Source organism: Streptomyces sp. NPDC004539 (assembly GCF_040610055.1).
GTDB lineage: Bacteria > Actinomycetota > Actinomycetes > Streptomycetales > Streptomycetaceae > Streptomyces.
In genome coordinates, this window is the sequence record NZ_JBEXLS010000019.1 from 112,657 (window position 1) to 167,833 (window position 55,177).

Below are 55,177 nucleotides of genomic sequence, written 5' to 3' on the forward strand. Positions count from 1 at the left end.
CGCAGCGGCTGGGCGCCTCCCCCAGGTGCCGCTCAGCCCGCCAGCCCGCCCAGCCCGTGCCCCGGTCAGTGCACCGAGTGCTCCTCCTGCGGGAACGTTCCGGCGACCACGTCGTCCGCGTATGCCTTCGCCGCGTCGGTCATGACCTTGCGGAGGTCGGCGTACTGCTTGACGAACTTGGGGACGCGGCCGGAGGTCAGGCCGAGCATGTCGGTCCAGACGAGGACCTGGGCGTCGGTGTCGGGGCCCGCGCCGATGCCGACGGTGGGGATGTGGAGGACGCGGGTCACCTCGGCGGCGATCTCCGCGGGGACCAGTTCGAGGACGACGGCGAAGGCGCCGGCGTCCTGGACGGCCTTGGCGTCGCGCAGGAGCTGGGCGGCGGCCTCCTCGCCACGCCCCTGGACGCGGTAGCCCATCGCGTTGACGGACTGGGGGGTGAGGCCGATGTGGGCCATGACCGGGATACCGGACTCGACGAGGAGCCGGATCTGGTCGTGGGAGCGCTCGCCCCCTTCGAGCTTGACGGCGCCCACCCCCGCCTCCTTGACCAGCCGGGTCGCCGAGCGCAGCGCCTGCACCGGACCCTCCTGGTAGGAGCCGAAGGGCAGGTCCCCGACGACGAGGGAACGGGTCGTGCCGCGGACGACCGCCGCGGAGAGCATCGTCATCTCGTCGAGCGTGACGGGTACGGTCGTCTCGTAGCCCAGGTGACAGTTGCCCGCCGAGTCACCGACCAGGATGACCGGAATCCCGGCCTCGTCGAAGACGGACGCGGTCATCGCGTCGTACGCGGTCAGCATGGGCCACTTCTCGCCGCGCTCCTTGGCGAGGGCGATGTCGCGGACCGTGATGCGGCGGGTGCCCTTCCCTCCGTACAGCGCTTTACTGCCGTCGGAAGGCTTGTTCTGGGCAGCCGAAAGCTGCGTCATGGCAACGGCTCCTTCATGTCATCTCGAAGCGCCCTTACGGCGTCCCCGGATCACCCCCATGGTCGCACCTCGACCCTTACGGGGCCAGAGCGCCCCCGTGGGCAAGGAACCGAGGTAAGAGAGAGGTAAGGATTTACGATACGGATCGGTGCCGTATCGAAATGACGCCTACGCTCGACCCATGACCACTCCTGCCGTCCCCGCAGCACCCCGGATACCGGAGGCCGTCCACAGACGACGCTGGGCGATCCTCGGCGTGCTGATGCTGAGCCTGCTGATCGTCGTGCTGGACAACTCGATCCTGAACGTCGCGATCAAGACCATCTCCACCCCGGCCCCGGTCGGACTCGGCGCGACGCAGAGCGAGTTGGAGTGGGCGATCAACGCCTACACGCTCGTCTTCGCCGGACTCCTGTTCTCCGCGGGACTGTTGGGCGACCGGATCGGCCGCAAGAAGGTCCTGATCGGCGGCCTCGTCGTCTTCGGGATCGGCTCCGCGCTCGCCGCCGAGTCCGCCTCCCCCGGTCAACTCATCGGCTTCCGGGCCCTGATGGCGCTCGGCTCGGCGTTCGTGATGCCCGCGACCCTGGCCGTCCTCATGAACGTCTTCGAGCGCGACGAGCAGCCCAAGGCGATCGGCATCTGGGCGGGCGGCGTCGGTCTCGCGATCGCGATCGGCCCGATCACCGGCGGGGTCCTGCTGGACCACTTCTGGTGGGGCTCGGTGTTCCTCATCAACGTCCCGATCGTGATCGTCGCCGTCACGCTGATGGTGTGGCTCGTCCCTGACTCCCGCGACCCGAACCCCGGCCGGATCGATCCCCTAGGGGTCGCCCTCTCCGTCGTCGGCCTGGTCCTTCTGGTGTACGGGATCATCAAGGGCGGCGAGCTGGCCGACTTCACGGACGCGACCGTCCTCGCGACGATCCTCGCGGGGCTCGCGGTGCTGGCCCTGTTCGTCGTCCACGAGAAGCGCAGCGACCACCCGTCGATCGACATCACGTACTTCAAGAACAAGGTGTTCTCGTCGGCCATCGCGGCGATCGCGCTCGTCTTCTTCGCGCTGATGGGCGTGACGTTCTTCTCCGTGTTCTACACGCAGAGCGTGCGCGGCTACTCCCCGCTGGAGACGGGCCTGCTGATGCTGCCGCTGGCCGTCGCCCAGATGATCTTCGCCCCGCGCGCCCGGCTGGTCGTCGAGCGGTTCGGGAACAAGGCGACGACGACCGGCGGGCTCGTGGTGATCGCCGGGACGCTGGTGGCGTTCGCCACGTTCGACAAGGACACGCCGATCTGGGTGCTGGAGGTCGTGTTCTTCCTGATGGGCACCGGCATGGCGCACATCATGACGCCGACGTCCGTCGTCATCATGCAGGCCCTGCCGCGCGAGAAGGCCGGCTCCGCGTCGGCGCTCAGCAACACGTTCCGGCAGGTCGGCGGGGCGCTCGGGATCGCCGTCCTCGGGTCGGTGCTGTCGACGTCGTACCGCGACGGCATTCACGACCACCTCGGCGCCGTACCCGCCGGGCTGCGCGAGACGGCGGGCGAGTCGATCGAGGCGACGCTCGGCGTGGCGGCGAAACTCGGCCCGCAGGGGCGGGAGTTGGTGAACCCGGCCAACGACGCGTTCCTGCACGCGATGCACGTGACGGCGTTGTGGGGGGCGGGAGTCGCCGTGATCGGCGCGGTGGTCGTCGCCCTGTTCCTGCCGGGGAAGCCGCGGGTGGGAGCCGAAGGGGAGCAAAAAGAGGGCCAGTTGGCAAAACGCGGCTGAGCACCGATCTTTTAGGGGCGCGGGGAACTGCGCGACAAGCCACGACGGCGCCGCACCCACAACGCAACATCACCATCCCCCACATGAACGAAAATCCCCAGATGACGACTGACACGGACAAGGCCCCCCCACCCCGAGGCCGCCCCCGCAGCGAGGCGGTCGAGCGGGCCATCATCGAGGGCACGATGAAGCTCCTGGAGGACGGCGCCTCCCTCGCCGAACTCTCCATCGAGCGCATCGCCCGCACCGCCGGCGTCGGCAAGGCGGCGATCTACCGCCGCTGGAGCAACAAGGAGGAACTGTTCGTCGACGTGGTCCGCGCGACCGAACCGCAGGACCCCCCGCTCCCCGGCACGTCGATGCGCGACGACCTGGTGACCCTGCTGGAGGCGCTGCGCAGGAGAGGGCTGGCGAACCGCTCCTCGGCCCTCCTCTACAGCGTGCACGCGCAGATGAAGAGCAGCCCGAAACTCTGGGCGTTCTACCACAGCGTCGTCATCGAACCCCGCCGCAGGATGGGCCTCGAAGTCCTGCGCCGGGGCCGGGAGAACGGCGAACTCCGCGCCGATCTGGACCTGAACCTGATCAACGACCTGTTCGTCGGCCCCCTCCTGACCCGCTCGATCCTGCGCCCCGAGGCGGACCTCCCGGAAGGGATCGCGGAGGACGTCGTGGACACTCTGCTCGAAGGGCTACGACCCGTCAGCTCAGCGGAGAAACAGCCGGAAAACAGCCCCTCCACAGAGACACGTCCCGTCAGCTCCCCCTGAGAATTCGGAATGTCCGTATCCCGTCACAGACCCCGCCACGAGCAGCGGGAACGGAACTCCCGGCACCCCCGCCCTCGTCCAAGTCTCCATACGGCCGTCATGGGACGGCCGGATCGGAGCCGTTCATCCCCTAGGGTCATACACACGGGGGACGGACGGTGTGCACGGCGGGCAGTGAGGCGACACGGTATGGCGCAGCAGGCGTACTTGACGGAGACGGCGGACGGCGGGCCGGGGCCCGAACGTCGGGGGGACCGCATCCGGCGCCTGGTGACCCGTCTGACCTCGGGCTGGCGGGACCGGGGGGTCTGGCGGCGCGGGATCGTGCTCGGCGTGTTCGCGGTGCTCCTCGCGGGCGTGATGGTGCTGCACTCCCAGATCCCGAACCGGTACGGCAACCTCGGCAGCCTCATCGAGACGTTCCTGCCGTGGATCGCGGTGTTCGTGCCGGTCCTGCTGGTGCTGGCGCTGGTCCGCAGGTCGGCGACGGCCCTGATCGCCACGCTCCTGCCCGTCGCGGTGTGGCTGAACCTCTTCGGCGGTCTCGTCCTGGACCGCAGCGGTACGGGCGGCGACCTGACCGTCGCCACGCACAACGTGAACGCGGACAACGCGGACCCGGCGGGCACGGCCCGGGACGTCGCCGCGTCGGGGGCGGACGTCCTGGCGCTGGAGGAGCTGAAGTCGTCCGCGGTGTCGACGTACGAGAAGGCGCTGTCGCCGACGTACCGGTACCACGCGGTGGAGGGCACGGTCGGGCTGTGGAGCAAGTACCCGATCAGTGCGGTGTCCGCCGTGGACATCAAGCTGGGGTGGACGCGGGCGATGCGGGCGACGGTGAAGACGCCCGAGGGGGAGATCGCGGTCTTCGTTGCGCATCTGCCGTCCGTGCGCGTGAAGCTGGAGGCCGGGTTCACGGCCCGGCAGCGGGACAAGAGCGCCGACGCGCTCGGGGAGGCCATCGCGGACGAGCGGCTGCCCCGCAAGATCCTGCTGGGCGACCTCAACGGCACGATGAACGACCGCTCGCTGAACGCGGTGACGTCCCAGATGCGGTCCACGCAGGGGGCGGCGGGCAGCGGGTTCGGGTTCTCCTGGCCGGCGTCGTTCCCGATGGCGCGCATCGACCAGATCATGGTGCAGGGGGTCGAGCCGGTGTCGTCGTGGACGCTGCCGGAGACCGGGAGTGATCATCTGCCGGTGGCGGCGCGGGTGGACCTGACCAAGGAGTAGCGGGCGGGAATAGCGGCTCCGGGGCCTTTGTTTCGTAGGTGAACAAACAAGCGGTACGATGAACGTACCGCTCCCGTGTGCCTCCGTGCCCTCTTTCGCAAAGGTTGCCCTTCCATGCCCCTGGCCCTGCTCGCCCTCGCCATCGGCGCGTTCGGCATCGGCACCACCGAGTTCGTGATGATGGGCCTGCTGCCCGACGTCGCCGACGACCTCGGCGTCTCCGTCCCCAGCGCGGGCCACCTCGTCTCCGCGTACGCCCTCGGCGTCGTCATCGGCGCCCCGCTGCTCGCGGCGGTCACCTCCCGGATGTCCCGCCGCAAGGTCCTGATCGGCCTGATGGTCCTCTTCGTCGCCGGCAACGCGCTCTCCGCGTTCGCGCCGGGGTACGACTCGCTGCTCGTCGCGCGCTTCCTGAGCGGGCTGCCGCACGGCGCGTTCTTCGGGGTGGGCGCGGTCGTCGCGACGACCCTCGTCGCCCCCGAGCGCAAGGCCCGCTCGGTCTCCCTGATGTTCCTCGGCCTGACCATCGCGAACATCGCGGGCGTCCCCGTCGCGACCCTCGTCGGCCAGCACTTCGGCTGGCGGGCCACGTTCCTCGGCGTCAGCGTGATCGGCCTCGCGGCGATCGCGTCCCTCGCGCTGCTCATCCCGCACGACCGTCAGCGCCCGGTCGCCGCCACGGGCCTGCGGGGCGAACTCGCCGCGCTCAAGTCACTCCCCGTGTGGCTGGCGCTCGGTACGACCGTCGCCGGGTTCGGCGCGCTGTTCTCGGCGTACAGCTACGTCACGCCGATGCTGACGGACTCCGCCGGTTTCGCCGAGACCAGCGTCACGCTGCTGCTCGCCCTGTTCGGCGTCGGCGCGACCGTCGGCAACCTGGTCGGCGGGCGCCTCGCGGACCACTCCCTGCGGAGGACCCTGTTCGGCGGGATGACGTCCCTGGCCGCCGTCCTCGCGCTGTTCCCGGTGATGATGTCGGCCCAGTGGAGCGCCGCGCTCGCGGTGACGCTGCTCGGAGTCGCCGCGTTCATCACCGGCTCCCCGCTCCAGCTGATGGTCATGGAGAAGGCGTCCGCGGGCCCGTCCCTCGCCTCCTCCGCCAACCAGGCCGCCTTCAACCTGGCCAACGCCGGGGGCGCCTGGATCGGCGGGCTCAGCCTGGCGGCGGGCTTCGGGGTGACGTCCCCGGCGGTCGCGGGAGCGCTGCTGGCGGTGCTGGGGCTGGGGGTCGCGGGGGTCGCGTACGCGGTCGACCTGCGGCGCGGGTCGCAGGGCGGGCGCGAGCGGATCGTGGCCGGGCACATGCCGGAACGGGCCGAGGCCGTACGGCACTGACCGCCCCTCCCCGACTTCCCTCCCCGGCTACCCCTCCCCCACGATCCGTTCCACCGCCGCCGTCACCAGTGCCTCCCGCTCCTCCTCGTCGAACACCCCCGGCAGCGTGAGCTGTTCGACGATCAGCCAGTTGAGCGTGAGCATCAGGAGCTTGACGGCGGTGGCGTCGCCGGGGAGGCCGGAGGCTTCGTGGTAGGCGACGTTCGCGTCGACGTCCGCGCGGACGCGGTCCGTGAGGAGCGTGCGCAGGGCGGGGCGGCGGGTGGCCTCCAGGCGGAGTTCGAGGAGGGCCAGGTAGCCGGTGCGGAAGGCGGAGACGCGGGTGACCAGCTCGCGCATGAGCGCCGCGTACGTCTCGCGGTCGCGGCCCGCCGCGCGCTGGCGGGCGATCGTCGCGTCGTCCGGCTGGAGGCGTTCGTAGACGCGGGCGCCGGACTGGGTGAGCAGGTCGTCGCGGTTGAGGAAGTAGTTCGAGGTGGTGCCGGGGGGTACGGCGGCCTCCTTGTCGACCGCGCGGAAGGTCAGGCCCCGGGCCCCTTCGCGCGCGAGGACCTCCAGGGCCGCGTCTATCAGGGCGACCCTGCGCTCGTCGTTCCGTCTCGCCATTGACACCACTCCAGGTGTAGTACTAACTTCCTTACCACTACAGGCAGAGTACTACGACTGGAGTTGATCGGTTTGCGCAAGCTCTCCTACTACGTCGGCCTCTCCCTCGACGGCCGTATCGCCGGGCCCGGCGGCGAGTACGACTTCTACCCCTTCGGCGACGCCGGGCAGGCCGCCGCCTACCTCTCCGGGACGAACGCGCTCTACCCCGACACCGTCCCGACGGCCCTGCGCGCGGGCGCGGGCCTCACCGACGTGCCCAACCGGCGCTACGACACGGTCCTGATGGGGCTCGGCACCTACCGGCCCGCCCTGGACGCGGGGATCGCGAGCCCGTACGCCCACCTGCGCCAGTACGTCGTGTCGAGCAGCCTCGACCCGGCCGCGCACCCGGACGTCACCGTCGTACCCGGTGAACCCCTCGCTCTCGTCCGGGAGTTGAAGAAGGAGGACACCGGGTTCGACATCTGGCTGTGCGGGGGCGGGCGACTCGCCGGGCAACTGCTGCCGGAGATCGACGAGTTGGTGATCAAGAGCTATCCGGTGGTCGCGGGGGCCGGAATCCCGGCGTTCGACGGGGAGTTCGACCCGACGCTCTTCGAGGCGGCCGAGCGGACGGCGTTCACGAACGGCGTGACGCTGACCCGGTTCATCCGCCGATAAGCCCGCCGACACCTGCCGAGGGCCCGCTGTCGGTCGCCTGTCGGCGCTTTGTCGGTGCCGCCTGTCAGTGTGGAGGACATGAAGCGAACCGACATCAAGCCCAGCGGCGGGGGAAGCGCCGTCACCGTACGGGGGCTGGTCAAGCACTACGGCGAGACCAGGGCGCTGGACGGAGTCGATCTGGAGGTCCGGGAAGGGACCGTACGAGGCGTGCTCGGGCCGAACGGCGCCGGCAAGACCACCCTCGTCCGCATCCTCTCCACCCTGCTGCGGCCGGACGCGGGAGAGGCGACGGTCGCGGGGTACGACGTCCTGCGCCAGCCCCGGCAGCTGCGCCGCGTGATCGGGCTGACCGGCCAGTACGCCTCGGTGGACGAGAAGCTGCCCGGCTGGGAGAACCTCTACATGATCGGGCGTCTGCTCGACCTCCCCCGCAAGGACGCCCGCGCGCGGGCGGACGAACTGCTGGAGCGCTTCTCGCTGACGGAAGCCGCCAGACGCCCGGCGAAGACGTACTCCGGCGGTATGCGCCGCCGCCTCGACCTCGCCGCGTCGATGATCGGCAAGCCCGACGTCCTCTTCCTCGACGAGCCGACGACCGGCCTCGACCCGCGCACGCGGAACGAGGTGTGGGACGAGGTCAAGCGGATGGTCGGCGACGGCGTCACCGTCCTGCTCACCACCCAGTACATGGAGGAGGCCGAGCAGCTGGCCTCCGAGCTGACCGTCGTCGACCGCGGCAAGGTCGTCGCGGAGGGCCGGGTGGACGAGCTGAAGGCGAAGGTCGGCGGCCGGACCCTGCGCGTGAAGCCCCTGGATTCCGCCGAGTTGACCCCGCTCGCCCGCATGCTCGACGACCTCGGCATCACCGGCCTCGCCCAGACCACGGTCGACGCCGAGACGGGCACGCTGCTGGTCCCGATCCTCAGTGACGAGCAACTGACCGCCGTGGTGGGCGCGGTGACCGCGCGCGGCATCACCATCTCGTCCATCGCCACCGAACTGCCCAGTCTGGACGAGGTGTTCCTCTCCCTCACCGGCCACCGCGCCAGTGCCGCCGAGGACCTCACGCCCGCCGAACCCCGCGAGGAGGTCGCCGTATGAGCGCCGCCACCGTTCACGCCGTCGACGACCGCATCCCGCTGAGGTCGCACCTGCGGCACACCGGCGCGCTGATCCGCCGCAACCTGCTGTGGATTCGCCAGGACCCGGAGTCGATGGCGGACGCCCTGCTGATGCCGGTGATCTTCACCCTCCTGTTCGTGTACGTCTTCGGCGGCTCGATCGGGCAGGCGCTCGGCGGCGGCCAGGACCAGTACGTGCAGTACGTCATCCCCGGCATGATCGCGATGATGTCGATGACGCTGTCGCAGGGCGTCGGCACCGGCTTCAGCCAGGACTTCAACTCCGGTGTCATGGACCGGTTCCGCTCGCTGCCGATCGGCCGCGGCTCGGTGCTCTTCGCGAAGATCGCCGTGGAGCTGGTGCGGATGCTGTTCGCGACGGCCGTCCTGATGATCGTCGCGGTGCTGGTCGGGTTCGACATCACGAGCTGGTCCGGGCTGCTCGCGGCGGTGGGGCTGGCGACCGTGTTCGCCTCGTCGATCATGTGGGTGTTCCTCACGCTCGGCGTGATCATGAAGAACGCGCAGTCGGTGCAGGCGATGGGCTTCCTGGTGCTGTTCCCGCTCCAGTTCGGCTCGTCGATCTTCACCCCGACCGGCTCGATGCCGGGCTGGCTCCAGAAGTTCACCGACTACAACCCGCTCTCCACGCTCGCCGACGCGGCGCGCGGACTGATGGTCGGCGGCCCGGTCGCCCACGACCTGTGGATCACGCTCGGCTGGTCGGCGGCCATCACCGCCGTGATGGCACCGATCGCGATCCACAAGTTCCGTACGAAGACCTGACGTTCACGTCCCGCGCGTTGGGTCCCGCGTGCACGTCCCGCGCGCGTCAGACCAGGGCGGTGGCCTCCTCGTAACCGAGGCCGCCGCCCTCGGCGTACGCCGCCTCGTACCCGGCGTCGCCGAGCAGCCGCCGCGCCCGCGCCTCCGCGTCCGCGCGCTGCATCCGCTCCTGGCGCAGGGCGATGTGGCCGGGCGGCAGCATGCCGTCGCTCGCGCCGAGACAGCGGGCCGCGTCGGCGGCCCGGCCCGGGTCCTCGGTACAGGTCAGGACGTAGGCGGCCGTACAGAGATAGAGCGCGCGCATGTGCGGCGCGATGACGATCGACAGCGGCGCCCCGGAGGCGGTCAGCGCCCTGCGTACGGTGATCAGCGCCTGGTCGACCCGGCCGTCGCCGGCGTCCAGCCAGGCTTCGACGCCGTCGATGAACGCCTCGAAGACCATGAACGACGCGAGCGCGAAGTCCTCGCGCAGTTCCCGGAGTTGGTCGCGGGCCTCGCCCCGGCGGCCGGTCTCGCCGAGCCAGGCGGCGAGGAAGAGCCGGGCGGCCGGGCGGGCCTCGTTGACGTACCCCTCGGACTCGGTGATCGCGGCGCGCAGGATGGCCTCGCCCTCCGCCGACTCGGCCGGGTCGCCGCCCTCCAGCAGGACGTTCCCGAACCGCACCCGCAGGATCGTCAACTGGGCGCGGGCGCCCAGCCGTTCGGCGTGCACCATGGCCTCGCGGTAGTCGGCGGCGGCCTTCTGGTGGAAGCCGAGCCGCTCGTACGCCTCCGCGCGGGCCGACAGCGACTCGGCGGCGCCCCAGGAGTCGCCGTGCCGGCGGAAGATGTCCAGCGCCTCGTCCGCGTCGCGGGCGCCGTCGCTGGCCCAGTCGCTGCGGTTGGCGAGGAAGTTGCCGCGGAGCTGGAGGTTGAACGCCAGGTCCCATTCGAGGGCGGGGTGTTCACGGCAGATCCGGATGTTGAGGTGCAGGATGTCCCGGACCATGTCCATGTCGCCGCTCAGCATCACGGCGTAGAACGCGTGCAGGCCCGGTATCCAGCAGAGCTGGGGCAGGCCGGGGTCGTAGGTGTCCTTGATGAGCGCGAGTCTGCGTTCCGCCTCCGGGGTCTGCCAGAGTTCCAACTCGGTGTCCATGTAGGCGAGATGGGTGAGGTGCGCGCCTCTTCGGGCCTCGGCGAGGAACTCCCCGGTGAAGGGCGGGGCCTGGGCCGTGACGCGCTCCCACACCGGTTCGGCGTGCTGCGGTTCGGGGCCCTCGAAGGGGTCGGGGCCCAGTTCGGTGACCTCCTTGAACCAGTTCCGCGCCTCGATCCGCATATCGCGCATCTGCCAGTACCAGAGGAGGGCGTGGGCGAGGCTGAGGGCCTCCTGCTCGTCGGGGGCGTCGACCGCGCGGCGCAGGGCCGTGCGCAGGTTCTCGTACTCCGCCTGGAAGCGCTGGATCGCCGTCACCTGCTGCGGGCCGCGCAGCAACGGCTCGCTGGTGCGGGCGAGTTCGCGGTAGTGGGTGAGGTGGGCGCGTTCGGCGGCGGCGCGGGCGCCGGACTCCGTGAGGCGTTCGCCCGCGTACTCGGCGACGGTCTCCAGGAGGCGGTAGCGCATCGTGCCGTCGGGTGACGGGGCCGCCACCACGAGGGACTTGTCGACGAGGGAGCCGAGGCCGTCCAGCGCGGCGGGGCCGCAGACCGCCTCGGCGGCGGGGAGGTCGCAGCCGCCCGCGAACACCGACAGGCGGCCGAGGACGTCCCGTTCGTCCTCGTCGAGCAGCTCCCAGGACCAGTCGACGACGGCCCTCAGGGTCTGCTGGCGGGGCAGGACCGTGCGGCTGCCGGAGGTCAGCAGGCGGAAGCGGTCGTCGAGCCGGTCGGCGATCTGACGGGGCGTCAAGATCCGTAGCCTGGCCGCCGCGAGCTCGATCGCGAGGGGGAGGCCGTCGAGGCGGCGGCAGATCTCGGCGCAGGCTTCGGGGTCGTCGGCGGTGCGGAAGCCGGGGCGGGCCGCGGCGCCTCGGTCGGCGAGGAGGCGCAACGCGACCGGTTCCGGGAGGGGTTCGACCGGGCGCAGCAGTTCGCCGGGGACGCCGAGGGGTTCGCGGCTCGTCGCGAGGATCGTCAACTCAGGGCAGCGGGCGAGGAGTTCCTCCGCGAGGTGGGCCGCCGCCGACACGACGTGCTCGCAGTTGTCGAGGATGATCAGCATGCGGCGCCGGGCGCAGTGGTCGACCAGCCGTTCCACGGGGTCGTCGTGCCGCTCGCCCGCCGCACGGAACTCCTCCGCGCCGGCGCCGTACAGCACGGTCTCCCGGGCGCCGACCGCCGTCACGACCGCCTGCGGGACCGCCGCGGGGTCGGAGACCGGGGCGAGTTCCGCGAGCCACACCCCGTCCCGCGCGGCGACCGTCTCCGCGGCCTCCTGCGAGAGCCGCGTCTTCCCCGCGCCGCCGGGGCCGAGGAGGGTGACGAGACGGGCGGTGGCGAGGTCGCCGCGGATGGTGGCGATGTCGGCTTCACGGCCCACGAAGGAGGTGAGACGGGCGCGGAGGTTGCCGGGCGGGGGTGGAGGTGGGGTCTGGTGGGGGGTGGGCTGGGTGTAGGGGTTGTACGGGGTGAGGTCGGGGTGGGTGGGAGGGATGACGTGGCCGGGAGGGGTCGGGGGTATTACGGGTACTACGGGTGTCAGGGGTTCTGGGGAGGCGAGGTGGACGGGGGGCACGATGTGGCCGGGGGGCTCGGAGGGGACGACGTGGGTGGGGGTGCCGGGGTGGCGTGCGGGCGAGGGCGCCGCCGGGTCGTCGCCGGGCGCTCCGGTGCCGGGTGCGGAGGGGGAGGGGGGCGCGGAGGCGGGGCCGGATGCGGGGACCGCGCCGGATGCCTCGCCGCCGGATACGGGGCGGCCGGCAGGTGCCCGGCCGCCTGCCACTCCCCCGCCGTCGGATGCCGGAGCGCCGCCGAAGCCCCCGTCACCGGCCGCCGGGCCACTCCCCGGCCGCGCCCCTCGCGGTCGCGCGCCCCCCGTCGGGTTCAGCAACTCCATGTGCAGCGCGCGTAGTTCGGTGCCCGGGTCGGTGCCGAGGCGGTCTGCGAGGAGGGTGCGGACCTCGTCGTACGCGGCGAGGGCCTCGGCCGTGCGGCCGGCGTCGCGCAGGGCGCGCAGGCGGAGGGACTGGAGGGGTTCGTCGAGGGGGTGGCCGTCGCAGAGGGCCGTCAGTTCCGGGAGGATCTGTTCGGCGTGGCCGAGCGCGAGGGCCGCCGAGTGCCGGGCCCGGACCGCGTCCAGCCGCCGCATCTCCCAGCGCGCGGCCTCCGCCGACCGGTCCGGGAGGTCGGCCAGCGCGGGCCCCCGCCACAGCGCGAGGGCGTCCTCCAGGAGGACCGCCGCCTTCGCCGGGTCGCCGTCGGCGAGCGCGCGCACGCCGTCCCCGGCCAGCCGCTCGAACCGGAACACGTCGACGTCGTCGGAGCCGACGGCCAGCCGGTACCCGCCGTCCACGGAGGCGATCGCCTCCGCCCCCAGCGTCCGCCGCAGCCGCCCCACCAGCGCCTGCAACGCCCCCTGCGCGTCCGCCGGCGGCTCCCCCGCCCACACCTCGTCCACCAGCGACCCCACGGACACCGTCCGCCCCGCCCGCAGGACCAGCACCGTCAACAACGCACGCAACCGCGCCCCGCCCACCGCCAACGCGGTGCCGTCGGGACGCAGAACCTGAGTGGGGCCGAGAACGCAATAACGCACGGGTTCCATTGTCCTTGTGGACGCCCCTGACGCGCCTCCGGGTTTCCCCCTAGGAACCCGGGCCGCTCATCGGACGTTCGTCACACATCACCTGTACGGTCTACCCGTACATCCCGCCCTAGCCAGGAGCCCGACCCCATGACCAGCACCACCTCCCGCCACAGCGACCGGCGGATCAGCCCTGTCTTCCTGGGCATCCTCGCCGTCACGGCGGTCACCGGGTGGGCCACCTGGACCGGGTTCGCGGAGACGCCCGGGGTCGCGGTGTTCCTGTTCGTGACGGCGGCGTGGATCGTGTCGCTGTGTCTGCACGAGTACGCGCACGCCCGCACGGCGCTGCACGGCGGGGACATCACGGTGGGTGCCAAGGGGTACCTCACGCTGAACCCGCTCAAGTACACGCACGCGCTGCTGAGCATCGTGCTGCCCGTGGTGTTCGTGATCATGGGCGGGATCGGGCTGCCGGGTGGAGCCGTGTTCATCGAGCGCAGCCGCATCCGGGGGCGCTGGCGGCACAGCCTGATCTCGGCGGCGGGGCCGCTGACGAACGTGCTGTTCGCGGTGGTGTGCACGGCGCCGTTCTGGCTGGACGCGCTGGACGGCGTGCCGGCGGACTTCCGGTTCGCGCTCGCGTTCCTCGCGCTGCTCCAGGTGACGGCGGCGATCCTGAACTTCCTGCCGGTGCCGGGGCTCGACGGGTACGGCGTGATCGAGCCGTGGCTGCCGTACAGCGTGAAGCGCCAGGTGGAGCCGTTCGCGCCGTTCGGCCTGCTGTTCGTGTTCGCGGTGCTGTGGGTGCCGTCGATCAACAACGGTTTCTTCGACGTGATCGACTCGATCCTGCGCAGCCTCGGCATCGACGAGCTGTCGACGTACTGCGGCCAGGAGCTGTACCGGTTCTGGCAGGGGCAGAACGAGTTCTGCTCGGCCGGCTAGCCCGGCCGGACCGGTCGATCAGCCCGCGGCGGCCTGCCGTTCGGCCTTCGCGCGGCGCCAGTAGTACCAGGTCATGTTGGACGACAGCCCCGCGAGCAGCACCCACACGATCCCCAGCAGACTGCCCTGGACGAACGAGACGACTGCCGCCGCGACGGCGAGCAGGCAGACGGCGAGGGTGTAGAGGGCGAGGCGGGGCATGACCATGGGCTCCTGTCGGGGGACACCGGTGTACTACGACGACCAGTGTCCCCCATCCGCTCAGACGTCGGTGACGCGCAGCCCGGCGTGCGCCTTGTACCGCCGGTTCACGGAGATCAGGTTCGCGACGAGGGACTCCACCTGGTGCGCGTTGCGCAGCCGTCCGGCGAAGACACCTCGCATCCCGGGGATGCGCCCGGCGAGCGCCTGGACGATCTCGACGTCGGCGCGCTCCTCGCCGAGGACCATGACGTCGGTGTCGATCTCCGCGATCTCCCGGTCCATGAGCAGCACGGCCGAGAGGTGGTGGAAGGCGGCGGCGACCCGCGAGTCCGGCAGGAGCGCGGCGGCCTGCTCGGCGGCGCTGCCCTCCTCCGGCTTCAGCGCGTAGGCGCCCTTCTTGTCGAAGCCGAGCGGGTTGACGCAGTCCACGACCAGCTTGCCGGCGAGTTCCTCGCGCAGGGACTCCAGGGTCTTGCCGTGCCCGTCCCACGGCACCGCGACGATCACGACGTCGCTGCGGCGGGCGGTCTCCGCGTTGTCCGCGCCCTCGACGCCGTGGCCGAGTTCGGCCGCCGCCTCCTGGGCTCGTTCGGCGGCCCGCGAGCCGATGATCACCTTCTGGCCGGCCTTCGCCAGCCGGTAGGCGAGCCCCTTGCCCTGCGGGCCCGTCCCGCCCAGTACCCCGACGACCAGTCCGGAGACGTCCGGGAGGTCCCAGGGGTCCTTGGGGGCGGGCTTGTGTGCACTGTCCGTAGAGGTCATGGGCCGACTTTACGACTTCGCGGCGCCGAGGCGGGCGGGCGTCCCGGGTCGGGCCGTACCCGTAGTACCCGCAGGGGGCGACCCGTAGTACCCGTAGGGGGCGGCCGGTTCGCGCTACCCGGACGGGTGAATACCCGTAGTACCTCCGGCCGGCCCCGGTCCCCTGCGGCAGGATGCGCCCCCATGGACGCCGTACGTGTCGCCTTGCTGCGTGAAGTGCTCGCCGGGACCGAGTGGCTGGGTACGACCCGGAGGTTCGCCCAGGTACTACGGGGGTCGGTGGTGACGCACGGGGGCGGGCTGCTGCTGGTCGGCACCCCGGAGTACGAGCCCTGGCACCTCGCCGCGCACCTCGTGGACGAGGCCGCCTGGTCCGGTACGCCCGAGCTGGCCCCGACGCTGGTACGGCACGGCGCGCGCCCCAGCGACCCCGCGCACCTCGCGGTCGGGCCCGGCCGGATCGAGGGGGCCCGGCGCGGGGAGACCCTGCTCGTCGTGGCCCCCACGGAGCCCGCGCCCCTCCTGGAACGCGTCCACACGGCCCGGCGGTCCGGGGTGACCGTCCTCGCCCTCGGCCCGGGCGGCGGCGAACTGGGCTCCCTGGCCCACGAGACCCTCGACGTACCGGAGGGCGCCGAACTGGACCTCGACACCGTGCAACACCTGGTCAGCGCCGGCGCCGGCGAACAGACGGTCGTCCCCGGACGGGGCCGCAGACGGTTCCGGGACCGGTTGGCCCGGGTCGCGGAGGCCCTGACGGCTCCGCCGCCGGCGGCGTGGTGAGGTGACGGGGCGGGCGGGGAGCGAGGTGGCGGGGCGGGGGAGGTGACGGGGCCGGGGAAACGTACGGAAAAGCGTTTGCTGTGCCGGGCCGGGTGTCCTGAGCATGGCTCTTCGTGACTCTCTCCGCCCTGCTCCCCGATCTCCGCCCCTGGCACGACTCCCGCGACTTCCGGCTGCTGTGGCTGTCGGGGCTGGTCTCGTCGTTCGGGAGTTTCCTGACGTTCGTCGCGCTGCCGGTGCAGATCAAGGAGCTGACGGGGTCGGCGGCTGCGGTGGGGGCGATCGGGGCCGTCGAGCTGGTGCCGCTCGTGGTGTTCGGGCTGTACGGGGGTGCGCTGGCCGACGCGGTGGACAAGCGGAAGCTGATCGTGTGGACGGAGGCCGGGCAGGGGGTGCTGAGCGCGGGGCTGTTGTGCAACGCGTTGCTGCCGACGCCGAGGGTGTGGCCGCTGTACGTGATCGCCGCGCTGACGGCCGTCCTCACCTCGATCCAACGGCCCGCGCTGGACTCGCTGTGGCCCCGGATCGTCGCCCACGAGCACCTCCCGGCCGCCGCCGCGCTGAGTTCGCTGCGGCGGACGATCGGCGGGGTCGCGGGGCCGGCGCTGGCGGGGCTCGTGGTGGCCTACGCGGGGCTCGGCTGGGCGTACGGCGCGGATCTGGTGACGTTCGCGGTGTCGGTGCTGCTGATGGCGGGCGTCGCGGCGTCCCCGGCGTCGCACGAGGCGGTGAAGCCGTCGCTCGCGGCGATCCTGGAGGGGGCGCGGTACGCGTGGGGGCGGAAGGATCTGCTGGGGACGTACGCGGTCGACCTCGCGGCGATGTTCTTCGCGATGCCGCTGGCGCTACTGCCGTTCCTGGCGGACGAGTTGGGGGCGCCGTGGGCGCTCGGACTGATGTACGCGGCGCTGCCGCTGGGGTCGTTGCTGGTGAGTCTGACGAGTGGGTGGACCTCTCGGGTGCACCGGCACGGGGCGGTCGTGGTGCTGACGTCCGCGCTGTTCGGGGTGGCCGTCGCGGGGGCGGGGCTGGTGCGGGACGTGTGGCTGGTGCTGCTCCTGCTGACCGTCGCCGGCGGGGTCGACATGGTCAGCGGGATCTTCCGGTCGGCGATCTGGAACCAGACCGTCCCGGACGAGCTGCGGGGGCGGCTCGCCGGGATCGAGCTGCTGTCCTACTCCGTCGGCCCGACGCTCGGCCAGGTCCGCTCCGGTTCCTTCGCCGCGTGGTTCGGCATCCGGACGTCCCTCTGGTCGGGCGGGGTGCTGTGCGTGGGCGCGGTGGGGCTGCTGTCCCTCTGTCTGCCGGCGCTGCTGCGGTACGACGCCCGGACGGACGTGCACGCGCTGCGGGTACGGGAGCAGAGGGAGGCGGCGGGGGCGGAGACGTCGTAACCGTTCTCAGTCGTTGCTGCCCGCCGAGTCGCCGCTGCTCCCCGCGGCCTCGCCGGTCCCGCCGTCCGCGCCCGCGCCGTCGTTCCAGCGGGCGTCGTTCTCCCATTGGAGGTTGCGTTCGCGGGCGGTCTGCATGGCGTGTTCGGCGTCCGCGCGGGTGGGGTAGGGGCCGAAGCGGTCCTTGCCGGGGCAGTCGGGGCCCTCCTCGACCTTCTTGTGCTCCAGGCAGTAGAACCACTCGCCGGGCTTGCCGACCGTGCGCTTCTTGAAGAGGGCCATCTCGGGGCTCCTTTCACCACGGACATGGTCCCCCATCCCCGCTCGTTAGACTCGTCGTCATGTCAGGCCAGTCGCTGCTCGTACCAGGGGAGCTGTCTCCCACCCGTTCCGTCCCCGGAAACATCCGGCGCCCCGAGTACGTCGGCAAGCCCGCGCCGACGCCGTACACCGGCCCGGAGGTGCAGACTCCGGAGACGGTCGAGGCGATGCGTCTCGCGGGCCGGATCGCGGCGCGGGCGATGGAGGAGGCGGCGAAGCACATCGCGCCCGGTGTGACGACCGACCTGCTCGACAAGGTCGCGCACGACTACATGTGCGACCACGGCGCCTACCCCTCGACGCTCGGCTACCGCGGCTTCCCCAAGTCCCTGTGCACGAGCGTCAACGAGGTCATCTGCCACGGCATCCCGGACTCGACGGTGCTGCGTGACGGCGACATCGTGAATCTCGACGTAACCGCTTACATCGGCGGCGTCCACGGCGACAACAACGCGACGTACCTGGTCGGCGAGGTCGACGAGGAGTCCCGGCTGCTCGTGGAGCGCACGCGCGAATCCCTCAGCCGCGCCATCAAGGCCGTCCGCCCCGGCCGGCAGATCAACATCATCGGCCGGGTCATCGAGTCGTACGCCAAGCGCTTCGGGTACGGCGTGGTGCGGGACTTCACCGGGCACGGCATCAACTCCTCGTTCCACTCCGGCCTGATCGTCCCGCACTACGACAGCCCGCACGCGACGACCGTCATCCAGCCCGGCATGACGTTCACGATCGAGCCGATGCTGACGCTGGGGACCCACGAGTACGACATGTGGGACGACGGCTGGACGGTCGTCACCAAGGACCGCAGGCGTACGGCCCAGTTCGAGCACACGCTCGTCGTGACGGAGACCGGCGCGGACATCCTCACGTTGCCGTAACCGCTTCCACAACCCGGCCTCTCGCGGGGCCGGGTCTTTCTCTGTACGCTTTTACCGACAGCGTGTCGGCAACTTTCCCGACACACCGTCGGGAAACCTATTGACTCAGGTAAGCCTTACCTAACAAGATGTGGGCCATGGACTCCTTCTCGACCGTCATCCGCACCGCGTCCCACGAAGCACACGTCGAGGCCGAGACCTCGACCTTCATGTCCGACCTGCTCGGCGGCCGGCTGGGCGTCGACGCGTACGCCCGCTACACCGAGCAGCTGTGGTTCGTGTACGAGGCGCTGGAGGCCGGCGCCGAGCGGCTCGCGGGCGACCCGGTCGCCGGGCCCTTCGTGCGGCCGGAGCTGTTCCGGCTCAGAGCGCTGGAGCGGGACCTCGCGCATCTGCGGGGGCCGGACTGGCGTACGGGGCTCTCGGCGCTGCCGGCCACTCAGGCGTACGCGGATCGTGTCCGCGAGTGCGCCGAGGAGTGGCCCGGCGGGTACGTCGCCCACCACTACACCCGGTACCTCGGGGACCTCTCCGGCGGGCAGATCATCCGTGACAAGGCCGAGCGGACCTGGGGGTTCGAGCGCAAGGGCGACGGCGTGCGGTTCTACGTCTTCGAGGGGATCGGGAATCCGGCCGCCTTCAAGCGGGGGTACCGGGAGCTGCTGGACGCCGTGCCGGCCGACGAGCTGGAGAAGCAGCGGATCGTGGGCGAGTGCAAGCGGGCGTTCGCGCTCAACACCGGGGTGTTCCGGGGGCTCGGGGAGGAGTTCGCGGTGAGTGCGTGAGGGGTGGGCGGGGGGTCAGAGCCAGGGCTCTTCGGCGGGGTCGTCGGGGGTGATCGCTATGATCACGGCCGCTGCCGGGGGTGGTTGCGGAAGGTACACGTACGCGACCGCCAGGCCCGGCATTCCCGCACGGGGTTCGAGCTTCGTCTTGTAGACCTCCTGCTGCCCGTCGGTCCAGACATGACGCAGGACGCCGAGCCTCGGGGCGGCTTCCAGTTCCTTCAGCAGACCCTCGACCGCCTGGCGGGCGACCGGGCCGAGCATCTCCAGCCGGTGTGCCGCCACCTCCGACACGACGGCTACCGCACGACTCAACCCAGTTCGCCCTTCTTGATCCTCGCGGCGATGTCGAGGCCCTCCCGGAGGGCATCCTCGAACCCCGGGTCCGAGTACAGCCGGATACGGCCCCGGTAGTCGACGATCACCGAGGCCACCGCGCCGAGGTCGCTCTCCGTGGCCTCCTCCAGCGCATGCGCCAGATCGGCCTCGAAGTCCTCCCTGTCTCCGGGGAACCCCCGGCCCTCCCTCAACGCGGCCCTGATCTCGGCCACGGTCCTGAGCGGGAGACGTGTCATGGGTTCTCCTCACTCCCGTCACTCCCGGCGGACGGTCACCCCCAGTATCCCGCCCTTCCCCCGATCACGGACCGGTTCCTTGTTTGTCATCTCGTACGACGCCCGCTCAGCGCTCCAGGAGGACCCGGCCCCCGACCTCGACCCAGCCGTAGGGCTGCGGGGCCGTGAGGAGCTGGGAGCCGGCGCCCTGGGTGATGTTCAGGGCGCGGCCCAGCCGGTCCGTGAGGAGGATCGCCGCCGCGCCGGTCGCCTCGTCCTCCTCGATGCCGTCGTCGCGGCCGGGGAAGGCTCTCGCGCGGATACGGCCGGCCGCCTCGTCCAGCCACGCCCACGCGTAGATCCACTCCCCCGGCGGGGGTATCGGGAGGTCGTCGACCTCGGCGGCGGTCGCGTACTGGCGGAAGGTTCTCGGCGGGGCCCACTCCGCCCTCGCCTCTATCCAGCTGAACTCGCCGTCCAGCCGGGCACCGACGACGCCCGCCGGGGTCACCAGCTCCGGGACGTCCAGGAGCCAGGCCGTGCCCACACAGGGGTGTCCGGCGAAGGGGAGCCGCAGGGTCGGGGTGTAGATGTCGATCACCCCGCGCTCGGGGTCGTCCACGAACACGGTCTCGCTGAAGCCGAGCTTCGCCGCCAGCTCCTGCCGCTCTTCCCGCCCGGGCATCCGCGAACCGTCCCGGATCACACCGAGTTCATTGCCATACCCTCCGCCGGGGGCGCAGAAGACGCGGAGGACGTCGTAATCAGTCACCCGGGAATTGAAACACCGCCCGGAGGGCCATCCGCTCCCAGGCGGGGGCTCCACCGGGGAGGGGCCAGGACCGGGTACGGGCCTCTTCGTACGGCAGGGCGGCGAGGATGTCGGCGAGGCGGGCGTCCCGATGCGGCGAAAGGTCCAACTCGCCCCGTCCCGCCCCCTCATGACCTTCCATCAGCTCTGCCGACTCCCTCCGCCAGTCCTCCTCGTCCGGCACCCTCACCAGCACCACGCACGACGGCGTCCCGCCCTCTTCCAACGCCGCCACCGCCCGGTCATGCCCGTCCAGCAACAACCAGCCGTCGAACGCCGTGACCCACCAGAGGAGAACCGGCGCGAGCATGCCCTCACGGGCGCGCCTTCGGTACGCCTTGACGCGCGGGGCGTCCGGCGGGGAGAGGGGGCGCAGGGGGACGACGCCGTGCCAGCCGTGGGCGGACCAGTCGAGGTGGGCGGTGGGCCAGGTGCGGACGAGGTCGGGGGGCTGCCAGACGTACGGGGGGAAGGTGTCGCGGGTGTACAGGTGCCAACGGGAGGTGTGGAGGGGGCCGTTCGGGGCCGTCTCCAGCCATCTCGCGTATTGGTGCGGCCAGTTGGGCGGGTTGGAGGAATCGGCCGCCGGTCGTCGATTCGAAGCGGAGAGGGGGGTCGGGGCGTTCTGCGTTTATGACCAGGGCGTGGGGGCCCAAAGGTTCGCGGGGCGCTCTTCGCATGGGGGTAGTTTGCACCACCGGAGTGGCCGAATTAGGCAAGGCTAACCTAATGTTTGCTGGTCGGAATCGGGACGGGAGGGTGTCGGATGGTTGCGGTGGGGACGGTTGTCGAGCGGGGCGAGAAGGTGGCGGGGGGTGGGAAGCGGCGGCGGGAGTGGTGGCTCGGGGTGGGGCTGGTGGTGGCGTTGGGGGTGCTGGTGCCGGTGGCGGCCGGGGTCGGGGCCTATCCGATTCCGCTCGGGGACGTGCTGTCCTCCGTGGGGCATCGGGTGGGGCTGTGGGGCGGGGAGTTGGACCGGGTCGCGGAGTCGGTGCTGTGGAATGTGCGGTTTCCTCGGATCGTGCTGGCGTTGTTGGTGGGGGCCTCGCTGGGGTGTGCCGGGGCTTTGATGCAGGGGGTGTTCGGGAATCCGCTCGCCGAGCCCGGGGTGATCGGGATTTCGTCCGGGGCGGCGGTGGGGGCGGTCGCCGCGATTGCGATGGGGTTCGGATTTCTCGGGACCTGGACCGTTCCGGCGTTCGCTTTTGTGGGCGGGCTCGGGACCGCGTTGCTCGTGTATTCCTTGTCGCGGAGTGACGGGAAGGCCGAGGTGGTGACGCTCATCCTCACCGGAATTGCCGTCAACGCGTTCGGCGGGGCATTGATCGGGCTGTTTCTGTTCTTCGCGGATACGGCTGCCGTGAATCAGATCGTGTTCTGGCAGTTGGGTTCCTTGTCGCAGGCCACCTGGCCGAAGGTGTTGGCTGTCCTGCCATGCACGGTGGTGGGGCTGGCGCTGGCCCCCCTCTATTCGCGTCGGCTGGATCTGCTTTCGCTCGGGGAGCGGCCGGCTCGGCATCTCGGGGTCGATGTGGAGCGGCTTCGGGTGGTGCTGATTCTGGTGATCGCGTTGTTGACGGCCGCGGCGGTGAGTGTCTCGGGGATCATCGGATTCGTGGGGCTGGTCATTCCGCACCTGCTGCGGATGGCGGCCGGGCCGGGGCATCGGTTTCTGGTGCCGGCCAGTGCGCTGCTGGGGGCGTTCATCTTGCTGGCCGCGGATCTCGCCTCGCGGACCATGGCCGCGCCCGCGGAATTGCCGTTGGGGGTTTTGACGGGGTTGCTGGGGAGTCCGTTCTTCTTCTGGCTGCTGCATCGGACTCGGAAGCGGCAAGGGGGGTGGGTTTAGGGGTTGCGTGCCGGGTGCGGGCTCATTGCGGCTGGTCGCGCCCACACGGCGGAGCCGCATATCGATACAGCCCCGCGCCCCTAAAAGAACTGCGGCTGCCCGGTGGTGAACCGCCCCGTCTCTGAAGCCGGCCAATAATACGGAAACCGCTGCCCCTCGCCCCCAAAGGGCCCTGGCAAATCTCCTCCGCCCCCCACCCCCACTCCGCAAAGGACCCCGTAAAACCCCTCCGCCCGCCTCTCTGCCCAAAGGACCCCATGAAACTCCTCCGCCCCCGCCCCACTCCCCCGCCTCCCCCCACCCCCGGCGACCTCCTCGCCGAAGCCCTCGATCTGCATCTCGATCTCGGGCCCCGCCGCATCCTGCACGGCGTCACCCTCCCCGTCCGGGCCGGGGAGGTGCTCGCGCTCGTCGGGCCGAACGGGGCCGGGAAGTCGACGCTTCTGGCGGCGCTCGCCGCGGATCTCCCCGCCGCCGAGGGGGTCGTACGTGTTCGCGGGCGTCCGGTGCGGGAGTGGACGGCTCTCGAACTCGCCCTGAGGAGAGCGGTGTTGCCGCAGGCGGCGGCCGTCTCCTTTCCGTTTCCCGTCGAGGACGTCGTACGGATGGGGCGGGCGCCCCACGGCACCTCGCCGGTCGAGGACGACGCCGTCGTGCGGGAGGCGATGGCGGCGACGGAGGTAGGCCGCTTCGCCGGGCGGCCGTTCTCCGCGCTCAGCGGCGGGGAGCGGGCGCGGGTGGCGCTCGCGCGGGTGCTGGCGCAGCAGGCGCCGCTGCTGCTGCTCGACGAGCCCACGGCGGCGCTGGACCTCAAGCACCAGGAGCTGGTGCTGAGGATCTGCCGGGAGCGGGCCGAGAAGGGGGACGCCGTGGTCGTCGTGCTGCACGACCTCGGGCTGGCGGCGGCGTACGCGCACCGGGTCGCCGTGCTGCACGGGGGGAAGGTGGCGGCCGACGGGGCGCCGGAGGAGGTCTTCACGGACGAATTGCTCTCCGCCGTCTACGACCAGCCCATCGAGGTCATTCCCCATCCCACGAACGGCACTTTGCTGGTGATCCCGCGTCGGGGCGTCGCGAACCTTTGAGATTCCTTTGACGATCGCATTACGTCCGTTTTAGTCGGCCGTAACCATCCCGTACTCGTACGCGGATTTTGAGAGGTGAATCACTGCACACAGGGGTATGCCCTAGGTAAGCCTGAGCTAAGTTAGGCGAGCCTCACCGAACCCTGTGAGCCCCGTCACGTACTTTTTCAGCCACCGGGAGTGCCCGCATGCGCGCCGCCAGACTCACCGTCGTCACCGCCGCCGCGACCCTCGCGGCCCTGACCGCCGTCACGGGCTGCACGGAGAAGAGCGGGGCCGAGGACGGCGACCGTGTCATCAAGGTGACCGCGACGGACGACAAGTGCGAGACGTCGAAGAAGGCGATCCCGGCGGGGCACGTCGAACTCGCCATCGAGAACAAGGGATCGAAGGTCACCGAGGTGTACCTGCTCTTCCCGGACGACCGGATCGTCTCGGAGCGGGAGAACATCGGGGCCGGCACCAAGCAGCGGCTGACCGCCGAGGTCAAGGCCGGTGACTACCAGATCGCGTGCAAGCCCGGCATGAAGGGCAAGGGCATCCGCCAGGCCCTCTCCGTGACCGGAAAGTCGACGGTGAAGCGCGATCCCCGGCTCGACAAGGCCGTGGCCGAATACCGCGAGTACGCGCAGGAGCAGGCCGACGCGACGCTCCCGAAGGTGAAGGTCTTCACGGACGCCGTCCAGGCCGGGAACCTCGCCGCCGCGCAGGCCGCGTACGCCCCGTCCCGGATCGGCTGGGAGCGCACCGAGCCGGTCGCGGAGTCGTTCGGGGACATCGACCCGCTGGTCGACACCCGCGCGGACGGCCTGGAGGCGGGCCAGAAGTGGACCGGCTGGCACCGGCTGGAGAAGGCGCTCTGGCAGGACAAGAAGATCGGCGCCGAGGAGAAGACGCTCGCCGCGCAGCTCGTCACCGACCTCACCGACTGGCAGAAGCGCGTCGGCACCGCTGAGATCACCCCGACCTCCATGGCCAACGGCGCCAAGGAACTCCTCGACGAGGTCGCCACCGGCAAGGTCACCGGCGAGGAGGACCGCTACTCGCACACCGACCTCGTCGACTTCAAGGCCAACGTCGAGGGCGCCCAGGAGGCGTACGAGCTGCTGAAGCCGATCGCCCAGGCCAACAACCCTTCCCTGGTCACCGAGTTGGACAAGCAGTTCGCCGCGCTCGACGCCCTCCTCGACAAGTACCGCACGGACAAGACCTCGTACGACTTCGTCTCCTACGACAAGGTCACCGAGGCGCAGCGCAAGGAGCTGTCGGACGCGGTGAACGCGCTCGCGGAGCCGCTCTCCAAGCTCGCCGCGGCCGTGGTCAAGTAAGGGGCACGACGATGTCTGAAGCTCAACCCCCTTCCCGCCGCGCCCTGTTGGGGTGGGGCGGCGCCGGGCTCGCGCTCGGTGCGGTGGCTGCCGGTACCGCCGTGGCGGTCACCGGGGAGACCGGATCGGCCGACCCCTCCACCGCTGTCGAATTCCACGGCGTCCACCAGGCCGGTATCGCTACCGCCGTACAAGACCGGTTGCACTTCGCCGCGTTCGATGTCACCACCGGTGATCGGGCGGAGTTTGTGGGGTTGTTGAAGGAGTGGACGGAGGCGGCTCGGAGGATGACCGCGGGGAAGGCGGTCGGGGAGGGGGCGTTCGGGGGGCTGGCTGAGGCGCCGCCGGACGACACCGGGGAGGCATTGGGGCTGAAGCCGTCCCGGTTGACGTTGACGATCGGGTTCGGGCCTTCGCTGTTCGCCAAGTTCGGGTTGGGTGGGGAGCGGCCCGAGGCGTTGGTGGATCTGCCGCAATTCCCCGGTGAGGCGCTGGACTTGGCGCGGTCCGGTGGGGATCTGTGTGTGCAGGCGTGTGCCGACGATCCGCAGGTGGCCGTGCACGCGATCCGCAACCTGGCGCGGATCGGGTTCGGGAAGGTCGTCGTGCGGTGGTCCCAACTCGGGTTCGGGAAGACGTCGTCGACGACGCCGGACGCCCAGACTCCGCGCAATCTCATGGGGTTCAAGGACGGCACCCGCAATATCGCGGGGACGGAGACGGACCGGCTGGAGAAGTTCGTGTGGGCGTCGGAGAAGGACGGGCCGGCGTGGATGGCCGGCGGGTCGTATCTCGTCGCCCGGCGGATCAGGATGCACATCGAGACCTGGGACCGCACCTCCCTCCAGGAGCAGGAGGACGTCTTCGGGCGGGACAAGGGCGAGGGGGCGCCGGTCGGGAAGGCGAAGGAGCACGACGCGCCGTTCCTGAAGGCCATGAAGCCGGACGCGCACGTGCGGCTCGCGCACCCCGACTCCAACGGCGGATCGACCATTCTGCGGCGCGGCTACTCCTTCACCGACGGCACCGACGGGCTCGGGCGGCTGGACGCGGGGCTGTTCTTCCTCGCCTACCAGCGTGACGTGCGCGAGGGATTCGTCAAGATCCAGGGGCACTTGGCGACCGACGCGCTCAACGAGTACATCCAGCACGTCGGTTCGGGGGTGTTCGCGGTGCCGCCAGGGGTGCGGGACGCGGACGACTGGTGGGGCCGGGCCCTGTTCAACGGCAAGGAGGCGTAGGCGTGTTCTCCAACTACCTGATCGGGCTGCGGGAAGGGCTGGAGGCCAGCCTCGTCGTCTGCATCCTCATCGCCTATCTGGTCAAGACCGGGCGGCGGGACGCGCTCCGGCCGATCTGGATCGGGGTCGGCACGGCCGTCGCGATCGCCCTCGCGTTCGGCTGCGCGCTCGAATTCGGCTCCCAGGAGCTGACGTTCGAGGCGCAGGAGGCGCTCGGCGGGTCGCTGTCGATCGTGTCGGTGGGGCTCGTGACGTGGATGGTGTTCTGGATGCGGCGCACCGCGCGGCATCTGAAGGCCGAGCTGCACGGCAAGTTGGACGCCGCGCTCGCGATGGGGACGGGAGCGCTGGTCGCGACCGCGTTCCTCGCCGTCGGCCGGGAGGGGCTTGAGACGGCCCTGTTCATCTGGACGTCCGTGCACGCCGCCGGGGACGGGACGCCGAGGCCGTTGATCGGAGCGGGACTCGGGCTCGCCACCGCCGTACTCCTCGGGTGGCTGTTCTACCGGGGGGCGTTGCGGATCAATCTCGCGAAGTTCTTCACGTGGACCGGGGGGATGCTGGTCGTCGTCGCGGCGGGTGTACTCGCCTACGGATTCCACGACTTGCAGGAGGCCGGGTGGGTTCCCGGGCTCGGAAAGCTGGCGTTCGACATCAGCGACACGATTCCGCCGGACAGCTGGTACGGGACGCTGCTCAAGGGGGTGTTCAACTTCCAGCCCGACCCGACCGTCCTCCAGGTCACGGTGTGGCTCCTGTACCTGGTCCCGACGCTCGCGATCTTCCTCGCCCCGGTAGGGTTCGCCTCCGGGAAGAGGAAGGTGAAGTCACCTGATGATCAGGCTGCGCAGGCGTGACCGGAACGCGCTCATAGCGGTCGTCCTGACCGGTGTGTCCCTCACGGCGAGCGGCTGTGTGGTGATCCACGGAGAACGCGAGATCGTCCCGACGACCACCCCGGCCGAAGCCGCGGCGGCGGTCCAGGAGTTCACGACGGCGTACAACAAGGCCGACAAGGCGTACGACAGTTCGCTCGACGCCGCTTACACGACCGGGCCCCTCGGGGTCATCGACTCGGCGCGGCTGAAGGCGGGGAAGATCACCGATCCCGGTGGGAACCCGAACCATCAGCCGCTGGCCCTGTCGGACGTCCAGGTCACGATCCCCAAGAAGGCGGGCTGGCCGCGCTGGTTCGTCGCGGACGCGCAGGCCAACCGGAGCGGGTCCTCGCGCTGGCTGCTGGCGTTCACCCGCAACGACGTCGCCGAGCCCTGGCAGGCGGCGTTCCTGACGCTGGTCGCGCCCGGGACGCTGCCCGCGTTCAAGCGGGACGCGCAGGGGTACGTCGAGGAGGTGCCCGCCTCCTCGCCCGAACTCGCCGTGTCCACCGACCGGTTGAGCGCGGCGTACGCGGAGTATCTGAGGACCGGTCAGGGGGCGTTCGCGGACGGGGCGTTCACCAGCGCGCTGCGGGCCGGACGGGAGAAGGCGACGCGGCCGGGGCTCGCGACGCAGTACATCGACGAGCCGCTGAACGACAGCGACTACCGGCCGATCGCGCTGCGCACCGCCGACGGTGGGGCGCTCGTCTTCTTCTCCGGGCACAACTACACGAAGCAGACGGCTGCCGCCGGGACGGCCGTGCCCACGCCGAACGCGAGCGTGAAAGCCCTGACGACCGGGGAGATCAAGCAGTCGCTGACGATGGAGTTCGTGTCGAACGCGGTTGCCGTCGATCCGATGAAGGGGGTCGGGGACGGGAAGGTGTCGTTGTTGAGCCGGGTGGAGGGGCTGACGGGGGCGAAGGGGGAGTAGTACGAGGGGGGTAGTACCGGCGGGGTACCGGGGGTACGGGGCACGGGGGTGCCGGCGGGGTGATACCCGTAGTACCCGTAGTACTCAGGTTCTGAGCGGCCAGGCGGTCGTCGACTCGTCCTGTGCGTGCCTCGCGCACGCGTCCGTCAGGGTCTCCAGGAGGGTCAGGGGGTCCGGGAGGGGGTGTTCCGGGCCGCGTACCCAGTGGACCGCGTGGCCCTCGTCGCCGGGGAGGCGGGCCGGGGGGACCAGGACGTACGAGCCCCGGCAGTGCCAGCGCAGGCCGGGGTGTTCGTCCATCGTCTCGGGGTGGCAGTCGAGTTCGCAGGGCCACCACTCGTCCTCGTCGGCCGGGGTGCCTCGGGTGAGGGTGAAGAAGAGGAGGCGGCCGTCGTCGGACTCCGCTACCGGGCCGACCTCGACGCCGGACGCGATGAGGCGGTCCAGTGCGGCGCGGCCGGCCTGGCGGGGGACGTCCAGGACGTCGTGGGTCGTGCCGGTCGCGGTGATGAAGTTCGCCTGCGGCTGGTGGCGGGCCCAGCGTTCGATCTGGGCGCGGTCGGTGGTCGACTGGGTCTGCCAGGCGAACGAGACGGGGTGGCGGGCGGGGGTCGGACAGCCGACCCGGTCGCACGAACAGCGGTAGCCGGGGGCGGGGTGGGCGGCGGGGGCGAGGGGGAGGCCGGCCTCCGCGGCGGCGAGGAGCAGCGCCTCGCGCTCGCCGGTGACGTCCTCTTCGGGGGTGGCCTTGCGCAGCCACTGAGTGAGTCTGACCCTCAGGCCGGTCCGGCCGATCGCCTCCGCGCTCATCTGTCCCCTCGCGTTGCTGTGGTGGGCACAGCATGCCCTATCGCTCCGCCGGGTGCGGAACCGGGGGGCTTGTCGGGACATAAGCCTCAGGGTGGGGGTGGGGGGCTGAGGTTCGGGGGTGAGTGCGGGTTCGGTGGGTGGGGTGCGGACCGGTGGATGGCTGGGGTGAGGTGGGTCGCCTGCCCGCGTGCGGGCGGGTGGGGGCGGCGCGGGCGGACGCAGCTGGGTACGGGAGGTGAAGTGGGTGTGGGTCAGTGGGGGGCGATGCCGTGCAGGGCGTAGTCGACGAGGGTGTCCGTGTAGGTGTGTGTCAGTTCGCCCGTGTGTTGCAGCCAGCGTTGGGCGACGGGGGCGACGAAGAGTTCGAGGGCGATCCGGGGGTCGATCTCCGGTCTCAACTGGCCTGCCTCGCGGGCGGATCGGAGCCTTTCGACGTACAACTCGAAATTGGGTTCCAGCAACTTCGCGACGACGGCTCGGCCCAGCTTCTCGTCCATCAACCCTTCTGCCGTGAGGGCTCGGGCGGGGGCGTCGAAGCGGGGGTCCTGGAGGTTGTCGACGGTCGCGCGGAGGACGTACTTGAGGTCGGCGGAGAGGTCGCCGGTGTCGGGGAGGGCGGGGGTGGTGGGGGCGGGTTGTGCCGTGCCGGGGGTGTCCTGGGTGCTGCCGGGGGTGTTCTGGGTGCTGCCGGGGCCGGTGGCCGCCTCCAGTTCGTCCGCCTGGCGCTCCCCCAGATCCAGAAACGCTTCCAGCAACACGTCCGCCTTCGATCCCCACCAGCGGTAGATCGTCTGCTTCCCGACGCCGGCCCGGGAGGCGATCCCCTCGATGGTCGTCTTCGCGTAACCGCTTTCAGCTACGAGACTCAGGGCAGCCGCATAGATGGCACGGCGGGACGTCTCACTACGCCGGGACGCGTCGGGTGTTCTGCTGGGCATGGGCCCAGGTTAAGGCGGGGCGGGGGGAGGGAGGACGGCGGCGGGGGCGGCGGGGGCGTCATGGGCCGAGGGCACGCCGTCGTCGTACGAGCCCCGGCCGGCCGCGGACCGCCGGCCCGCCTCACGACCGTGCGCACCAGGCCGACCCGCGCGGGCTCACCTCTGCGTGCCGCGGGCCTGGCACGCCCGGGGCGTTTCCGGCGGCTCTCGACCGGCCGGCGAGTGGCCGATCCGCCCGGCGTTCGACACCTCGTGCGACGCCGAACGTCATGCCCAGCTCGCCCACTCAGGTCCGAGGGCCGTTTCAAGCTCGACCGGAGACGCTCGGGCCCGGCGCTGTACCTCTCCCGCCGGCGGCTCGCACGCGCCCCCATGCCGCTTGCGGCCCCACGCGCCGCGTACGGGCTCGGCTCTCCGCATCAGGAGATCCGCGCACCCGACCCGGCGCGTCAGCTCGCGAGCCCGCCCGGCCGGCTGCCTCAGGCCGGTGGCAGTCCCGCGCGCGTGAGTTCGCTGCTCGACCCCGGCCCGTCCGCCCGTCCGCCTACTCCCCCTCCCCCTCCCCCTCCCCCGGATACCGCACCCCGATCTGCCCCCGGACCGTGTCCAGGGTTCGCATGACCGCGAGGGTGTTGTCGAGGGGGACGAGGGGGGACTCCTTCTCGCCGGCGCGCAGCGCTCGCATGACCTCCTGGGCCTCGTGGCGGAAGGTGTTGGCGGGGCCCTGGGAGGGGTCGTGGGGGAATTCCTCGGGGTCGCGGCCTACGCGGTGGAGGATGAAGCGGTCGGCGTGGAAGAAGCCGGAGGGGATGTCGATGCGGCCCTTGGTACCGGTGATGGAAGCGGTTGTGGAAGTACCGCCGTCCAGGGAGCAGTGGAGGGCGGCGAGGGCGCCGGAGTCCCAGGAGAGGGCCAACGCGGTCTGGAGGTCTACGCCTTCCGGGGAGAGGACCGCCCGGGCGGAGATGCCGGAGGGCTCGCCCAGGAAGAGGTGGGCGAGGGAGACGGGGTAGACGCCGAGGTCGAGGAGGGCGCCGCCGCCCTGGGCGGGGTCGCGCAGGCGGTGGGCCGGCGAGAAGGGCCCTTCGAGGCCGAAGTCGGCCTGGACCGTGCGGACTTCGCCGATCGTCCCGTCGTCGATCACGCTCTTGATACGGCGGATGACCGGGTTGCAGTACATCCACATCGCCTCCATCAGGAAGCGGTCGTTCGCGCGGGCGAGGGAGACCAGCTCCTCGGCCTCACGCAAGTTCAACGTAAACGGTTTCTCGCACAGCACATGCCGCCCCGCCTCCAGACAGAGCCCGGCGGCGGCCCGATGCGCCGAGTGCGGCGTCGCGACGTACACGACGTCGATGTCGTCGTCCGCCGCGAGAGACGCCCAGTCCCCGTACGCGCGAGGAATCCCGAAACGTTCGGCAAACGCTTTCGCACCCTCTTCCGTGCGCGAGCCGACCGCGACGACCTCCGCGTCGGGCAGATCGATGAGATCCGCCGTGAAGGCGGCGGCTATCCCGCCGGTCGCCAGGATTCCCCACCGCACGCTGTCCGCCGTCATCGCTGCCACGCTTCCGTCTCTCGCACGGACCCGGTCCCACAGTCCGAACATCACATTCGAGCATTCCGTTCGAGCTGAGAGCATAGGTGGCGGACCGGGAGAAGAGGGAGGGGCACATGCCCAAGGGTGGGGCGCCGATATCGCGGGCGACGCGGAAGTCCGCGTCGCCGACTCTTGCCGCACAGCGGCGGACGGGCCTGCTGGTCACACTGCTGCTGGGCGGGCTGACCGCCACTCCCCCGCTGTCGATGGACATGTACCTCCCGGCGCTCCCGGAGGTCACCGACTCCCTGCACGCCCCGGCCGCGACCGTGCAGCTCACGCTCACCGCGTGCCTCGCCGGCATGGCGCTCGGCCAGCTGGTCGTCGGCCCGATGAGCGACCGCTGGGGCCGGCGCCGCCCGCTGCTCGCCGGTCTCGTCGTGTACGTGATCGCAACCGCTCTCTGCGCGCTTGCCCCGAACGTCGAGACGCTGGTCGCCTTCCGTCTCGTCCAGGGTCTCGCGGGCGCGGCGGGCATCGTGATCGCGCGGGCGGTGACACGTGATCTGTACGACGGCGACGCGATGGCGCGGTTCTTCTCGACCCTGATGCTGATCTCGGGGATCGCCCCGATCATCGCGCCGCTGATCGGCGGACAGATCCTGCGCTTCACGGACTGGCGGGGCGTGTTCGTCGTCCTGATCGGCGTCGGTGTGCTGCTGACGGCGGTGGTGTGGGCGAGGCTGCCGGAGACCCTGGAGCCCGCCGACCGCCACGAGGGCGGGGTGGGCGAGGCGCTGCACGCGATGCGGGGACTGCTTTCCGATACCGCTTTCTCCGGTTACATGCTGACCGGCGGTTTCGCGTTCGCCGCGCTGTTCGCGTACATCTCCGCGTCGCCGTTCGTGGTCCAGGAGATCTACGGGGCCTCGCCGCAGACGTACAGCCTGCTGTTCGGGATCAACTCCGTGGGGCTGATGATCGTCGGGCAGATCAACGGGAAGGTGCTGGTCGGGCGAGTGCGGCTGGACCGGGTGCTGGGGGTGGGGCTGCTGGTGATCCTCGCCGCGTCGGTCGCGCTGCTGCTGATGACGACCGGGGTGTTCGGGGACGTCGGGCTGATACCGATAGCAATCGCTCTCTTCGTTCTCATGTCCGCGATGGGCATGAGCCTGCCGAACGCGCAGACGCTGGCGCTGCTGCGCACCAAGCACTCCGCCGGGTCCGCGTCGGCGCTGCTCGGGACGTCGTCGTTCCTCGTCGGGGCGGTCGCCTCGCCGCTGGTGGGGGTGGCGGGCGAGCACACGGCGGTGCCGATGGCGGTCGTGCAGGTGGTCTCGTCCGTGGTTGCGCTCGGGTGTTTCGTGGGAATGTGCCGTCCGGGGGCCGGTCGTACGGTCGCCGAGGAAGCGGTCACCGAGGAAACGGTTACTGAAAAGACGGCCGCAGCAGGGACGGGCGCTGAGGCCAAAGTCAGCGAGAAGACGGTCACCGAGGGAGCCGACAGCTGAGCGCACCGAGACTCCGGCCCGGCACACCCGAGCGGGCCTGCCTGGACGCGGGCGAGCTGGAGCTGCTCCGCGACGAGGTCCGCGCGCTGGTCGCCGGCCCGCACCCCTGGGCCGCGGGCGCCGTCGTCTACGCCGGGCGCGGCCCGGTGATCGCGCTGCGGGAGGCGGTGGGCTGGGCCTCGCGCTTCGCCTCGTACGACGGGGTCGGGGGCGGCGTCGAGCTGCCGGCGGCCGAGCGGGTGCCGATGACCTTGGAGACGCCGTTCGACCTCGCGTCGCTGACCAAGCTGTTCACGTCCGTCGCCGCCGTGCAGCAGATCGAGCGGGGGCGGCTCGGGATCGATGCCCGGGTGAGTGCGTTTCTGCCGGATTTCAGCGCGGTGCGGCGGTCGGGGACGACGGTCCGGCAGCTCCTGACGCATACGTCCGGGCTCCGGCCGGAGCTGCCGTTGTACGCGTGCGCCGACGACGCCGAGCGGATGCGGGTGCTGCGGGCGGAGGCGCCGGTGAGCGAGCCGGGGGCGTACGTGTACTCCGATCTCAACATGCTGTTGCTGCAACAGGTGCTGGAACGGGTCACCGGGCGGTCGCTCGACGTCCTGGTCCAGGAGGGGATCGCCCGGCCGCTCGGTATGGCCGCGACCGGTTTCGGGCCCTGTTCCGGGGCCGCCGCGACCGAGGATCAGCGGCGGCCGTGGGGGAAGGTGGACCGGGGGATGATCCGGGGTGAGGTCCACGACGAGAACGCGTGGGCGCTGGGTGGGGTGGCCGGGCATGCGGGGCTGTTCTCGACGGGGCGGGATCTGGCGGTGTTCTGCCGGACGCTGCTGAACGGGGGGTCGTACGGGACGGCGCGGATTCTCGGAAGCGATCACGTCGAGTTGCTGCTGGACCCGCCGGGGCTGGGGTTCGCCGTCGATCAGGCTTGGTTCATGGGGGAGTTGGCGGGGCGGGGGGCCGCGGGGCATACGGGGTTCACGGGGACGTCGCTGGTGGTGGACCGGGCCACGGACACGTTTCTGGTGCTGCTGGCGAACACGGTGCATCCGGGGCGGCGGCAGGGCGGGAGCGGGCCGAGGGCTCGGGCGGGGACTCGGGTGGCTCGGGCTGTGCGGGGGGTTGGGGGGTGAGGGGGTACCAGAGGGGTACGAGGTGTCCCCTAAGCCTTCGGGGGTACGGGGTGTCCCCTAACTTCGGGGGTACGGGTATCCCTCAGGGGGCTCGGCGCGTCCCCTACGGGGGCTACGGGTATCCCGTACCCGTACGTCCTGAGGGGGGCGTGGGACCTGAGAGAATCAGGGCGTGAACTCGGCCGAATCCCTCCGTACCGCCCTCGACTCGCTGCTCCACGGGCTGCCGCCCCGGCAGGCGGCCCAGGCGGTGGACCGGCTGATCGCCAGCTACCGGGGCGCGACCCCGACGAACGCGCCGATCCTGCGGGACCGCGCGGACGTCGCGGCGTACGCCGCGTACCGGATGCCGGCGACCTTCGAGGCGGTGTGCTCGGCGCTGGAGGCGTTCGCCGAGACCGTGCCGGAGTGGACGCCGGGGAGCCTTGTGGACGTCGGCGGCGGGACCGGCGCCGCGACCTGGGCCGTGGAGTCCGTGTGGCCCGGCGCCCGGGAGGTGACCGTCCTGGACTGGGCCGAGCCGGCGCTCGCCCTGGGCCGGGAGATCGCCGCCGCCAACTCGGCGTTGTCCGGGGTGCGTTGGGAGCGGGCCCGGATCGGTTCCGCCCTGCGGATTCCCGAGGGTACGGACCTGGTGACCGTCTCGTACGTCCTCAACGAGCTGACGCCCGCCGACCGCAGCGCCCTGCTGGCCGGGGTGAGCGGGGCGACGTCCGTGGTGATCGTCGAGCCGGGGACGCCCGACGGGTACGCGCGGATCATCGAGGCGCGGGACGCGTTGATCGCGAGCGGGCACCGGATCGCCGCGCCCTGTCCGCACAGCGGCGCCTGCCCCATCGTCCTCGGCACAGACTGGTGCCACTTCTCGGCCCGGGTCAGCCGTTCCTCCCTGCACCGGAAGGTCAAGGGGGGTTCGCTGCCGTACGAGGACGAGAAGTTCGCGTATGTCGCGGCGACGCGGGTGCCGGTGACGCCGGCCACCGCGCGGGTCGTACGGCGTCCGCAGATCCGTAAGGGGCAGGTGCTGCTCGATCTGTGCTCGGCGGGGTCCCCTCAGGGGGAGTTGGGGCGGACGACGGTCACGAAGCGGCACGGGGGGTTGTACAAGGCGGCGCGGGACGCGGAGTGGGGGGACGCGTGGCCGCCGCCCGGCGATGAGCTGTCGGCCCAGGTGCCGTCGGTCTAGTGCCCTTGGTCCAGGTGCCGTTGGCCCAGGTGCCGTTGGTCCAGGTGGCGGGCGCCTACGCTTCGGAGGCATGAACTCCAAAGTCGCAGTGGTGACCGGTGCCGGGTCGGGTATCGGGCGGGCCGTCGCTCTTGAACTCGCGGGCGCCGGTTGGACGGTGCACATGGTGGGGCGCCGGGCCGAGAAGCTGGAGGAGACGGCCGAGCTGGCGCCGGACAACGTCCCCCATCGCCTCCGGGCCGATGTGTCGCGCGAGGAGGACGTGGAGCGCGTCTTCAGGGTCGTAGGGGATCTCGGGCGGCTGGATCTGCTGTTCAACAACGCCGGGACGTTCGGGCCCGGGGGTGTGCCGTTCGAGGAGTTGTCGTACGACGCGTGGCGGCACGTCGTGGACACGAACCTCAACGGGGCGTTCCTGTGCGCGCGGGCGGCGTACCGGTTGATGAAGTCCCAGGAGCCGAGCGGTGGGCGGATCATCAACAACGGTTCCATCTCCGCGCATACGCCGCGTCCGCAGTCGGCGCCGTACACCGCGACCAAGCACGCGCTGACGGGGCTCACCAAGTCCCTCGCGCTGGACGGGCGTTCGCACGGGATCGCGGTCAGTCAGATCGACATCGGGAACGCGGCCACCGAGATGACGGAGCGGATGCGGGCGGGGGTGCTCCAGGCCAACGGGGAGTTCGCGCCGGAGCCGGTGATGGACGTCGCCGATGTCGCGCGGACCGTACGGCACATGGCGGAGCTGCCGTTGGAGGCGAACATGCAGTTCGTGACGGTGTTGGCGACGGGGATGCCGTACGTGGGGCGGGGGTGAACGGGGGGCGCGTGAAGGGGGCTTGAGGGGCGCGTCGGGGCGGCGGTGAGGGGTGGGCGCATCAGCACAAGCGGAATTTGACAGTCCGCCCTATTGCGGGGGTTAGCGGAACTATGCTCAACTCTTCTCCACGAGAACTTCACACTTGGGTGAGGGAGTTCCGTAGACCACTCCGAGGGGGGAGGAGGCGGTCGCCCCACGGCACCGGGTGGGGGTGGGCCTCGCGTGGGACCGCGAGGTGCACACCGGGCCGTGGGGCGCCTGCCACAAGGGGGTTGGTCCGAGGGGGGAGTTGGCCCGAGAGGGGTTCGGCCGACGGGAGTGAGTTGGGCTGACGGGGGGGCTCAACTCTCTTCCGGTGAGGCGCTCTTGGCGGCGTCCGCCCCGGGATCGGCCTTCTTGGTACGGCGGTTGCGCAGGGCGTACACGCCGCCGAGCAGGGCCGCCGCCACCGCTCCCCCGACCGGCAGACCCCAGCCCATGCTGTCGTCGTCGACCGCCGTGCCCGCCGAACCGGCCGAACCGGCGCTGCCGTGCGGGGAGTTGTGGGTGACCTTGGCGCCGCCCTCACTGAGGGGTTCCGCGAGGGTGCCGAGGGATTTCGCCGAACTCCCTTGGGCGAAGCCCCAGTCGAGGAGGGTGCGGGACTCCTCGTACACCGCGTTGAGGCCGCTCTTCGGGTGGAGCACGGTGACGATGAGGGTCCGGCCGTCGCGCGTCGCCGCTCCCGTGAAGGTGTTGCCCGCGTTGCTGGTGTAGCCGTTCTTGACGCCGATCATCCCGGCGTACGGCTTCACACCGTGCGAGCCGCACAGCAGGCGGTTGGTGTTCTCGATGCCGGTGCCGCCGATCCGTGCGGTGCGCGTCCCGCAGTAGGCCCGGAAGTCGGCGTTCCTGAGGCCGCTGCGGGCCATGAGCGTGAGGTCGTAGGCGGAGGAGTACTGGCGGGGGTGGTCGTACCCGTCAGGGCTTACCACGTACGTGTCGACGGCCTGGAGGTCGGCGGCCTTGGCGCGCATCTCCGCGACGGACCGGTCGATCCCCCCGTTCATCGCGGCCAGCACGCGCACGGCGTCGTTCCCGGAGCGCAGGAAGACGCCGTGCCACAGGTCCTCGACGCTGTACGTCACCCCCGCCTTGATCCCGACCAGGCTCGACCCCTCCGGCACGGTCGCCAGCTCCGCCCCCCGGACCGTGTGCCGCTCCGTCCTCGCGAACTTCCCCAGCAGGGTGTCCGCGAACAGCATCTTCAACGTCGAGGCGGGCGCCAGCCGCACATGCGGGTTGCGCTCCCCGAGCACCTCCCCTGTGTCGTGGTCAGCGACGATCCAGGCGCGAGCAGTGATGTCCACCGACGGGACCGTACAGAACGATGGTGAGAAAACGCGAACCTCGGGGTGGGGGGTATTAGGGGTCGACCCTTAGGTGGAGGCGTTATGCCTGGCCCGTCTCGAAGCGGGAGATGAGGCCGTTGTTCACGACGAAGCGCCAGCCCGTCCGCATCTCGCCCCAGGTGTCGTTGCGGAAGCGGGCGACGAGGGAGAGGCCGTCGTCGGACTGGGACAGGATCTCGAAGTGGCCGTGGACGGAGAAGATCTCGCGGTCGATCCAGTCGAGGAGCTCGCGTTCGCGGTGGTCGTCGGACATGGTCGCGTCGGGGGTGAGGAGGGTCAGGAAGCGCGCGCGGTCGTTCGCGTTCACGGCGTCCACGAAGGCGCGTACGACGGGGTCGTGGGGCTGGACGTGTGTCATACCTCCAGCCTCACACCGCCCCCGTACCCACACCACCCGCACCACCCGCGCCTCCGCCACCCGAACGGCGTCCCCCGCAGGTCTCCCTCTACCCCCGGTGCGACCGTGAACGTACCTGTCGTCGTCCTTCGTCGTCCTCGTCGTCCTTGGGAGCCACCGTGAGCTGTTGTACCGAGCGCCGTCGGGACGTGGGTCTGCTGCTGCTCAGGCTGGGTACGGGCGGTGTGCTGGCCGCGCACGGCGCGCAGAAGCTGTTCGGGTGGTTCGGGGGGCACGGGCTGGAGGGGACCGGGCAGTACATGGAGTCCGTCGGCTACTCCCCCGGCCAGGCGTCGGCGACGGCCGCGGGGCTCGCGGAGACGGGCGGCGGCGCGCTGCTGGCGCTGGGCCTGGCGACCCCGGCGGCGGGCGCGGCGGCGGCCGGTGCGATGGTCGGCGCCGCCGCCGTCCACGCCCCGGCGGGCTTCTTCGCCCAGTCCGGCGGCTACGAGTACGCCGCCTTCCTCGCCCTCACCGCCACCGGCCTCGCCGTCACCGGCCCCGGCCGCCTCTCCCTCGACCACGCCCTCGGCCACACCGCCAACCGCGACTGGATGGTCCCCGTGGCCCTGGGGGTGACGGCCGCGGTGACCTCGGTGGTGGTAGGTCTCAGGTATCGCCGCGTCCGGGAGAGCGGCGAAGGGGACGCCGTACAGGAGGCGCTGTTCGAGGAGGAGGGGTACGGGGAGGTCATGGGGTTCGAGGAGTAGGGGGCTACGGGTACGTCCCTGTCATACCCGTACCCCTCAGGTCACCGCGCCTGCCGACGGTTCCGCCTCACCTCCTCGTCGATGGCCCAGGCGTCGGCGACCGGGCCGAGGTGACCGAGCTTGTCGGGGTTGATGACCGTACGGATGGTCTGGATCTGCCCGTCGAGGACGTCGAGGACCAGGGCGTGGAGGACCTTGCCGTCCCGGTCGCGGAAGACGGCGCCCGGCTGGCCGTTGATCTCGTGCGGCTCGAACGTGATGTCGATCCGGGCCATGACCGGGTGGACGGCGGCGAGCAGGCGGGCCACGTTCTCGGCACCGGCGACGGCCCGGGCCAGCTGCGGGGCCTTGCCGCCTCCGTCCCCGACCAGCTGGACGTCGGCGGACAGCAGGCTCTGGAGCCCGTCCACGTCACCCCGCGACAGCGCCTCGAAGAACCGCGTCGCCAGTTCCTGCCGCTCCCGCCGGTCCGCCTCGAAGCGGGGCCGCCCGGCCGCCATGTGGCGGCGCGCCCGCACCAGGAGCTGACGGCAGGCCGCCTCCGAGCGGCCCACCGCCGCGGCGATCTCGTCGAAACCGAAGGCGAACACCTCCCGCAGCACGAACACCGACCGCTCCAGCGGGCTGAGCCGCTCCAGGAGCAGCAGCGCGGCCATCGACACCGAGTCGGCCAGCTCGGCGGCGCGCGCCGGGTCCTCGTACGGGTCGCTCAGCAGCGGCTCGGGCAGCCACGGTCCGACGTACGACTCGCGGCGCACCCGCGCGGAGCGCAGGACGTCGATCGCGATCCGGGTCACCGTCGCCGACAGGAACGCCTTGGCCGAGACGGGCCGGGTCGCGGAGGCGTCGTAGCGCAGCCAGGTCTCCTGGACCGCGTCCTCCGCCTCGCCCACGCTGCCCAGAATCCGGTAGGCGATCGAGAACAGCAGCGGTCTCAGCTCCTCGAACTCCTCGACCTTGCTCACGTGGTCTCCCCCTCGTAGTCCTCGTAGTACCCGTAGTCCTCGGGGCACCCGTAGTACCCGTAGTACTCAGCGTGCCCGGTTTCCTCGGCCCGCCGGTTCGGGTGAACGGCTGTTCAGTGGAACTGGCCGACCTCGTAGTCCCCGGCGGGCTGCCGGGTGATGATGTTCAGCCGGTTCACCGCGTTCATGAACGAGACCAGCATGACGAGGGCGGTGAGCTGGTCCTCGTCGTAGTGCCGGGCGGCGCGGGCCCAGACCTCGTCGCTGACGCCGTCGGCCGCGTCCGCGACCCGGGTGCCCTGTTCCGCCAGTTCCAGGGCGGCGCGTTCGGCCTCGGTGAAGACCGTCGCCTCCCGCCACGCCGCCACCAGGGCCAGCCGCACCGCCGCCTCGCCGGCGGCCGCGGCCTCTTTGCTGTGCATGTCGATGCAGACCGCGCACCCGTTGATCTGGCTCACCCGCAGGGCCACCAGCTCCTGTGTGGTGGCGGGCAGCGGCAACTCCTTCAGCGCCTTCCCGGTCGACATGAAGTACTTGAGCGCCTTGCCGGCGGTCGGGCGGGCGAAGTAGCTCAGTCGCGCGTCCATGGTGTGCTCCTCCGTGCTCGTCGATGCGTTCACCCCCGAGACGAGACAGCCGGCTCCCCTGTGACACGACGGGGCAGACCCCTGTCGTACCCGTAGTACTCAGGGTCCCCTGTCCCCCATCCGGCCGATACACTCCTTGAGTGTTCAACCGGCCCCCGATCACCATGAGCAGCCCGCGCAGGGCTGGTGCTGTGGTGTTGGGGCTGCTGCTGGCGGTGGCCACGGTGCTGGGGTGTGTGATGCATCCCGCCGAGACGGAGGCGGGGGCGGTACGGCATCTCACCGCCGTCGCGTACACCCCGCAGGGCCCGTCCAAGGAGCACGTGTGCGCGGTGCCGGGGCACGACCGGTGTCACGGCGCCGGTGGGGTGGTCGCGAGGACGACGGCCCCGACTCCGCACCCGGCCCCGCAGGCGCTGCCCGCGAGGGTGGACGCCCGGCCGGCGACGACGCCTCTCGCCGCGCAGGCCGATCCGGCGGCGCCGCGCCCGCCCGACCTCCATGTGCTTCAGGTGCTGCGGACCTAGAACGGACGTCTCCTCCGCGTCCGTTCATCGGCATGCCCGCCGACTCCCGCTGCACGAAAGGCACTTCGCCATGTCCACCGGCAACCCCAAGAAGACGACGACCGGTTCGAAGCCGACGACCGGATCGCAGCCGGCCGCCAAGGCGCCGGCCTCCAAGACACCGGCTGCCAAGACCCCCGCCCCCAAGGCACCGACCTCCAAGGCGTCGAACCCCAAGGCCAAGCCCAGCGCCAACGCCCCCAAGAAGCGGCCCGGCAACAAGCCGTCCGCCGGTGAGAAGGCCGCCACCCGCCGCGCGCGAATAGAGGAGCAGCGCAAGGCGGAACGCGCCCGGGAGCGCCGTAGCCGCATCCTGATGATCTCCGTGTCGACGGCGATCGTGCTCGCGGTCGTCGCGGGCGGCGCCTGGCTGATCAACGACGCGAACGAGAAGGAGGCCGCGCAGGCGGCCCCGGTCTCCGGCGAGAAGACGTGGAAGGACCTCACCCAGAACCACGTCGAAGGCACCGTCAAGTACCCGATGATCCCGCCGGTCGGCGGTGACCACAACGGCGTCTGGCAGAACTGCGACGCGCAGGTCTACACGCAGCAGCTCCAGAACGAGAACGCGGTGCACTCCCTGGAGCACGGCGCGGTGTGGGTGACGTACAACACCAAGGCCGCCGAGGCGGACGTCAAGTCGCTGACGGAGAAGGTGAAGAAGACGCCGTACACGTTGATGAGCCCGTACGACTCGCAGTCCTCCCCCATCACGCTCTCCGCGTGGGGCCATCAGCTGAACGTCGACACGGCGTCCGACGCGCGCGTGAACGAGTTCCTCGACAAGTACGTCCAGGGCGCGCAGACGCCTGAGCCGGGTGCGGCGTGCACGGGCGGCAAGGCGACGGCATGAGCACGAGCACAGCCGAGATGGCACCCCGGTCCACAACTCGCCTCTCCCGAGCCCTCATCGGCGGCGCGCTGGTCACCCTCCTCGCGGCGGTCGCCCTCACGGTCACCCTGCTGCGCCCGGCGCAGGCCAACTCCCCTGCGGGGCCGGTCGATTCGGGGTTCGCCCGCGACATGGCCGTCCATCACCAGCAGGCCGTGGAGATGTCCTTCATCGTCCGCGACCGCACGACCGACGAGGACGTACGCCGTCTCGCGTACGACATCATCAACACCCAGGCCAACCAACGCGGCATGCTCCTGGGCTGGTTGGACACCTGGAACGAGCCCAAGTCCTCCCAGGCGGCGCCCATGTCCTGGATGGACCACAGCATGCCGTACAAGGCCCACGACGGCTCCCTCATGCCCGGCATGGCCACCAACACGGAGCTGAACAAGCTCCGTTCCCTCTCCGGCAAGCAGGCCGAGGTCTTCTACCTGAACCTCATGACCGCCCACCACAAGGGCGGCATCGAGATGGCGGAGGGCGCGGCGCAGGGCGGGGAGACCGAGCAGGTGCGGCGGTTGGCCCAGGGGATGGTGAACGGTCAGAAGGCCGAGATCTCCCTGATGGCCGACATGTTGAAGAAGCGGTCCTGAACGCGAGGTGGCCTGCCCGGCTCAACGGGCAGGCCACCGGCGCAGGTTCAGGTTCAGATCAGCCGCTTCACGAACGCGCTCAGGCTCTGCATAGCCGTGTTCTTCGACGTCTCCGCGAAGAGCGGGTCGAGGTGGTTCATGCCCTCGTCCGTCTTGAACGACGTGTAGGGGACTCGGGATTGGGCGGCCAGTTTTTGGGCGGCCGTGACGACCGTGCCCTTCGGGTAGCTCGACTGGAAGGCGTACAGGGGGGTGTCGATGCCGGCCGCGTGCTGGAGGCGGAGGCCGAGGGAGCGGGTGATGTCCGTGTCGGCGTAGAGGTCGGTGGCGTCGAGGTCGAGGGAGAGGCGGGCGGGCCAGTACCACTGCCAGACGGTCGGGACGGGGCCCGCGTAGGCGGTGGCGACGCGGGAGATGGGGGTGATGCCGGTGTCGGTCCAGTCGCCCGAGGTGGAGAACTCCCCTGAGTGGACGGTGATGTTGTTGGGCCAGCCGAAGCTCTCGTCCACCAGGAGGCCCAGCAGGGCCGCGTTGGTGATGGTCGTGGACGGGCGGAGGGCGTCGGGGAGGCGGGGCTGGAGGACCGACTTGGCGTGGGGGTCCAAGTGGGCGTACCAGCCTGCGAGTTGGTAGAAGATCTGGGTGCTCTCGGAGCGGGTGCCCACGCCTACGGCGGCCAGGGACATGTCGAACACCGCGCCGCCGGAGATCGCGGCGAGGCGCTGCCTGATCCGCTCCGGGGAGTTGTCGGGGGCCTCGCCCGCGCCGTCGAAGGCGCCGAGGACGCCGCCGTCGATCAGGGCCAGCCCCGCGAGGGAGCGGTAGCCGGGCTCTCCGTCGAAGTCCCAGGCGGCGTACGCGGCGGCGGTGGTCGCGCCCCAGGAGTGGCCGCCGAGGATCACCTTGCGCCGACCGCCGCAGGAGGCCGCCTTCACGACCGTGCGGAGGTCCGAAAGGACGCGCGGGAGGCCCCAGTTGGCGAGGAATCCGGAGGCTGCGGGGGTTTGGGTGCGGTAGTGGTCGTCGAGGTAGTAGGTGAGGGGGTCGGCGGTGGCGAAGCCCGCTCGGTCGACCAGGTTCTCCTCGCGCCGGTCGAACGACCAGACCTGCACGCCGGGGACGGCCGCGACGAGGTCGCGGGCGAGGAGGCGGAAGTCGTTGGCGGCGCCGAACTGGCCGGGGACCAGGACGAGTACGGTCCCGGCGGTGGGGTCGCCGATCTGGAGGGTGTGGACCTGGTCCGACCCGACGGGGCCGCCGCCGGGCGAGGTCGGGAAGGCCACGTACGGTTCCGGCTGAGCCAGGGAGGAAGGTTCCCCAGTTGAACGGCCCCTCCCCGCAAGCGCGTTGGCCGTACCGCTCAGCCCCGCGCTCGCCACCGCCCCCGCGGCCACGCCGCCCAGCAACGTCCTGCGTGTCACGAAACTCGTCATGTCCGGTCGCCTCCTTGAAAGTTGGAGAACATGACTACGGGGGTAGCTTCCACCATGGAGGCGGCGTGGTGATCACCGGCCCCCGGCAGTCACCGGCGTACGCGATCCGTCCCGCAGGACCAGCGCCGCGACCGCCAACGCGGCGAGGACTGCACCCGAACTCACCCTGAACGCAAGGCGATAGCCGTCGGTGAGCGCCTCGGCGGCCGGGGTCCCATCGGCCAGGAGTCCCGCCGTGCGCGACACCGCAAGGCTGCTCAGCACCGCGAGTCCGAGCGAAGCCCCCACCTGCTGAACGGTGTTGAACATCCCGGAGGCCAGCCCCGAGTCCTCCTCGGTCGCGCCGGACATCGCGAGCCCGGCCAGCGCGGGCATGACGAGGCCGAAGCCGATGCCGAGCGGGACCGTCGCCGGGAAGACGTCGCTCACGTACGCGCCGTCCGCCGAGACCGTCCCCAGCAGCCCCAACCCGCTTGCCACCAGGGCGAGTCCGGCGAGCAGCACGCCCCGCGGACCGAACCGGGCGATCACCTTCGGCGCGACCCCCAGCGACATCACGCCGATCAGCAACGGCACGGGGACGACCCCGAGCCCGGTCCCCACCTCGTCGAACCCCAGCACCTTCCGCATGTACAGCACCGCGAAGAACTGGAAGCTGAAGATGCCGGAGATGAGCAGCGCGTGCGTGCCGAGCGCGCCGGCGACCGTGCGGTTCCGGAACATCCGCAACGGCACGAGGGGGTCCGCGATCCGGGCCTGGCGTACGACGAACGCGACCAGCACCACCAACGCCCCTATGCCCAGGGCGAGTTCAGCGGTCACGATCGCGTACACCGCCAGCATCAGCGCGGCCGTGACGAGTACGGCGCCCGGCGCATCGGTCGTCCGCCTCCGGGCCGTCCCCGGCTCCGCGACCAGCGTGCGCTGCGCGAGGACCGTGACGGCCATCCCCACAGGGACGTTGACGAAGAAGATCCAGTGCCAGCCGAGCCCCTGCGTCAACACCCCGCCGAGCAGCAGGCCGAGGGTCCCGCCTGCCGACTGGACGAAGCTGTAGACGCCGATCGCCCTTACCCGGGCGGGGAGTTCGGGGAACAGGGTGACGACCATCGCGAGGGTGACGGACGAGGTGACCGCGCCGCCCACACCCTGGAGGAAGCGGGCGGCGAGGAGGGTTTCGGGGGTCTGGGCGAGGCCGCAGAGCGCGGACGCGGCGGTGAAGAGCGCCAGCCCCGCGACGAACACCCGTTTGCGGCCCAGGAGATCGCCCAACCGGCCGGAGAGCAGGAGGAGTCCGGCGAACGGGATCAGGTAGGCGTTGACGACCCACCCGAGCGTGGCCGGGGTGAAGCCGAGGTCCTCCTGGATCGCCGGTAGCGCGACGTTCACGATCGTGCCGTCGAGTATGACCATCAACTGGCCGGCGCAGAGGAGCGCCAGGGCGAGGCTGCGTGCGGACACACCCCTCACGGACATGGCTGAACCCTTCACAGACATGGCTGTGCCCTTCGTCGAATTCGAGGAACTTGGGAGACGTTTTGTTACGGGGTCCATCCTGTGTAACCATGGCGCCCCGCGAAAGGAGGCACTTTCATGTCTCGGAGTCACATGGATGTGACCGTGCAGGTGGAGATGGACAACCCGGCCTGTTCTGTCACCGAGGTACTCGACCGGGTCGCCGGTAAATGGGCGATCGGAATCCTGATCGCCGCCGCGAAAGGGCCCGTGCGGTTCACCGAACTGGAGCGCGAGTTGGCGGGCATCAGCCGCCGTATGCTCACGCTCAATCTGCGCAAGCTGGAGCGTGAGGGGCTGCTCGTCCGGACCGTCTATCCGACCGTGCCGCCCCGGGTCGAGTACGAATGCACGGAGATGGCCAGGGAGTTGAACTCCACGCTGCTCGCGCTCGTCGGCTGGGCGAAGCGGCACAGCGGGGACATCGCGCAGGCTCATGTGACGTACGACGAGGCACAGGACACCCGCGCACAGGGTGCTCGCGGGTGACAGAAACCGTTCCCTTTATGAACGTCCCTGCAAATTCGGCGGTTTCGAATTCGACCGATAAAGATGATTGACTGGATTCACCGGATAGTGGTGTGATGAGGTCCCCTTCGGCGCGGTCATGAATGAGGGGCCTCGTGGACGTATTCGAGAAGAAAAGGCGGGCCGGCAGAATACTCCGGGTCGAACTCCGGACCGCCGAGGCACTGCTCAGGGAGGCGGCGGAGCGGGAACAGGCGCGGGACGAGGAGATCCGGGATCTGCGGCGGCAACTCCAGCAGGTGGAGGACCGCGAGTTCGAACTCCTCGTCGAGAACGAGAAGCTGTACGACTCCCTCCAGGGCGCGCACAGCAAAGTCCGGTTCCTTCAACGGCAGTTGGACGACACCGCCCGCACCACAGCCCCCGCACCCCCGAGTTCCCGCCCCACCACCTTCACCGAACTGCTCGACCGCCTCGCCGAGTTACCCCACGTCCGCTTCACCGGAAACCCCAAGCGGACGAAAGACCTCGACGCGCACGGCACCCCCAACTGGGTGACCGTCGCGTGGGACGCGCTGTCGGCCCTCGACGAGTACGCCGCGCACGGCAACGGCGTGGGCTTCCGCCAGTGGTGCGACAACCTCCCGGAGACCTGCCGACACCCCTTCCCGGCAGGCAAAGTGACGATGCGTGAGTCGGAGACCGTCGCCAACCACCACGACTGGCGCCGCCAACGCACCTTCCCCGTCCCCGAGTCCGTCGCCCCGACCGGCCGCCTCTTCATGCAGTCCCATCTCCGCGTGGGCAGCGGCAACACGGTCTCCCCACGCCTGCACTTCCACGACGACTCGGCCAAGTCGGGGCTGGTGTACGTCGGTTACCTGGGCGCACACCTGGACAACACTCACACCTGACCGGCACCGGGAAGCGTGTACTCCGCCCACACCGTCTTCCCCGGCCCGTCCGTCCGCAGGTGCCAGTCCCAGCGTGCGGCGAGGCCCGCGACCAGCAGCAACCCCCGCCCGTCCAGGCTGACATAGGGATCGCGGCCCGGGACGACGGTGGCGGGGCGCGGCGGCAGGCGCTCGCCCCGCGTGTCGGTGACGTCCACCCGCGCGGTCTCCAGACGCGGGGCCACCTGGAGCCTCAAGTGGAAGTCCCGGCCCGGGACATGGCCGTGCCGGACCGCGTTGGACGTCAGCTCGGCGACGATCACCACGAGCGCGTCGTGGTCGTCCGAGCCGTACGGGATGCCCCATTCGTGCAGGCGGACGGCGGCGAGGCGGCGGGCGAGGCGGGCGCCTCTGCGGGTGGACGTGAACCGCATCTCGAAGTGCTGCTCGGTGGGCGGTGCGAGGGTGCCGGTGGGGGTACCGGGTTCGTTCGTCATGACCCTTACGGTCCTCTTCGTGGCACACCGTCACCAGTGGTCACGCCCCGACGCCGAGGCCGTTGTACGCGCGGCTGTCGGCCCCTGTACGAGCCGTGCCGGAGAGGTGGTGTCCTGCCCACGAGGGTACGGATACGGTAGCCGTGAGTGAAGTGGCCCGGAACAACGGAGAGTTGATGCGCGCCAACGAGGAAATCCGTACCGCCGCGAACGACACGCGCCGCCGTGCCGACGTCCGGCCCCCGGCTCTGGACCCGGTCCTGGCCCCGGTCCTGGCCCCGGTCTTGGACAGCGGTGCGCCTCCCGGGCTGCTCGCTCTCCAGCGCACGGCCGGTAACGCCGCCGTCGTCGCGATGCTCCAGCGTTCCACCGTGCGCGATGTCCTGCGCAGCCCCGGCCGGCCGCTGGACGACCGTACCCGTACGGACATGGAGTCCCGCCTCGGCGCGGACTTCGCGTCCGTCCGTATCCACGACGACCGCCGGGCGGAGAGGTCCGCCGCCGAGGTCGGTGCGCGCGCCTACACCAGCGGTGACCATGTCGTCATCGGCCGGGGCGGCGGCGACCGGCACACGCTGGCACACGAGTTGACGCATGTGATCCAGCAGCGGCAGGGGCCGGTGACCGGCACCGACCGGGGGGACGGCGTGCGCGTCTCGGACCCGTCGGACCGGTTCGAGCGGGCGGCCGAGGCGAACGCGCGGCGGGTGATGTCCGGCGCACCGGCCGGACGGCACGCGGACGCCCACACCGAGCATGCCGCGCACGCCCACTCCGAACACCCCGGGCATCAGGCATCCCCCATGGTCGCCAGGATGCCGACCTCCGCGCAGGCCGCCGCACAGGTCAAACCCTGGCTCGTCTTCGGCGTGGACGGCCGCGACAAGTCGCAGCTGGACTCCGCCGTCGCGGCCGGGTACCGGCGTTTCGACACGGCGCAGAGCTACGGCAACATCACGACCGTCGCCGAGGCGCTGAACGGCCTTCCCCGCGGCGAGTACGAGATCCTGTACAAGTTCGACGTCGACGCCAGGGAGACGCCGGACGCGCTGCGCGCCCGACTGACCACGGTCGCCGCGCTGTTCGGCAATTCACTCGACGCGCTGGTCATCCACAACCTCGACGCCGACCGCACCACCCTCACGAACGCCTGGAACGTCCTCCAGGACCTGAAGACCGCCGGAACCACGGCGGAGATCGGCCTCGGGAACATCGGCGAGGACCACGTGGGACTGCTCGACGATCTCGGCGGGGTCGACCTCGTGGAGAACTCCGTCAGCAGCGTGCTGCTCAGCGAGACCGTGGCGGCGGCGATCAAGAAATCGGGCGCGCACCTGTACTACTACGACGTCATCAGGACGGCCCGCGACATCGGTCTCGACCTCACCGATCCCGACAACCTGAACGGCCTCGTCTACCAGATGGCGGGCATGTTCCCGAAGGCCGACCATACGTCCAACTCCACCATGATCAGCAGCAGCGGGACCGCCGGTACCCAGGCGGCCAACCTGAGGGACTACGGCGGCGGTCCCGACCACGCGGACTTCACCGGGGACGAGCAGTACGACGCGATGGAGAAGATCGACACGTGGCGCAAGCAGCAGAGTTCGGGCCAGGTGAACGACACCTCGTTCACGCTTCAGCCCACACTCAGCACCTGGCTGCAAGGGCTCTGTGACGGGACCACCGCCGACACCCTCCGCGCCGACATCGCCAAAGCCGCCCAGCAGGCCGGGCGTTCGGTCGACCGCACGTTCATCGGGGAGTGGCTGGTGAGCCAAGGGCACGTCACCGCCGACGACTTGACCTTGGTGAAGGTCCCGTCCCGGGTCGGACTGAAACGGCGTTACATCAGCATGCCGTTGCAGGACGCCCTGGCCGCGCTGTTCGGGGTGAAGAACTGCGACTGGAAGTGGTCCATCCAACTGGTCCAGTTGATGTTCAGCACGGCCGACGACTGGGACAGCTTCTTGCAGTTCGGAGCCGACGAGATCGTCGTCTGAGTATCGTGACGTAGGGGTGGCGCACCGACGCCGGTTCACTTGTACGCGCGGTGTACGACCTTGTACGAGGCGCGCGGCGTGACCCGGCTTCCCCGTGGGGAGTTGGTCCGGAGAGGTGGTGATCCCATGACGGAGCGTACGAGGACGACGGTCGGGGTGGAAGAACCCCGGAACAACGACGACGAGGACACGGGCTCCCTGTTCTTCGGGGACGACGACGAGGCCGGTCTCCAGCCCGACGCGACGAGCAAGGCCCTCGTCATCGCGTTCGGCCAGAGCGTGAAGACGCTGCGCGAGCGGGCAGAGATGGACCGCGAGACGTTCGGCGCGCGGATCGGCTACTCGGCGGCTACGGTCGCGTCCTACGAGCAGGGCCGCCGCATCATGAGCGGCAAGACGATCGACAAGGCCGAGGAAGTCCTCCGCGCGAACGGGTTGTTGAGCGCGTGGAAGGAGCAGATGGATCGTGCGCAGTACCCGGCAACGTTCCAGGGGATGGCGGCTCTGGAGAAGACCGCCATGGAACTGCTCATGTACGACACGTTCATGGTCAACGGTCTCCTCCAAACTCCGGACTACATGCGAGCGTTGATGGCGATGCGTCGTCCGCTTCTGGACGACGACACCATCGAGCAGCGCGTGGCCGCACGGCTGGCCCGACAGGAGGTCTTCGACCGCTGGCCCGCGCCGTACCTGAGCTTCATCGTCGACGAGGCGGTTCTGCTGCGGCCGTACGGCGGAATCGATGTACTGCGGGGGCAGTTGGAGCACCTGCTGCTGGTCGGCAGGAAGCGCAACGTCGAAATCCAGGTCATGCCACTCGACCGCGAAGAGAACGTGGGCTTCGGCGGCCCCTTCATCGTGTTGACCCGGCGCAAGGACGGCAAGCTGTTCCTGTACAGCGAAGTCGCCGGGGTCACTTCCCTCCAAACCGAGCCCGAACAGACGACTCAGGCACACGCCCGCTATGGGATCATGCGATCACAGGCTCTCCCGTCCCGGGAGTCGACGAAGAAGATCGAAGGGATTCTGGGATCACTATGAACAACGCCGAGCCCTCAACCACCGCTTCCGGTCTCGCCTGGTTCAAGAGCAGCTACAGCGACGCCGCAGGTAACGACTGCGTGGAAGTCGCCTGGCGCAAGAGCACCTACAGCGACGCCGAGGGCAACGCGTGCGTTGAGGTCGCGGCCTGCACCAACACCGTCCACGTCCGCGACTCCAAGGACACCGACGGTCCCCAACTCGCCCTCCTCCCCTCCGCCTGGGCCGAGTTCACGGCAACCCTGTAGGTCAGTCGAACTCGACAACACCGCCCGGCAGCACCACGGCGTTCCTGAGCCAGAGGACGAACGTGGCCGCTGTCCGGGCAGAAAACCAGAGCTCTGCCGCGTTCTCGCTTCTCCCACTCTGGTGGCCTTATTCCGGTGGCTGCCGGGTGCGGCTGCTATAGGGTCGCGCCACGCGATCGTGTGAGGGGGGCCTCACGGAGTTCACAAGGGGGGCGCGTCATGCGGGCCTGGGTGGTACGCGCGGGGCAGAACGGCGAGCGGGAACAGACCGCGTTGGACAACGGCCTGCTGATCGCCGGCTGGAACGAGCTGGACGACCTGGCCGACGCCGCCACCCGTGAGGACATCAAGGCCGCGGTCGCCGCCGGCTACCCCGGCGAGGGTCCGTACACCGTCGGCAACTGGACCGGCCAGCTCCACCGCTTCGTCCACGAGATCCACGTCGGCGACCTCGTCGTCCTCCCCCTGAGGTCCTGGCTGGTGGCCATCGGCCGGGTGGTGGGCGCGTACGAGTATCGCGCGGACGACGCCGACGGGGCCCACCACGTACGACGGGTCGAGTGGCTCGTCACGGACATCGACCGGAAGCGGGTCCAGCCCGACCTCCTGGACAGCATGGGCTCCCTGCTCACCGTCTTCGAACTCGCCAGGTTCGGCGCGGCGGACCGGGTCGCGCACCTCGCCGAGGGCCGGCCGGACCCGGGACGCCCCGACGCCGACGAGTTCGCCGCCACGCTCACCGAACCGGCGAAGCTGTACGAGGAGGTGCGCCGGCGTGGAACCGACCAGCCGGTGACCTTGTCCATCCGGGACTTCCTCGCGATCTGGGGAGCGCAGCGCCGGTATCCGGCGGTCATCGACCAGATCGAGAGCGACCTGGAGGCCGGTGGGCTGGTCACCGTCCCGCCGTTCACCGAAGGCACCCTGGACAGCCAGATCGCCGTTCTCGCCGGGGGTTCGGAGCCGGACGGCTCGGGGACGAGCGTGTTCACCAGAACCGTCTCCGCGGAGGGCGCGCACCCGTCGCCCTCCCTCGGCCAAGTGGTCGGCCTGCCGGAGGAGGACGCGGAGTCACCGGCCGTCGCCTACCTCGTCAGCAACCTCGACTCGGCGAACCGTATGCCCGAGTGCGTGCGGGTCGGCGACAGCCTCGACACCGCGACCACCCTCATGGTCCTGCGCAACTACAGCCAGCTCCCCGTCCTCGACGCGGACGGAAGGCTGAGCGGCGTCGTCAGCTGGGAGTCGATCGGGAAGTCGCGGATGGCCAACCGCACGCCCGATCTGCGCGCGGCGACGGTCCGCGGCCAGGAGGCCGACCGCTCCGACGACCTGCTCAACTGGGTCGAGACCATCCAGCAGTCCGGCTACGTCGTCGTCCGCGACCACGATCACAAGGTCTGCGGGCTGATCACCGCGGCCGACCTGACCGTGCAGTTCGGCACCCGGATACGGCCCCTGGTCCTGCTGGAGGAGATCGAGCAGCGGCTGCGGCGCATGGTCGACCGGTGCATCCCGCTCGACCGGATCAGGGCGATCGTCCCGGGCCGGCGGGCCGCCCGGGTGCATTCCGCGGCCGATCTCACGCTCGGCGACTACAAGTACCTGTTCCTCGAACCCGAGAACTGGACCGCGCTCGGCTGGATCATCGACCAGCAGCACTTCCTGGCGGCGCTGGAGGAGTGCCGGAACTTCCGCAACGCCGTGATGCACTTCAGCCCGGACCCGATCACCGAGAGCCAACTCGTCCCCGCTCAGGGGTTGCTCGACCTGTTGCGTTCGATGGATACGCAGGTCTGAGCGCGTCAGTCCTGCGCGAGGTCCTCCAACAGCAGTTCCAATGCCGCCTCTTCGTGCAGGGCGACCCCCAACGCCTCCATCAAGGAGCCCAGTTCGGGGTCCCAGTCGGCCTCGACGCGCGGGCCCGTCAAGGGGAGTGGCGGGATGCCCCGGAGCCTCGTGCGCGTCGCGAGGTACTCGTAGTCCTGGGCGCGCATCCGCCAGGGCCGGGCGTCGTAGCGGCCGATGACGCGGTTGGCGAGGGTGATGCCGGGCCAGTCGAAGTCGCCGTGGTAGGCGAAGGTGCAGCCGGATGCCGCGAGGGTGTCGAGGAGGGTGAGGACGACGGTCGCGGCGCTGCCCGAGGTGCAGACGAGGGGGGTCGTGCGGGCGGAGTCGGCGGCGGCTTCGAGGACGCGGGGGTTCTCGCAGACGTGGACGTGGGTGCCGGGGGCCAACTCCAGTGGGAGGGTGCGGAGTTCGCGGAGTGTCAGGTGGGTCTCCAGGTGGTGGTCCGCGCGTTCTCGGAGGGCCGCTTCCTGCCAGGTCGGGCCGGTCGGGCGCAGGGCGTACGTCAGTACCGTGCTGGAGACTTCGTCTGGGGTTACGCCCGCTGTTCGCCACAGGGCGCGGCGAGTTGGGGCGTCGGTCGGGGGGTCGGTGCCGTGGGCCAGGGCTATGCCGCGCAGGACCAGGCGGGCGAGAGGGGTGTCGTCGTCCAGGCCGTGGGCCGAGCCGGTGGTGAGGGTGGCGAGGTCGCCTCTGCCCCAGGGGCCTGGGGCGCCGTCCGTACCAGGGGCCGGGAAGAGGTGGGACAGGGTTCGGATCGCCTGGGTGATCGTGGCGCGTGTGGTGGTGCGGTGGTTCTCCGCCAGCCAACTGTGGGCCCAGGGCTGGTCGTTGAGTGCGGTGGCGGCCAGGGTCGCCTCCGCTTCCGTCCGGTGCCGGGTGCGCTCCGCCGTCGCCGCGTCGCGGGCCGCCCTGCGGTCGACGAGGGGTGGGCCGAGGGCGGTGAGGGTCGCGGCGAGGCCCCTGCCGACGGCCGTCGCGCGGAGACGGGCGTCCAGGTCGGGGATGCGGATCGTGGCCGTGGCGCCGGTGATCGGCCTCGCCAGGAGGAGGGACAGGGCCTCGCGTTCCTCGGAGTCGAGGGACTGGAGGCGGATCGTGCCGGTCGGCTGGAGGGCGGCTCGTTCGAGGCGGGTGCGGGCGGTCGTCCAGAGGCGGGAGAGGCCGGGGCGGGCGAGGAAATCGCGGGTGGCGGCGTCGAGGGGCACGCCACCCAAAGGCGCGTCCCCCAAAGGCGCGTCTCCCGAAGACGCCTCACGCAAAGGCACTTCGCCCACGGGTGCATCGTCCGTCATACCGAAACCAGCCTCCTCCGCCGCCCGTTCCACGTGTAATGCAGCGTCGCCACCCCCCGCACATGCGGATCACGCAGGCACTCGTAGATGTGCAGCGACGGAACGTCGGGCCAATTCCCTATCAGGCGCTCGCTGGTGAGGACGAAGTCGAGGTCCAGGTCGACGAGGATACGGCCGAGGCGCGCGTGCGTCGGCTCGTCGACCTTCGCGAACGCGTCGTCGAGGAGGATCAGCCGGGGTGCGTACGGGGCCGACTCCGCGAGGCTCGTGAAGTGCGCCGCCGCTGCCGCGAAGAGGACCAGGTACGACAGGACGCGCTGCTCGCCCTGGCTCAGCCCCGTACGCCCGGACAGCTTGCGGCGCCCGGCCGGGGCCGCGTCGTTCACCACCCACGGGACGAACGTGAACCAGTCCCGGTAGTCCAGCGCGCCGCGCAGATGGGCCGCGTAACCCGCCGCCGGATCGGCGCGGCGGGCGTCCTCGATACGGCGCTGGAGGACGTCCCGCAGCCGCTCGGACTCCTCGGCGGTGCGCAGGGCGGCGGGGCTGCGCAGGAGGTCGACGGCCGCCTTGACGTCCGCCTCGACGCCCTCGGCGAGCTTCCAGTCGAGCGTGACGCCCAGGCCGTGCGACGTACGGACCGTGTCCAGCGTGGAGTTGAGGGCGGCGACGAGCGTGCCCGCCGCGAGGACCTGGGTGGCGAGGTGGTCGCCGAGTTCACCGGTCAGGAAGCGCTGGAAGACGTCGCGTTCGCGGTCGGTGAGGCGACCCCGCGCCGCGGTGGCCTCGGCGGCGATGCGCAGGCCGACACCGGCGACGTCGTGCGGACCGTTGTCGTCGACGAGGCGGCAGAGCTTGACGCCGTCGTACTCCTCGATCGTCGCGTCGTACCCGCCGGAGAGCTGGTCCCGCAGCGCGGTGTACTGCTTGTGGAACGTGTTGTCCGAGACGTCGCGGGTCTTGGCGTCCAGCCCGTCGCGCACCGTGTCGACCAGCAGGCGCAGCACCTTGACGCGTTCCCTGGGCTCGGCGTGCACCGGGTCCGGCAGCCGCGTCCGGTCCGCGCCCTCGGCCAGCCCGGCGCCCTCCAGCACGCCGGGCAACGACAGCGTCGTACGCAGCCGCCGCCCGCTGGTCAGTACCTTCTCCTCCTGCTCGGCCAGCGATCTGTGCCGTTCGACCGCCGTCTCCTCCGCGCGCACCCGTTCGTCGTGCACGTCCGCCAAGTCTCCTCGGGCGCGTGGGAGTTGGCGCTGTACGTCGGCCAGGCGGCGCTGTCCGTCGGCCTCGCGGGCGAGGATCTCCTGCTCCGTCGCGCCGAGGGCCTCCTCCAGGGTGCGGACCGTGCGGCGGGCCGCCGCGAGGAGGTTCAGCGAGTCGGCGTAGTCCGAATCGGCGTCCTCGCGGGCGGACTTGGCGCTCTCGTAGTCGGCCCGGCTGCCGCGCTGGGCCTCCGCCGTCGCCGTGAGCGTACGTATCCGCGCGCGCAGCAGGTCGGTTCCCCGGCCCAGGCGGTCGAGGGCGAGGCGGACCGTGTCGAGGGCGGCGGGCTCCGCCGGGAGGCCGTGCGCGCTCGCCGTCGCCTCGGCCTCCCGCCGGACGGCGACCGCGCGCGCCCGCGCCTCGTCCGCCTTCCGGGCCGCCGCCGACACCTGCCGGGCCAGCGCCTCGGCCGTCCGCCCGGCCTCCTCGGTACGCGCCCAGGCCGCCGTCAGCCCACGAGGCGAGGGCGGGCGACGGAGCGTGTCGTCGACGCGGTCACGCCGCTCACGCTCCTCACCCAACTCCCGCTCCCTATCCGCCAACTCCCCCCGCACAGAGGTGATTCGGGCCGCCAGCTCGGCCAGCGCCCGCCGCCGGGTCTCCGCCCGGACCTCCGCGCCGACGTACTCGGCGGCGGGCTTGGCGTGCCGGCCGTGGGCTATGCCGAGGCGCCAGGAGCCGTCGGTGCCGATGACGGTGTGGGCGGCGACATGCGCGCCGCCCGGCGACGCACTCGCCGGTACGCCGTCCGTGGCGGCCGTCGACACACCGTCCGTGGCGGCCGTCGGCACGCCTGCCGTAGCGGCTGTCGGCACGCCTGCCGTGATCCCGGTCGGCACACCGTCCGTCGGCACACCTGCCGGTACCCCGTCCGTGGCTGCCGTCCGCACAGCCGCCGCGATCCCGGTCGGCACACCGCCCGTGGCGCC

General features: G+C 70.9%; 54 protein-coding genes (1 of these 54 cut by a window edge). 32 read left to right on the forward strand and 22 right to left on the reverse strand.

From position 1 onward, the window contains the following. Positions 1 to 65 precede the first annotated feature (65 nt). A complete protein-coding gene (panB, locus tag ABZX85_RS33015; RefSeq protein WP_355876803.1) occupies positions 66 to 932 on the reverse strand; it encodes a 3-methyl-2-oxobutanoate hydroxymethyltransferase in 867 nt (288 codons plus the stop codon). A gap of 181 nt (positions 933 to 1,113) precedes the next feature. On the opposite strand from panB, the gene ABZX85_RS33020 reads away from it, so the two are divergent. From ABZX85_RS33020 to ABZX85_RS33035, 4 genes are all read left to right on the forward strand, one after another. Then, positions 1,114 to 2,706, forward strand: coding sequence for an MFS transporter (locus tag ABZX85_RS33020; protein ID WP_355876806.1), 1,593 nt, complete (start codon positions 1,114 to 1,116; stop codon positions 2,704 to 2,706). Positions 2,707 to 2,807: 101 nt separating this feature from the next. Then, a complete protein-coding gene (locus ABZX85_RS33025) occupies positions 2,808 to 3,476 on the forward strand; it encodes a TetR/AcrR family transcriptional regulator (RefSeq protein ID WP_355876809.1) in 669 nt (222 codons plus the stop codon). 189 nt (positions 3,477 to 3,665) lie between these two features. After that, a complete protein-coding gene (locus ABZX85_RS33030; protein WP_355876811.1) occupies positions 3,666 to 4,709 on the forward strand; it encodes an endonuclease/exonuclease/phosphatase family protein in 1,044 nt (347 codons plus the stop codon). Positions 4,710 to 4,823: 114 nt separating this feature from the next. Then, positions 4,824 to 6,044, forward strand: a complete 1,221-nt coding sequence (locus ABZX85_RS33035; protein WP_355876814.1) for an MFS transporter — start codon at positions 4,824 to 4,826, stop codon at positions 6,042 to 6,044. A 27-nt stretch (positions 6,045 to 6,071) separates the two neighbouring features. Here the strand turns inward: ABZX85_RS33035 and ABZX85_RS33040 are convergent, their stop codons facing one another. Next, positions 6,072 to 6,650, reverse strand: coding sequence for a TetR family transcriptional regulator (locus ABZX85_RS33040; protein WP_355876817.1), 579 nt, complete (start codon positions 6,648 to 6,650; stop codon positions 6,072 to 6,074). A 72-nt stretch (positions 6,651 to 6,722) separates the two neighbouring features. Between ABZX85_RS33040 and ABZX85_RS33045 the strand changes: the two genes are divergently transcribed. From ABZX85_RS33045 to ABZX85_RS33055, 3 genes are all read left to right on the forward strand, one after another. Next, positions 6,723 to 7,313: a dihydrofolate reductase family protein gene (locus ABZX85_RS33045; RefSeq protein ID WP_355876820.1), complete on the forward strand. Its 591-nt coding sequence runs from the start codon at positions 6,723 to 6,725 to the stop codon at positions 7,311 to 7,313. A gap of 78 nt (positions 7,314 to 7,391) precedes the next feature. Further along, positions 7,392 to 8,417 (forward strand): ATP-binding cassette domain-containing protein, encoded by a 1,026-nt coding sequence (locus tag ABZX85_RS33050; protein WP_355876823.1) that lies wholly within the window; start codon positions 7,392 to 7,394, stop codon positions 8,415 to 8,417. Beyond that, on the forward strand, positions 8,414 to 9,223 hold the full coding sequence (locus ABZX85_RS33055) for an ABC transporter permease (RefSeq protein ID WP_355876826.1): 810 nt from the start codon (positions 8,414 to 8,416) through the stop codon (positions 9,221 to 9,223). The genes ABZX85_RS33050 and ABZX85_RS33055 overlap by 4 nt, the downstream gene beginning before the upstream one ends. A gap of 46 nt (positions 9,224 to 9,269) precedes the next feature. Here the strand turns inward: ABZX85_RS33055 and ABZX85_RS33060 are convergent, their stop codons facing one another. Then, complete coding sequence (locus ABZX85_RS33060) at positions 9,270 to 12,968, reverse strand: BTAD domain-containing putative transcriptional regulator (protein ID WP_355876828.1); 3,699 nt, start codon at positions 12,966 to 12,968, stop codon at positions 9,270 to 9,272. A 129-nt stretch (positions 12,969 to 13,097) separates the two neighbouring features. Here ABZX85_RS33060 and ABZX85_RS33065 point away from each other — a divergent pair, with 129 nt between their 5' ends. Beyond that, positions 13,098 to 13,895, forward strand: a complete 798-nt coding sequence (locus ABZX85_RS33065) for a site-2 protease family protein (RefSeq protein ID WP_355876831.1) — start codon at positions 13,098 to 13,100, stop codon at positions 13,893 to 13,895. An 18-nt stretch (positions 13,896 to 13,913) separates the two neighbouring features. Here the strand turns inward: ABZX85_RS33065 and ABZX85_RS33070 are convergent, their stop codons facing one another. Both ABZX85_RS33070 and npdG read right to left on the reverse strand, forming a co-directional pair. Beyond that, a complete protein-coding gene (locus ABZX85_RS33070; protein WP_355876834.1) occupies positions 13,914 to 14,096 on the reverse strand; it encodes a hypothetical protein in 183 nt (60 codons plus the stop codon). 60 nt (positions 14,097 to 14,156) lie between these two features. Continuing rightward, a complete protein-coding gene (npdG, locus tag ABZX85_RS33075; protein ID WP_355876836.1) occupies positions 14,157 to 14,861 on the reverse strand; it encodes an NADPH-dependent F420 reductase in 705 nt (234 codons plus the stop codon). A 183-nt stretch (positions 14,862 to 15,044) separates the two neighbouring features. Here npdG and ABZX85_RS33080 point away from each other — a divergent pair, with 183 nt between their 5' ends. Together ABZX85_RS33080 and ABZX85_RS33085 are read left to right on the forward strand one after the other, a co-directional pair. Next, positions 15,045 to 15,644 (forward strand): hypothetical protein, encoded by a 600-nt coding sequence (locus ABZX85_RS33080; protein ID WP_355876838.1) that lies wholly within the window; start codon positions 15,045 to 15,047, stop codon positions 15,642 to 15,644. Between the two features lie 113 nt (positions 15,645 to 15,757). Further along, positions 15,758 to 17,038 carry an MFS transporter gene (locus ABZX85_RS33085; protein ID WP_355876839.1) on the forward strand — a complete coding sequence of 427 codons (1,281 nt, stop codon included), beginning with the start codon at positions 15,758 to 15,760 and terminating at the stop codon, positions 17,036 to 17,038. Between the two features lie 6 nt (positions 17,039 to 17,044). Here the strand turns inward: ABZX85_RS33085 and ABZX85_RS33090 are convergent, their stop codons facing one another. Next, on the reverse strand, positions 17,045 to 17,317 hold the full coding sequence (locus ABZX85_RS33090; protein WP_355876841.1) for a hypothetical protein: 273 nt from the start codon (positions 17,315 to 17,317) through the stop codon (positions 17,045 to 17,047). Between the two features lie 59 nt (positions 17,318 to 17,376). Here ABZX85_RS33090 and map point away from each other — a divergent pair, with 59 nt between their 5' ends. Then, complete coding sequence (map, locus tag ABZX85_RS33095; RefSeq protein WP_355876843.1) at positions 17,377 to 18,234, forward strand: type I methionyl aminopeptidase; 858 nt, start codon at positions 17,377 to 17,379, stop codon at positions 18,232 to 18,234. Positions 18,235 to 18,371: 137 nt separating this feature from the next. Then, positions 18,372 to 19,019: a biliverdin-producing heme oxygenase gene (locus ABZX85_RS33100; protein ID WP_355876846.1), complete on the forward strand. Its 648-nt coding sequence runs from the start codon at positions 18,372 to 18,374 to the stop codon at positions 19,017 to 19,019. Between the two features lie 15 nt (positions 19,020 to 19,034). On the opposite strand, the gene ABZX85_RS33105 is transcribed toward ABZX85_RS33100, so the two are convergent. From ABZX85_RS33105 to ABZX85_RS33120, 4 genes are all read right to left on the reverse strand, one after another. Then, a complete protein-coding gene (locus tag ABZX85_RS33105) occupies positions 19,035 to 19,334 on the reverse strand; it encodes a hypothetical protein (RefSeq protein ID WP_355876849.1) in 300 nt (99 codons plus the stop codon). Further along, positions 19,331 to 19,594: a DUF6247 family protein gene (locus ABZX85_RS33110; RefSeq protein WP_355876851.1), complete on the reverse strand. Its 264-nt coding sequence runs from the start codon at positions 19,592 to 19,594 to the stop codon at positions 19,331 to 19,333. The genes ABZX85_RS33105 and ABZX85_RS33110 overlap by 4 nt, the downstream gene beginning before the upstream one ends. Positions 19,595 to 19,700: 106 nt before the next feature. Next, positions 19,701 to 20,345: a PhzF family phenazine biosynthesis protein gene (locus ABZX85_RS33115; protein ID WP_355876854.1), complete on the reverse strand. Its 645-nt coding sequence runs from the start codon at positions 20,343 to 20,345 to the stop codon at positions 19,701 to 19,703. Further along, positions 20,338 to 20,694, reverse strand: a complete 357-nt coding sequence (locus tag ABZX85_RS33120; protein WP_355876856.1) for a hypothetical protein — start codon at positions 20,692 to 20,694, stop codon at positions 20,338 to 20,340. The genes ABZX85_RS33115 and ABZX85_RS33120 overlap by 8 nt, the downstream gene beginning before the upstream one ends. Positions 20,695 to 21,150: 456 nt before the next feature. On the opposite strand from ABZX85_RS33120, the gene ABZX85_RS33125 reads away from it, so the two are divergent. The 6 genes from ABZX85_RS33125 to ABZX85_RS33150 all read left to right on the forward strand — a co-directional run bounded on the left by ABZX85_RS33125 (position 21,151) and on the right by ABZX85_RS33150 (position 27,702). Next, entirely contained in the window at positions 21,151 to 22,233 is a 1,083-nt protein-coding gene (locus ABZX85_RS33125) for an iron ABC transporter permease (protein ID WP_355876859.1), read from the forward strand. Between the two features lie 257 nt (positions 22,234 to 22,490). Then, the gene (locus ABZX85_RS33130; RefSeq protein ID WP_355876862.1) at positions 22,491 to 23,318 is read left to right on the forward strand and encodes a heme ABC transporter ATP-binding protein; all 828 of its coding nucleotides are present in this window, start codon (positions 22,491 to 22,493) and stop codon (positions 23,316 to 23,318) included. 188 nt (positions 23,319 to 23,506) lie between these two features. Beyond that, entirely contained in the window at positions 23,507 to 24,646 is a 1,140-nt protein-coding gene (gene efeO, locus ABZX85_RS33135) for an iron uptake system protein EfeO (RefSeq protein WP_355876865.1), read from the forward strand. 11 nt (positions 24,647 to 24,657) lie between these two features. Continuing rightward, positions 24,658 to 25,887 (forward strand): iron uptake transporter deferrochelatase/peroxidase subunit, encoded by a 1,230-nt coding sequence (gene efeB, locus ABZX85_RS33140; protein WP_355876868.1) that lies wholly within the window; start codon positions 24,658 to 24,660, stop codon positions 25,885 to 25,887. A gap of 2 nt (positions 25,888 to 25,889) precedes the next feature. Further along, positions 25,890 to 26,744, forward strand: a complete 855-nt coding sequence (efeU, locus tag ABZX85_RS33145) for an iron uptake transporter permease EfeU (RefSeq protein ID WP_355876871.1) — start codon at positions 25,890 to 25,892, stop codon at positions 26,742 to 26,744. Further along, positions 26,722 to 27,702 (forward strand): hypothetical protein, encoded by a 981-nt coding sequence (locus ABZX85_RS33150; RefSeq protein WP_355876874.1) that lies wholly within the window; start codon positions 26,722 to 26,724, stop codon positions 27,700 to 27,702. Before efeU ends, ABZX85_RS33150 begins: the two co-directional genes overlap by 23 nt. Before the next feature lie 84 nt (positions 27,703 to 27,786). On the opposite strand, the gene ABZX85_RS33155 is transcribed toward ABZX85_RS33150, so the two are convergent. The 3 genes from ABZX85_RS33155 to ABZX85_RS33165 all read right to left on the reverse strand — a co-directional run bounded on the left by ABZX85_RS33155 (position 27,787) and on the right by ABZX85_RS33165 (position 31,008). Further along, complete coding sequence (locus ABZX85_RS33155) at positions 27,787 to 28,512, reverse strand: bifunctional DNA primase/polymerase (protein WP_355876877.1); 726 nt, start codon at positions 28,510 to 28,512, stop codon at positions 27,787 to 27,789. 251 nt (positions 28,513 to 28,763) lie between these two features. Continuing rightward, positions 28,764 to 29,450, reverse strand: coding sequence for a TetR/AcrR family transcriptional regulator (locus ABZX85_RS33160; protein WP_355876880.1), 687 nt, complete (start codon positions 29,448 to 29,450; stop codon positions 28,764 to 28,766). Positions 29,451 to 29,994: 544 nt separating this feature from the next. Further along, entirely contained in the window at positions 29,995 to 31,008 is a 1,014-nt protein-coding gene (locus tag ABZX85_RS33165) for a Gfo/Idh/MocA family oxidoreductase (RefSeq protein WP_355876883.1), read from the reverse strand. Positions 31,009 to 31,124: 116 nt separating this feature from the next. Here ABZX85_RS33165 and ABZX85_RS33170 point away from each other — a divergent pair, with 116 nt between their 5' ends. From ABZX85_RS33170 to ABZX85_RS33185, 4 genes are all read left to right on the forward strand, one after another. Further along, positions 31,125 to 32,501, forward strand: coding sequence for a multidrug effflux MFS transporter (locus ABZX85_RS33170; RefSeq protein WP_355876886.1), 1,377 nt, complete (start codon positions 31,125 to 31,127; stop codon positions 32,499 to 32,501). Positions 32,502 to 32,542: 41 nt separating this feature from the next. After that, positions 32,543 to 33,631: a serine hydrolase domain-containing protein gene (locus tag ABZX85_RS33175; protein ID WP_355877041.1), complete on the forward strand. Its 1,089-nt coding sequence runs from the start codon at positions 32,543 to 32,545 to the stop codon at positions 33,629 to 33,631. A 172-nt stretch (positions 33,632 to 33,803) separates the two neighbouring features. After that, positions 33,804 to 34,817, forward strand: coding sequence for a small ribosomal subunit Rsm22 family protein (locus tag ABZX85_RS33180; protein ID WP_355876889.1), 1,014 nt, complete (start codon positions 33,804 to 33,806; stop codon positions 34,815 to 34,817). Positions 34,818 to 34,887: 70 nt separating this feature from the next. Continuing rightward, entirely contained in the window at positions 34,888 to 35,634 is a 747-nt protein-coding gene (locus tag ABZX85_RS33185) for an SDR family oxidoreductase (RefSeq protein ID WP_355876892.1), read from the forward strand. Positions 35,635 to 35,978: 344 nt separating this feature from the next. On the opposite strand, the gene ABZX85_RS33190 is transcribed toward ABZX85_RS33185, so the two are convergent. Both ABZX85_RS33190 and ABZX85_RS33195 read right to left on the reverse strand, forming a co-directional pair. Next, entirely contained in the window at positions 35,979 to 36,986 is a 1,008-nt protein-coding gene (locus tag ABZX85_RS33190) for a D-alanyl-D-alanine carboxypeptidase (protein WP_355876895.1), read from the reverse strand. Between the two features lie 82 nt (positions 36,987 to 37,068). Then, positions 37,069 to 37,386 carry a nuclear transport factor 2 family protein gene (locus tag ABZX85_RS33195; protein WP_355876897.1) on the reverse strand — a complete coding sequence of 106 codons (318 nt, stop codon included), beginning with the start codon at positions 37,384 to 37,386 and terminating at the stop codon, positions 37,069 to 37,071. Positions 37,387 to 37,544: 158 nt separating this feature from the next. On the opposite strand from ABZX85_RS33195, the gene ABZX85_RS33200 reads away from it, so the two are divergent. Further along, positions 37,545 to 38,135: a DoxX family protein gene (locus tag ABZX85_RS33200; protein ID WP_355876900.1), complete on the forward strand. Its 591-nt coding sequence runs from the start codon at positions 37,545 to 37,547 to the stop codon at positions 38,133 to 38,135. A 41-nt stretch (positions 38,136 to 38,176) separates the two neighbouring features. Here ABZX85_RS33200 and ABZX85_RS33205 read toward each other — a convergent pair whose 3' ends face one another. Beyond that, positions 38,177 to 39,100 carry an RNA polymerase sigma-70 factor gene (locus ABZX85_RS33205; protein ID WP_355876903.1) on the reverse strand — a complete coding sequence of 308 codons (924 nt, stop codon included), beginning with the start codon at positions 39,098 to 39,100 and terminating at the stop codon, positions 38,177 to 38,179. 113 nt (positions 39,101 to 39,213) lie between these two features. Then, complete coding sequence (locus tag ABZX85_RS33210) at positions 39,214 to 39,687, reverse strand: carboxymuconolactone decarboxylase family protein (RefSeq protein ID WP_355876906.1); 474 nt, start codon at positions 39,685 to 39,687, stop codon at positions 39,214 to 39,216. A gap of 140 nt (positions 39,688 to 39,827) precedes the next feature. Here ABZX85_RS33210 and ABZX85_RS33215 point away from each other — a divergent pair, with 140 nt between their 5' ends. The 3 genes from ABZX85_RS33215 (at position 39,828) to ABZX85_RS33225 (ending at position 41,741) form a co-directional block, all read left to right on the forward strand. Continuing rightward, positions 39,828 to 40,214, forward strand: a complete 387-nt coding sequence (locus ABZX85_RS33215) for a hypothetical protein (protein WP_355876908.1) — start codon at positions 39,828 to 39,830, stop codon at positions 40,212 to 40,214. 301 nt (positions 40,215 to 40,515) lie between these two features. Beyond that, positions 40,516 to 41,106: a DUF3105 domain-containing protein gene (locus ABZX85_RS33220; protein ID WP_355877044.1), complete on the forward strand. Its 591-nt coding sequence runs from the start codon at positions 40,516 to 40,518 to the stop codon at positions 41,104 to 41,106. Then, positions 41,103 to 41,741: a DUF305 domain-containing protein gene (locus ABZX85_RS33225; RefSeq protein ID WP_355876911.1), complete on the forward strand. Its 639-nt coding sequence runs from the start codon at positions 41,103 to 41,105 to the stop codon at positions 41,739 to 41,741. Before ABZX85_RS33220 ends, ABZX85_RS33225 begins: the two co-directional genes overlap by 4 nt. A gap of 53 nt (positions 41,742 to 41,794) precedes the next feature. Here the strand turns inward: ABZX85_RS33225 and ABZX85_RS33230 are convergent, their stop codons facing one another. Beyond that, positions 41,795 to 43,174 (reverse strand): alpha/beta hydrolase, encoded by a 1,380-nt coding sequence (locus ABZX85_RS33230; RefSeq protein WP_355876914.1) that lies wholly within the window; start codon positions 43,172 to 43,174, stop codon positions 41,795 to 41,797. A 72-nt stretch (positions 43,175 to 43,246) separates the two neighbouring features. After that, complete coding sequence (locus ABZX85_RS33235; RefSeq protein ID WP_355876916.1) at positions 43,247 to 44,635, reverse strand: MFS transporter; 1,389 nt, start codon at positions 44,633 to 44,635, stop codon at positions 43,247 to 43,249. Positions 44,636 to 44,767: 132 nt separating this feature from the next. Between ABZX85_RS33235 and ABZX85_RS33240 the strand changes: the two genes are divergently transcribed. Together ABZX85_RS33240 and ABZX85_RS33245 are read left to right on the forward strand one after the other, a co-directional pair. Further along, entirely contained in the window at positions 44,768 to 45,178 is a 411-nt protein-coding gene (locus ABZX85_RS33240; RefSeq protein ID WP_355876919.1) for a helix-turn-helix domain-containing protein, read from the forward strand. Positions 45,179 to 45,312: 134 nt separating this feature from the next. Beyond that, positions 45,313 to 46,071, forward strand: a complete 759-nt coding sequence (locus tag ABZX85_RS33245) for a hypothetical protein (RefSeq protein WP_355876922.1) — start codon at positions 45,313 to 45,315, stop codon at positions 46,069 to 46,071. Here the strand turns inward: ABZX85_RS33245 and ABZX85_RS33250 are convergent. After that, positions 46,062 to 46,547, reverse strand: a complete 486-nt coding sequence (locus ABZX85_RS33250; protein WP_355876924.1) for an ATP-binding protein — start codon at positions 46,545 to 46,547, stop codon at positions 46,062 to 46,064. The genes ABZX85_RS33245 and ABZX85_RS33250 overlap by 10 nt on opposite strands. Before the next feature lie 176 nt (positions 46,548 to 46,723). Between ABZX85_RS33250 and ABZX85_RS33255 the strand changes: the two genes are divergently transcribed. From ABZX85_RS33255 to ABZX85_RS33270, 4 genes are all read left to right on the forward strand, one after another. Next, positions 46,724 to 48,550, forward strand: coding sequence for an aldo/keto reductase (locus ABZX85_RS33255; RefSeq protein ID WP_355876927.1), 1,827 nt, complete (start codon positions 46,724 to 46,726; stop codon positions 48,548 to 48,550). A 126-nt stretch (positions 48,551 to 48,676) separates the two neighbouring features. Beyond that, on the forward strand, positions 48,677 to 49,594 hold the full coding sequence (locus ABZX85_RS33260; protein ID WP_355876930.1) for a helix-turn-helix transcriptional regulator: 918 nt from the start codon (positions 48,677 to 48,679) through the stop codon (positions 49,592 to 49,594). Then, positions 49,591 to 49,842 (forward strand): DUF397 domain-containing protein, encoded by a 252-nt coding sequence (locus ABZX85_RS33265; RefSeq protein WP_355876933.1) that lies wholly within the window; start codon positions 49,591 to 49,593, stop codon positions 49,840 to 49,842. Before ABZX85_RS33260 ends, ABZX85_RS33265 begins: the two co-directional genes overlap by 4 nt. 219 nt (positions 49,843 to 50,061) lie before the next feature. Further along, on the forward strand, positions 50,062 to 51,642 hold the full coding sequence (locus ABZX85_RS33270; RefSeq protein ID WP_355876935.1) for a CBS domain-containing protein: 1,581 nt from the start codon (positions 50,062 to 50,064) through the stop codon (positions 51,640 to 51,642). Positions 51,643 to 51,647: 5 nt separating this feature from the next. Here ABZX85_RS33270 and ABZX85_RS33275 read toward each other — a convergent pair whose 3' ends face one another. Beyond that, positions 51,648 to 52,898: a TIGR02679 family protein gene (locus tag ABZX85_RS33275; protein ID WP_355876938.1), complete on the reverse strand. Its 1,251-nt coding sequence runs from the start codon at positions 52,896 to 52,898 to the stop codon at positions 51,648 to 51,650. Positions 52,899 to 52,981: 83 nt separating this feature from the next. Beyond that, positions 52,982 to 55,177, reverse strand: the final stretch of a protein-coding gene (locus ABZX85_RS33280; protein WP_355876941.1) for a TIGR02680 family protein. Its footprint extends 2,247 nt past the window's final position; the window shows 2,196 of its 4,443 coding nt (coding positions 2,248-4,443); its start codon lies beyond the right edge, outside the window — the gene reads right to left on this strand; the stop codon is at positions 52,982 to 52,984.

Excerpts from the sequence above, each read along its gene's own strand:
- ABZX85_RS33040 (WP_355876817.1), bottom strand. The coding sequence starts at position 6,650 with ATGGCGAGACGGAACGACGAGCGCAGGGTCGCCCTGATAGACGCGGCC.
- ABZX85_RS33110 (WP_355876851.1), bottom strand. The coding sequence starts at position 19,594 with ATGACACGTCTCCCGCTCAGGACCGTGGCCGAGATCAGGGCCGCGTTG.
- efeB (WP_355876868.1), top strand. The coding sequence starts at position 24,658 with ATGTCTGAAGCTCAACCCCCTTCCCGCCGCGCCCTGTTGGGGTGGGGC.
- ABZX85_RS33120 (WP_355876856.1), bottom strand. The coding sequence starts at position 20,694 with ATGCTCGCGCCGGTTCTCCTCTGGTGGGTCACGGCGTTCGACGGCTGG.
- ABZX85_RS33260 (WP_355876930.1), top strand. The coding sequence starts at position 48,677 with ATGACGGAGCGTACGAGGACGACGGTCGGGGTGGAAGAACCCCGGAAC.
- ABZX85_RS33125 (WP_355876859.1), top strand. The coding sequence starts at position 21,151 with ATGGTTGCGGTGGGGACGGTTGTCGAGCGGGGCGAGAAGGTGGCGGGG.
- ABZX85_RS33210 (WP_355876906.1), bottom strand. The coding sequence starts at position 39,687 with ATGGACGCGCGACTGAGCTACTTCGCCCGCCCGACCGCCGGCAAGGCG.
- panB (WP_355876803.1), bottom strand. The coding sequence starts at position 932 with ATGACGCAGCTTTCGGCTGCCCAGAACAAGCCTTCCGACGGCAGTAAA.
- ABZX85_RS33170 (WP_355876886.1), top strand. The coding sequence starts at position 31,125 with ATGCCCAAGGGTGGGGCGCCGATATCGCGGGCGACGCGGAAGTCCGCG.
- ABZX85_RS33060 (WP_355876828.1), bottom strand. The coding sequence starts at position 12,968 with ATGGAACCCGTGCGTTATTGCGTTCTCGGCCCCACTCAGGTTCTGCGT.
- ABZX85_RS33185 (WP_355876892.1), top strand. The coding sequence starts at position 34,888 with ATGAACTCCAAAGTCGCAGTGGTGACCGGTGCCGGGTCGGGTATCGGG.
- ABZX85_RS33100 (WP_355876846.1), top strand. The coding sequence starts at position 18,372 with ATGGACTCCTTCTCGACCGTCATCCGCACCGCGTCCCACGAAGCACAC.
- ABZX85_RS33130 (WP_355876862.1), top strand. The coding sequence starts at position 22,491 with ATGAAACTCCTCCGCCCCCGCCCCACTCCCCCGCCTCCCCCCACCCCC.
- ABZX85_RS33230 (WP_355876914.1), bottom strand. The coding sequence starts at position 43,174 with ATGACGAGTTTCGTGACACGCAGGACGTTGCTGGGCGGCGTGGCCGCG.
- ABZX85_RS33265 (WP_355876933.1), top strand. The coding sequence starts at position 49,591 with ATGAACAACGCCGAGCCCTCAACCACCGCTTCCGGTCTCGCCTGGTTC.
- ABZX85_RS33165 (WP_355876883.1), bottom strand. The coding sequence starts at position 31,008 with ATGACGGCGGACAGCGTGCGGTGGGGAATCCTGGCGACCGGCGGGATA.
- ABZX85_RS33020 (WP_355876806.1), top strand. The coding sequence starts at position 1,114 with ATGACCACTCCTGCCGTCCCCGCAGCACCCCGGATACCGGAGGCCGTC.
- ABZX85_RS33150 (WP_355876874.1), top strand. The coding sequence starts at position 26,722 with ATGATCAGGCTGCGCAGGCGTGACCGGAACGCGCTCATAGCGGTCGTC.
- ABZX85_RS33090 (WP_355876841.1), bottom strand. The coding sequence starts at position 17,317 with ATGGCCCTCTTCAAGAAGCGCACGGTCGGCAAGCCCGGCGAGTGGTTC.
- ABZX85_RS33025 (WP_355876809.1), top strand. The coding sequence starts at position 2,808 with ATGACGACTGACACGGACAAGGCCCCCCCACCCCGAGGCCGCCCCCGC.
- ABZX85_RS33255 (WP_355876927.1), top strand. The coding sequence starts at position 46,724 with ATGCGCGCCAACGAGGAAATCCGTACCGCCGCGAACGACACGCGCCGC.
- ABZX85_RS33155 (WP_355876877.1), bottom strand. The coding sequence starts at position 28,512 with ATGAGCGCGGAGGCGATCGGCCGGACCGGCCTGAGGGTCAGACTCACT.
- ABZX85_RS33055 (WP_355876826.1), top strand. The coding sequence starts at position 8,414 with ATGAGCGCCGCCACCGTTCACGCCGTCGACGACCGCATCCCGCTGAGG.
- npdG (WP_355876836.1), bottom strand. The coding sequence starts at position 14,861 with ATGACCTCTACGGACAGTGCACACAAGCCCGCCCCCAAGGACCCCTGG.
- ABZX85_RS33270 (WP_355876935.1), top strand. The coding sequence starts at position 50,062 with ATGCGGGCCTGGGTGGTACGCGCGGGGCAGAACGGCGAGCGGGAACAG.
- ABZX85_RS33080 (WP_355876838.1), top strand. The coding sequence starts at position 15,045 with ATGGACGCCGTACGTGTCGCCTTGCTGCGTGAAGTGCTCGCCGGGACC.
- efeO (WP_355876865.1), top strand. The coding sequence starts at position 23,507 with ATGCGCGCCGCCAGACTCACCGTCGTCACCGCCGCCGCGACCCTCGCG.
- ABZX85_RS33070 (WP_355876834.1), bottom strand. The coding sequence starts at position 14,096 with ATGCCCCGCCTCGCCCTCTACACCCTCGCCGTCTGCCTGCTCGCCGTC.
- ABZX85_RS33240 (WP_355876919.1), top strand. The coding sequence starts at position 44,768 with ATGTCTCGGAGTCACATGGATGTGACCGTGCAGGTGGAGATGGACAAC.
- ABZX85_RS33225 (WP_355876911.1), top strand. The coding sequence starts at position 41,103 with ATGAGCACGAGCACAGCCGAGATGGCACCCCGGTCCACAACTCGCCTC.
- ABZX85_RS33035 (WP_355876814.1), top strand. The coding sequence starts at position 4,824 with ATGCCCCTGGCCCTGCTCGCCCTCGCCATCGGCGCGTTCGGCATCGGC.
- ABZX85_RS33050 (WP_355876823.1), top strand. The coding sequence starts at position 7,392 with ATGAAGCGAACCGACATCAAGCCCAGCGGCGGGGGAAGCGCCGTCACC.
- ABZX85_RS33030 (WP_355876811.1), top strand. The coding sequence starts at position 3,666 with ATGGCGCAGCAGGCGTACTTGACGGAGACGGCGGACGGCGGGCCGGGG.
- map (WP_355876843.1), top strand. The coding sequence starts at position 17,377 with ATGTCAGGCCAGTCGCTGCTCGTACCAGGGGAGCTGTCTCCCACCCGT.
- ABZX85_RS33160 (WP_355876880.1), bottom strand. The coding sequence starts at position 29,450 with ATGCCCAGCAGAACACCCGACGCGTCCCGGCGTAGTGAGACGTCCCGC.
- ABZX85_RS33250 (WP_355876924.1), bottom strand. The coding sequence starts at position 46,547 with ATGACGAACGAACCCGGTACCCCCACCGGCACCCTCGCACCGCCCACC.
- ABZX85_RS33195 (WP_355876897.1), bottom strand. The coding sequence starts at position 37,386 with ATGACACACGTCCAGCCCCACGACCCCGTCGTACGCGCCTTCGTGGAC.
- ABZX85_RS33065 (WP_355876831.1), top strand. The coding sequence starts at position 13,098 with ATGACCAGCACCACCTCCCGCCACAGCGACCGGCGGATCAGCCCTGTC.